The 57,208-nt window shown below is 55.4% G+C and carries 54 protein-coding genes, 1 tRNA gene and 1 riboswitch (1 of these 56 cut by a window edge); of the genes, 24 read left to right on the forward strand and 31 right to left on the reverse strand.

Going from position 1 to position 57,208, the window contains the following annotated elements:
* A partial coding sequence (locus V5P19_RS19525; RefSeq protein WP_137563447.1) for a transposase occupies positions 1-91 on the reverse strand: 91 nt, incomplete at its 3' end.
* Positions 92-569: 478 nt separating this feature from the next.
* On the opposite strand from V5P19_RS19525, the gene V5P19_RS19530 reads away from it, so the two are divergent.
* Positions 570-1,214 (forward strand): hypothetical protein, encoded by a 645-nt coding sequence (locus V5P19_RS19530; RefSeq protein ID WP_334406628.1) that lies wholly within the window; start codon positions 570-572, stop codon positions 1,212-1,214.
* 296 nt (positions 1,215-1,510) lie between these two features.
* On the opposite strand, the gene V5P19_RS19535 is transcribed toward V5P19_RS19530, so the two are convergent.
* A tRNA-Ile gene (locus V5P19_RS19535) sits at positions 1,511-1,586 on the reverse strand.
* Between the two features lie 125 nt (positions 1,587-1,711).
* Between V5P19_RS19535 and mug the strand changes: the two genes are divergently transcribed.
* Positions 1,712-2,218, forward strand: coding sequence for a G/U mismatch-specific DNA glycosylase (gene mug, locus V5P19_RS19540; RefSeq protein ID WP_334406630.1), 507 nt, complete (start codon positions 1,712-1,714; stop codon positions 2,216-2,218).
* A gap of 30 nt (positions 2,219-2,248) precedes the next feature.
* On the opposite strand, the gene V5P19_RS19545 is transcribed toward mug, so the two are convergent.
* From V5P19_RS19545 to rpsU, 5 genes are all read right to left on the reverse strand, one after another.
* Positions 2,249-4,246 (reverse strand): TonB-dependent receptor, encoded by a 1,998-nt coding sequence (locus V5P19_RS19545; RefSeq protein WP_334406632.1) that lies wholly within the window; start codon positions 4,244-4,246, stop codon positions 2,249-2,251.
* 10 nt (positions 4,247-4,256) lie between these two features.
* Complete coding sequence (locus V5P19_RS19550; protein WP_334406634.1) at positions 4,257-5,306, reverse strand: YncE family protein; 1,050 nt, start codon at positions 5,304-5,306, stop codon at positions 4,257-4,259.
* Between the two features lie 159 nt (positions 5,307-5,465).
* Entirely contained in the window at positions 5,466-7,310 is a 1,845-nt protein-coding gene (gene rpoD / locus V5P19_RS19555) for an RNA polymerase sigma factor RpoD (protein WP_334406636.1), read from the reverse strand.
* 150 nt (positions 7,311-7,460) lie between these two features.
* Positions 7,461-9,203, reverse strand: coding sequence for a DNA primase (dnaG, locus tag V5P19_RS19560; RefSeq protein ID WP_334406638.1), 1,743 nt, complete (start codon positions 9,201-9,203; stop codon positions 7,461-7,463).
* Between the two features lie 115 nt (positions 9,204-9,318).
* Positions 9,319-9,534, reverse strand: a complete 216-nt coding sequence (gene rpsU, locus V5P19_RS19565) for a 30S ribosomal protein S21 (protein WP_001144069.1) — start codon at positions 9,532-9,534, stop codon at positions 9,319-9,321.
* 236 nt (positions 9,535-9,770) lie between these two features.
* On the opposite strand from rpsU, the gene tsaD reads away from it, so the two are divergent.
* Positions 9,771-10,784, forward strand: coding sequence for a tRNA (adenosine(37)-N6)-threonylcarbamoyltransferase complex transferase subunit TsaD (gene tsaD, locus V5P19_RS19570; protein WP_334406640.1), 1,014 nt, complete (start codon positions 9,771-9,773; stop codon positions 10,782-10,784).
* A gap of 43 nt (positions 10,785-10,827) precedes the next feature.
* On the opposite strand, the gene ureG is transcribed toward tsaD, so the two are convergent.
* The 10 genes from ureG to plsY all read right to left on the reverse strand — a co-directional run bounded on the left by ureG (position 10,828) and on the right by plsY (position 18,603).
* The gene (gene ureG, locus V5P19_RS19575) at positions 10,828-11,445 is read right to left on the reverse strand and encodes an urease accessory protein UreG (RefSeq protein WP_234650584.1); all 618 of its coding nucleotides are present in this window, start codon (positions 11,443-11,445) and stop codon (positions 10,828-10,830) included.
* 9 nt (positions 11,446-11,454) lie between these two features.
* Positions 11,455-12,129 (reverse strand): urease accessory protein UreF, encoded by a 675-nt coding sequence (locus V5P19_RS19580; protein ID WP_334406650.1) that lies wholly within the window; start codon positions 12,127-12,129, stop codon positions 11,455-11,457.
* On the reverse strand, positions 12,129-12,668 hold the full coding sequence (locus tag V5P19_RS19585; RefSeq protein ID WP_334406652.1) for a HupE/UreJ family protein: 540 nt from the start codon (positions 12,666-12,668) through the stop codon (positions 12,129-12,131). The genes V5P19_RS19580 and V5P19_RS19585 overlap by 1 nt, the downstream gene beginning before the upstream one ends.
* Before the next feature lie 9 nt (positions 12,669-12,677).
* Positions 12,678-13,142, reverse strand: a complete 465-nt coding sequence (gene ureE, locus V5P19_RS19590; protein WP_334406654.1) for an urease accessory protein UreE — start codon at positions 13,140-13,142, stop codon at positions 12,678-12,680.
* Between the two features lie 9 nt (positions 13,143-13,151).
* On the reverse strand, positions 13,152-14,855 hold the full coding sequence (gene ureC, locus V5P19_RS19595; protein WP_334406656.1) for an urease subunit alpha: 1,704 nt from the start codon (positions 14,853-14,855) through the stop codon (positions 13,152-13,154).
* The gene (locus V5P19_RS19600) at positions 14,848-15,162 is read right to left on the reverse strand and encodes an urease subunit beta (RefSeq protein ID WP_334406658.1); all 315 of its coding nucleotides are present in this window, start codon (positions 15,160-15,162) and stop codon (positions 14,848-14,850) included. The genes ureC and V5P19_RS19600 overlap by 8 nt, the downstream gene beginning before the upstream one ends.
* Before the next feature lie 10 nt (positions 15,163-15,172).
* Positions 15,173-15,475 (reverse strand): urease subunit gamma, encoded by a 303-nt coding sequence (locus V5P19_RS19605; protein ID WP_334406660.1) that lies wholly within the window; start codon positions 15,473-15,475, stop codon positions 15,173-15,175.
* A gap of 10 nt (positions 15,476-15,485) precedes the next feature.
* Complete coding sequence (locus V5P19_RS19610; protein WP_334406662.1) at positions 15,486-16,313, reverse strand: urease accessory protein UreD; 828 nt, start codon at positions 16,311-16,313, stop codon at positions 15,486-15,488.
* A 117-nt stretch (positions 16,314-16,430) separates the two neighbouring features.
* Entirely contained in the window at positions 16,431-17,897 is a 1,467-nt protein-coding gene (locus tag V5P19_RS19615; RefSeq protein ID WP_334406663.1) for an MFS transporter, read from the reverse strand.
* Between the two features lie 85 nt (positions 17,898-17,982).
* On the reverse strand, positions 17,983-18,603 hold the full coding sequence (gene plsY, locus V5P19_RS19620; protein ID WP_334406665.1) for a glycerol-3-phosphate 1-O-acyltransferase PlsY: 621 nt from the start codon (positions 18,601-18,603) through the stop codon (positions 17,983-17,985).
* Between the two features lie 107 nt (positions 18,604-18,710).
* Between plsY and folB the strand changes: the two genes are divergently transcribed.
* Together folB and bacA are read left to right on the forward strand one after the other, a co-directional pair.
* On the forward strand, positions 18,711-19,079 hold the full coding sequence (folB, locus tag V5P19_RS19625; protein ID WP_334406667.1) for a bifunctional dihydroneopterin aldolase/7,8-dihydroneopterin epimerase: 369 nt from the start codon (positions 18,711-18,713) through the stop codon (positions 19,077-19,079).
* A gap of 105 nt (positions 19,080-19,184) precedes the next feature.
* Positions 19,185-20,006 carry an undecaprenyl-diphosphate phosphatase gene (bacA, locus tag V5P19_RS19630; RefSeq protein ID WP_334406669.1) on the forward strand — a complete coding sequence of 274 codons (822 nt, stop codon included), beginning with the start codon at positions 19,185-19,187 and terminating at the stop codon, positions 20,004-20,006.
* Positions 20,007-20,019: 13 nt separating this feature from the next.
* On the opposite strand, the gene V5P19_RS19635 is transcribed toward bacA, so the two are convergent.
* Both V5P19_RS19635 and V5P19_RS19640 read right to left on the reverse strand, forming a co-directional pair.
* Positions 20,020-21,261, reverse strand: a complete 1,242-nt coding sequence (locus tag V5P19_RS19635; RefSeq protein WP_334406671.1) for a multifunctional CCA addition/repair protein — start codon at positions 21,259-21,261, stop codon at positions 20,020-20,022.
* A gap of 60 nt (positions 21,262-21,321) precedes the next feature.
* A complete protein-coding gene (locus V5P19_RS19640; protein WP_334406787.1) occupies positions 21,322-21,942 on the reverse strand; it encodes a TIGR04211 family SH3 domain-containing protein in 621 nt (206 codons plus the stop codon).
* Between the two features lie 237 nt (positions 21,943-22,179).
* On the opposite strand from V5P19_RS19640, the gene V5P19_RS19645 reads away from it, so the two are divergent.
* From V5P19_RS19645 to hldE, 3 genes are read left to right on the forward strand one after another with little or no spacing between them, the layout of a single operon-like run.
* Positions 22,180-23,481: an inorganic triphosphatase gene (locus V5P19_RS19645; RefSeq protein WP_334406672.1), complete on the forward strand. Its 1,302-nt coding sequence runs from the start codon at positions 22,180-22,182 to the stop codon at positions 23,479-23,481.
* Between the two features lie 21 nt (positions 23,482-23,502).
* Positions 23,503-26,358, forward strand: a complete 2,856-nt coding sequence (gene glnE / locus V5P19_RS19650; RefSeq protein ID WP_334406674.1) for a bifunctional [glutamate--ammonia ligase]-adenylyl-L-tyrosine phosphorylase/[glutamate--ammonia-ligase] adenylyltransferase — start codon at positions 23,503-23,505, stop codon at positions 26,356-26,358.
* A gap of 40 nt (positions 26,359-26,398) precedes the next feature.
* Positions 26,399-27,829, forward strand: coding sequence for a bifunctional D-glycero-beta-D-manno-heptose-7-phosphate kinase/D-glycero-beta-D-manno-heptose 1-phosphate adenylyltransferase HldE (gene hldE / locus V5P19_RS19655; protein ID WP_334406676.1), 1,431 nt, complete (start codon positions 26,399-26,401; stop codon positions 27,827-27,829).
* Between the two features lie 96 nt (positions 27,830-27,925).
* Here hldE and ubiK read toward each other — a convergent pair whose 3' ends face one another.
* Positions 27,926-28,222, reverse strand: a complete 297-nt coding sequence (ubiK, locus tag V5P19_RS19660; protein ID WP_334406678.1) for a ubiquinone biosynthesis accessory factor UbiK — start codon at positions 28,220-28,222, stop codon at positions 27,926-27,928.
* 120 nt (positions 28,223-28,342) lie between these two features.
* Positions 28,343-28,493, forward strand: a riboswitch (FMN riboswitch).
* A 105-nt stretch (positions 28,494-28,598) separates the two neighbouring features.
* Here ubiK and ribB point away from each other — a divergent pair.
* Positions 28,599-29,252: a 3,4-dihydroxy-2-butanone-4-phosphate synthase gene (ribB, locus tag V5P19_RS19665; RefSeq protein WP_023309208.1), complete on the forward strand. Its 654-nt coding sequence runs from the start codon at positions 28,599-28,601 to the stop codon at positions 29,250-29,252.
* A 45-nt stretch (positions 29,253-29,297) separates the two neighbouring features.
* On the opposite strand, the gene V5P19_RS19670 is transcribed toward ribB, so the two are convergent.
* The 5 genes from V5P19_RS19670 to zupT form a co-directional block, all read right to left on the reverse strand.
* Complete coding sequence (locus V5P19_RS19670; RefSeq protein ID WP_334406681.1) at positions 29,298-30,356, reverse strand: type 1 fimbrial protein; 1,059 nt, start codon at positions 30,354-30,356, stop codon at positions 29,298-29,300.
* Positions 30,340-31,095 carry a molecular chaperone gene (locus tag V5P19_RS19675; RefSeq protein ID WP_334406788.1) on the reverse strand — a complete coding sequence of 252 codons (756 nt, stop codon included), beginning with the start codon at positions 31,093-31,095 and terminating at the stop codon, positions 30,340-30,342. The genes V5P19_RS19670 and V5P19_RS19675 overlap by 17 nt, the downstream gene beginning before the upstream one ends.
* 9 nt (positions 31,096-31,104) lie before the next feature.
* Positions 31,105-33,540: a fimbria/pilus outer membrane usher protein gene (locus V5P19_RS19680; protein WP_334406789.1), complete on the reverse strand. Its 2,436-nt coding sequence runs from the start codon at positions 33,538-33,540 to the stop codon at positions 31,105-31,107.
* A 76-nt stretch (positions 33,541-33,616) separates the two neighbouring features.
* Positions 33,617-34,174, reverse strand: coding sequence for a fimbrial protein (locus V5P19_RS19685; protein WP_334406682.1), 558 nt, complete (start codon positions 34,172-34,174; stop codon positions 33,617-33,619).
* A gap of 200 nt (positions 34,175-34,374) precedes the next feature.
* Positions 34,375-35,148 carry a zinc transporter ZupT gene (gene zupT, locus V5P19_RS19690; RefSeq protein WP_334406684.1) on the reverse strand — a complete coding sequence of 258 codons (774 nt, stop codon included), beginning with the start codon at positions 35,146-35,148 and terminating at the stop codon, positions 34,375-34,377.
* Between the two features lie 131 nt (positions 35,149-35,279).
* Between zupT and ygiD the strand changes: the two genes are divergently transcribed.
* Positions 35,280-36,068 carry a 4,5-DOPA dioxygenase extradiol gene (ygiD, locus tag V5P19_RS19695; protein ID WP_334406685.1) on the forward strand — a complete coding sequence of 263 codons (789 nt, stop codon included), beginning with the start codon at positions 35,280-35,282 and terminating at the stop codon, positions 36,066-36,068.
* 72 nt (positions 36,069-36,140) lie between these two features.
* On the opposite strand, the gene V5P19_RS19700 is transcribed toward ygiD, so the two are convergent.
* The 3 genes from V5P19_RS19700 to tolC form a co-directional block, all read right to left on the reverse strand.
* Positions 36,141-37,301: a glutathionylspermidine synthase family protein gene (locus V5P19_RS19700; RefSeq protein WP_334406687.1), complete on the reverse strand. Its 1,161-nt coding sequence runs from the start codon at positions 37,299-37,301 to the stop codon at positions 36,141-36,143.
* 2 nt (positions 37,302-37,303) lie between these two features.
* Positions 37,304-37,969 carry a DUF1190 family protein gene (locus V5P19_RS19705; RefSeq protein ID WP_334406790.1) on the reverse strand — a complete coding sequence of 222 codons (666 nt, stop codon included), beginning with the start codon at positions 37,967-37,969 and terminating at the stop codon, positions 37,304-37,306.
* A 153-nt stretch (positions 37,970-38,122) separates the two neighbouring features.
* Positions 38,123-39,601: an outer membrane channel protein TolC gene (tolC, locus tag V5P19_RS19710; protein WP_334406689.1), complete on the reverse strand. Its 1,479-nt coding sequence runs from the start codon at positions 39,599-39,601 to the stop codon at positions 38,123-38,125.
* 204 nt (positions 39,602-39,805) lie between these two features.
* Between tolC and nudF the strand changes: the two genes are divergently transcribed.
* Genes nudF through parE form a run of 5 tightly spaced genes read left to right on the forward strand, consistent with a single transcriptional unit; the run spans position 39,806 to position 44,214 of the window.
* Positions 39,806-40,438: an ADP-ribose diphosphatase gene (gene nudF / locus V5P19_RS19715; RefSeq protein ID WP_334406691.1), complete on the forward strand. Its 633-nt coding sequence runs from the start codon at positions 39,806-39,808 to the stop codon at positions 40,436-40,438.
* A complete protein-coding gene (locus V5P19_RS19720) occupies positions 40,435-40,857 on the forward strand; it encodes a DUF1249 family protein (protein ID WP_334406693.1) in 423 nt (140 codons plus the stop codon). The genes nudF and V5P19_RS19720 overlap by 4 nt, the downstream gene beginning before the upstream one ends.
* A 27-nt stretch (positions 40,858-40,884) precedes the next feature.
* Positions 40,885-41,712, forward strand: coding sequence for a 3',5'-cyclic-AMP phosphodiesterase (cpdA, locus tag V5P19_RS19725; protein ID WP_334406695.1), 828 nt, complete (start codon positions 40,885-40,887; stop codon positions 41,710-41,712).
* Positions 41,712-42,293, forward strand: coding sequence for an esterase YqiA (gene yqiA / locus V5P19_RS19730; protein WP_334406696.1), 582 nt, complete (start codon positions 41,712-41,714; stop codon positions 42,291-42,293). The genes cpdA and yqiA overlap by 1 nt, the downstream gene beginning before the upstream one ends.
* Positions 42,294-42,321: 28 nt before the next feature.
* On the forward strand, positions 42,322-44,214 hold the full coding sequence (gene parE, locus V5P19_RS19735; protein ID WP_334406698.1) for a DNA topoisomerase IV subunit B: 1,893 nt from the start codon (positions 42,322-42,324) through the stop codon (positions 44,212-44,214).
* A 32-nt stretch (positions 44,215-44,246) separates the two neighbouring features.
* Here the strand turns inward: parE and V5P19_RS19740 are convergent, their stop codons facing one another.
* Entirely contained in the window at positions 44,247-46,313 is a 2,067-nt protein-coding gene (locus tag V5P19_RS19740) for a TonB-dependent siderophore receptor (RefSeq protein WP_369077404.1), read from the reverse strand.
* Between V5P19_RS19740 and V5P19_RS24730 the strand changes: the two genes are divergently transcribed.
* The 6 genes from V5P19_RS24730 to V5P19_RS19765 all read left to right on the forward strand — a co-directional run bounded on the left by V5P19_RS24730 (position 46,264) and on the right by V5P19_RS19765 (position 51,442).
* Positions 46,264-46,440 (forward strand): hypothetical protein, encoded by a 177-nt coding sequence (locus V5P19_RS24730; protein WP_369077403.1) that lies wholly within the window; start codon positions 46,264-46,266, stop codon positions 46,438-46,440. The two genes, V5P19_RS19740 and V5P19_RS24730, sit on opposite strands and share 50 nt — an antisense overlap.
* Positions 46,441-46,768: 328 nt before the next feature.
* Complete coding sequence (locus tag V5P19_RS19745; protein WP_334406702.1) at positions 46,769-47,581, forward strand: ABC transporter ATP-binding protein; 813 nt, start codon at positions 46,769-46,771, stop codon at positions 47,579-47,581.
* Positions 47,578-48,561: an iron ABC transporter permease gene (locus tag V5P19_RS19750; RefSeq protein WP_334406704.1), complete on the forward strand. Its 984-nt coding sequence runs from the start codon at positions 47,578-47,580 to the stop codon at positions 48,559-48,561. The genes V5P19_RS19745 and V5P19_RS19750 overlap by 4 nt, the downstream gene beginning before the upstream one ends.
* Positions 48,558-49,598, forward strand: a complete 1,041-nt coding sequence (locus V5P19_RS19755) for an iron ABC transporter permease (RefSeq protein ID WP_334406706.1) — start codon at positions 48,558-48,560, stop codon at positions 49,596-49,598. Before V5P19_RS19750 ends, V5P19_RS19755 begins: the two co-directional genes overlap by 4 nt.
* A gap of 9 nt (positions 49,599-49,607) precedes the next feature.
* Complete coding sequence (locus V5P19_RS19760) at positions 49,608-50,558, forward strand: iron-siderophore ABC transporter substrate-binding protein (RefSeq protein WP_334406708.1); 951 nt, start codon at positions 49,608-49,610, stop codon at positions 50,556-50,558.
* Positions 50,555-51,442: a MurR/RpiR family transcriptional regulator gene (locus V5P19_RS19765; protein WP_334406710.1), complete on the forward strand. Its 888-nt coding sequence runs from the start codon at positions 50,555-50,557 to the stop codon at positions 51,440-51,442. Before V5P19_RS19760 ends, V5P19_RS19765 begins: the two co-directional genes overlap by 4 nt.
* Here the strand turns inward: V5P19_RS19765 and V5P19_RS19770 are convergent.
* Complete coding sequence (locus V5P19_RS19770; RefSeq protein ID WP_334406712.1) at positions 51,406-52,266, reverse strand: helix-turn-helix domain-containing protein; 861 nt, start codon at positions 52,264-52,266, stop codon at positions 51,406-51,408. The two genes, V5P19_RS19765 and V5P19_RS19770, sit on opposite strands and share 37 nt — an antisense overlap.
* A 166-nt stretch (positions 52,267-52,432) precedes the next feature.
* Here V5P19_RS19770 and V5P19_RS19775 point away from each other — a divergent pair, with 166 nt between their 5' ends.
* The 3 genes from V5P19_RS19775 to V5P19_RS19785 are packed head-to-tail and all read left to right on the forward strand — an operon-like array spanning position 52,433 to position 56,770.
* Entirely contained in the window at positions 52,433-54,247 is a 1,815-nt protein-coding gene (locus V5P19_RS19775; protein WP_334406714.1) for a DUF2264 domain-containing protein, read from the forward strand.
* Between the two features lie 42 nt (positions 54,248-54,289).
* A complete protein-coding gene (locus V5P19_RS19780; protein WP_334406716.1) occupies positions 54,290-55,555 on the forward strand; it encodes an oligosaccharide MFS transporter in 1,266 nt (421 codons plus the stop codon).
* A gap of 27 nt (positions 55,556-55,582) precedes the next feature.
* A complete protein-coding gene (locus tag V5P19_RS19785; protein WP_334406718.1) occupies positions 55,583-56,770 on the forward strand; it encodes a glycoside hydrolase family 88 protein in 1,188 nt (395 codons plus the stop codon).
* A gap of 32 nt (positions 56,771-56,802) precedes the next feature.
* Here V5P19_RS19785 and lysM read toward each other — a convergent pair whose 3' ends face one another.
* Positions 56,803-57,208: the 3' portion of a peptidoglycan-binding protein LysM gene (gene lysM, locus V5P19_RS19790; RefSeq protein WP_334406720.1), read on the reverse strand. Its footprint extends 35 nt past the window's final position; 406 of the gene's 441 nt are visible here — the last part of the coding sequence; its start codon lies beyond the right edge, outside the window; its stop codon occupies positions 56,803-56,805.

A 57,208-nucleotide genomic window follows, 5' to 3' on the forward strand; every position in this document is an offset into this window, starting at 1 on the left:
CGTGCTTACGGCAGAGCTCACGGGCAGAAACCCCGGCTTCCGCTTCGCGAAGAATACTGATGATCTGTTCGTCGGAAAAACGCTTCTTCATGGGGATGTCCTCATATGGCTTATGAAGACATTACTAACATCGGGGCGTGTTAATCAACGGGGAGCAGGTCAAGACCAAAATCGCACTACACCGCACCTGCCTGCGGTTTTTGGATCATAAAAATTTTTCAGTTTTATTTTTCTACAAACCAGACCGCCAGACCGCGCCAGTGCTGGCGGCTTTGCGTAAAACCAGAACTGAAAAGATTGAAAAGAATTTCAGTGTTTTTCACTTTCATGGATCTGCGAAGGATCGAGTGGAAAATATAACTAACAGATAAATAAGAGAAAAAATAATTTTATGTGAAGTTTGGAGGATCGTTTTGGTTTCTTGTCTTTACAGAGCAATCGGGCGCAAGGGCAGAGCTGGCGCGGTACAGAGGGAAATTAAGGATTTCTGGGAAGCTGAAAATTACGTCTGGAAGCGTCCGTGAGCTTTGGTTATTCTTTGTTCGGGTTCAGAACAATACGGATGAGATATGGATGCTAAACAGGTTGCATTAGGGATTCTCGATGGGATCTCCTCCATACCAAACACAGCTTACATGGGTGTTGTAAGGAGCTGGGAGGGAAGCGGGCTTGCCGGGGATAGCGCCAAACAAAGAAACCAGGCTGAGACGGAACGTTTTTTCTATATGCTCAAGAGCCTGGGTAATGCTGAGTCACCATTACGCAGGCTGATAACTATCGTTTTCACGTCGTTCTATCAGAAGCTCAATGATGAAGGTAAAGAGGCCGTAAACAATAAATTGGGTTACGGAGCCGGAAGCATTGGTGGGCGAACAGCAGGGCAAATAGCTCTGGCACAGACAGCCGCAAGTCTGATGTTAAATCGTCTGGCGATTGATCAGGCGTACAAACATTTTATCCGGTTTAGCGCTTCAGCCGCGTTAAACGTTGTGATGTTTCAGGGAATCATCGAAGAGTCAGCCAGAGCGTCAAGAAGGATGAAAGCCACATATCCCTCTACATACGCCAGGGTGTCAAAAGAGAATCTGGATATGGTCTACTTTCTCGTTGAACAGCAGTTAGAGCCTTACCTGGTGTTCATTGAAGGACACCCTATTGATTGCAAAGGAATACAGAATGAAATTTGTAAAATCGTTAATGTCCCACGCAATTGAGGGAACTATCACCTTTCTGGCTGTGCTTTTTGCTATGGGGTCATTCTTCTGGTTTGAAAGCACATGGATGAAATTCGCTGGGTGTGTTGGCGCATTGATAGTCGGCTACGTGCTTTCATACGGAGCGGCAAAAATTAGAGGCGGGTAATAAAAAAATCATGCATCGCTATGCAGAATGCGGCCTGGCGAATGCCTGAGAAAAATAGTCAGGGGACAAAAAGGGGACACCCGCAATTTCATTAACAAAAAAGCCACTCAATTGAGTGGCTTAATTATATGAATTTAAAGCTAAAATTTGGTGGCCCCTGCTGGACTTGAACCAGCGACCAAGCGATTATGAGTCGCCTGCTCTAACCACTGAGCTAAGGGGCCGTGGCGGTGAATTATAAAGTAACTCCCTTCAGCAATCCAGCCATTCGCACCTGCCTGCTGTTTTTATAAACAATGCATAATCAATCCTTTATACTTCAATGACGATGTATCGATCGGGAGTAAAGATGATCAACGATATTCTGGCACCTGGGCTGCGCGTAGTCTTCTGTGGTATCAACCCGGGCAAGTCCTCCGCCCACACCGGTTTTCACTTCGCCCATCCGGGAAATCGCTTCTGGAAGGTTATCCATCAGGCCGGGTTTACCGACAGGTTGCTCAAGCCGGAAGAGGAGCAACACCTGCTAGACACGCGCTGTGGAATCACCATGCTGGTCGAGCGGCCCACGGTGCAGGCGAGTGAAGTGAATCTGCATGAGCTGCGCAGCGGCGGCCGGGAACTGGTTAAGAAGATTGAAGACTACCAGCCTGCCGCGCTGGCGATCCTCGGTAAACAGGCCTACGAGCAGGCGTTCAGCCAGCGCGGGGCGCAGTGGGGTAAGCAAAGCATCAGCATTGGCGTCACGCAGGTCTGGGTGTTGCCGAACCCGAGCGGGTTGAACAGGGCGACGCTGGACAAGCTGGTAGAGGCATATCGTGAACTTGACGAGGCTCTCATCGTGCGCGGGCTGTAACTGCCGGAGCCAGCGGCTCCGGCGTCACGATCAAAACTCGTAGCGTGCACCCATGTTGTAGCGGCGTCCTTCCAGTATGGCCGACTGGTTATAGGACGTTTTGTGGATCGGATTCACGTCGAACAGGTTGTAGACGCCGGTCATGAGCGTGATCCGTTTAGTAAGATGGTAGCGCAATCCTAAATCGACCAGCGCATAGGCCTCTGTCGAGGTTGATTTTCCGGTGTTTGGCGTATTACTGCGCCAGCTGGCTTTTGTCCAAAGCTCCAGGTCGTTAAGGGCATTCCACGTCAGCGACAGGTTGGCCATGCTGCTCGGGTATTCGTTCAGCGCCTCGCCTTTGTACTGACCGCTTTTTTGCTCGCTGTGGGTGTACGTGTAGTTCGCGTTAGCCTTCAGCGCTGGCGTGACCTGCCAATCGCCGTTCAGCTCCAGTCCATAGATTTCCGCGTCGCTGACGTTGAAATACTGATAGACCTCTTCCGCTTCATAACCGTTGTAAATACACTTCTGCGCGGCTGTCGCCGTACAGATGGTGTAATCGCTGATCTTGTCTTTAAATTTGGTGAAGAACACGGTGGCATCTAGCGCCAGCGCATCCTCTTGCCAGTAGACGCCCAGCTCGGTGTTGACGCTCTGCTCCGGCTTCAGGTCATTGTTACCGATGCCAATAAAGGAATAGGGATATGCGCCGTAAACGGTGGTGAAACCTTCGTTGTTCTCGCGCAGGTCCGGTTTTTTATAGCCCGCCGATACGCCGCCCTTCAGCGCCCAGCTTTCATCAATGGTCCAGTTACCGTAGAGTTTTGGCGTCACGTGGTAGCCAAAGTAGCTGTCGTGATCCAGACGCGCCGATGTGGTCAGCGTAAAGTCCGGCACCATCATCCACGCATCTTCGGCGAACACGGCCCAGCCGTTACGGGTGATCTTGCTCACCGGCGTTATGCCTGGCACTTCTTTGTCTTCAATACCGAAAGTGTCATTCAGCTCGTTGCGGGTGACGTTGATCCCAAGCGTTAACTTATGATCGTCAAATGAGAAGGTATTCGCGCTGTTGGCTTCATAATTCCGCTGCTTGATGAACTGCGAGTTCATGCCCGGCACGCGGTATTCGGTTTTGGCATTTTCATAGCTGACGAAGTTTTTCACCTCCAGCAAATCGTCGCCGTACCAGGCGTGCTGAGCGAGCGAGGCGGCGTCGCGATCGAAGTCCCATTGCCAGGCTTTATCGTTGTGAGATTGTGCCTGATGTCCTTTGACAACGTTCAGATCCCACAGTTGGGTATCGGTCGGCGACATATTGATGGTCGCGTCCAGGTTGCCCGCTTGATGCTTAACAAAGCGATTATCGTTCTGGCTGTCGTCATCGCGACGGTCAAGATAATCTGCCGCCAGGCTTACGCCAAGCTTCCCCGGAATGACCGGCCCCATCAGAAAAGCGTTAGTCTGGTTGGTGTTGCCGTACTCGCTCTTCTCCTGCAGGAAAGCGTTGTTCTCCAGCACGCCGGTCCATTTGTCCAGGTTATAGCCTTTTTTGGTGATGACGTTGACCACGCCGCCAATAGAATCTGAACCATACAGGGAAGACATCGGCCCGCGGATCACCTCGATGCGCTCAATCGCGGCAAGAGGTGGCATAAAGGCGGCTTCGGTCCCGATATGGTTGCCGTAAGGGCGCGATTCGCGGGTGGCTTGCTTGATACCGTTGACCATGTAGGAGGTATAGGTCGAGTCCATGCCGCGCATCTGCACGTCGCCCGTGGCTAGGCTCCCGTTACCGCTTCCCACGAGTACACCGGGCATCTCGCGAAGCGCTTCGGTCACGTTCTGGTTTGAGCGGGTGTTCAACTCTTTTTCACCGACGACGGAGATAGTGGCGGGTGCCTCGCGGCGTTCCTGCGCAAAACCGGTGGCGGTGACCACCAGCTGATCTTCATTCGCTGGCGTGGCTTCTTCGGCGAAAACGGCCGCAGGAAGGCTGGCGAGGGCGAGCGATATCGCCAGCGCCGTACGTGTCTGGTTAATCACAACGCAATCCTCAGAATGGGGTTAAATCGAGTTTGAGCACATAGTCAGCCTGGCTGGCCTTTTCGTCCTGCTTCACGCTAACAAACAGCGTTTTGCCGTCAGGAGAAAGCGCCATGCTGTTTGGCATGGCGGCCGTTTTAACGGTGTGCTTCAGGCTGTAAGTGTTGGCATCGATAACGCTAATCTGACGTGCATTGCGGTGGGTGACGTACACTTCGTCGCGCGCCGGATTATAGACGGCGGCAATGGCGTTAGGGGTCGCAATCCGATGAAGGATCTTGCCGGAATCGAGCTGAACAACCAGTACGTCGCGGGTGTTGCTATCGGTGATAAAACCCACCCCTTTGGCGGCGTTCAGGGCGATGTTGAGGAAGTAATGGTTAGGCTCAGACGGATCTACCTTCACGCGGGAGAGCGCCTGAGAGGTTTTTCCATCCAGGGTCATCAGCTCACCACTGCCGGTGACGGCATAAACTTTGTCATCCGCTTCGTCGACCGCAAAGCCGACCGGATCCATTTTTTTGAGGGCGTGCAGAAGTTTCTGCTTTTGCGTGTCAACAACCCACAGTACGCCTTTTTCGTCACCGCCAATGCCGGAGACGTAGAGGCGGTGGTGCTTCCTATCGAGCACCACTTCGCGGACGTGGGCCTCATTTCCAGCCTCTGCGAGCTGGAGTGTTTTCACTTCTTTATTGGTGCGGGTGTCCAGCAGGGTCAGCGAGCCGTCCAGCGCGTTGCCTAGCCAGAGAATGTGGTTGGTTTCATCCAGCGATACCGCGAAAGGACGGCGCTGGGTGGCGATTCGCTCCTTAACCTTCAGCGAGGCAGGTGAAAGCTGAAATACCTCTCCGCTGGTTTTGTCTTTGTCAAAAGAGGGGGCAGAGGCCGCATAGACCGCATTTTTTCCGGCATCATAAGCCAGTTCATAAAGGCCGTGTCCCAGCGGTTGGGAGACGAACCGATCCTCTGAGAAGTCCTTTGCATAGGCGAAACTCGCCTGAAGTGCCAGAGAAATGAAGAGCGCAGAGAGAGAGTGAATTTTTAATATTTTGAAATTCATGTCATTTTTCTTTACAGTAGTTTACGAAAAGAAAAATGATAATGAAAATAAATATCATTTACAATTGCATCTGTGATTTAGGCTCCTACCAATTTTTGTACTCTGACAAAAAACCAAAAAAAAAGCTCCCCGGAGGGAGCTTTTCACTTGCAGGAACGATTAGTCGTCCAGGAAGCTACGCAGAACTTCAGAGCGGCTTGGATGGCGCAGTTTACGCAGCGCCTTCGCTTCGATCTGACGGATACGCTCGCGGGTAACGTCGAACTGTTTACCCACTTCTTCCAGCGTGTGGTCAGTATTCATATCGATACCGAAACGCATACGCAGAACTTTTGCTTCACGGGCGGTCAGACCAGCCAGCACGTCGTGCGTTGCAGCACGCAGGCTCTCGGTGGTAGCAGAGTCCAGCGGCAGCTCGAGGGTAGTATCCTCGATGAAATCACCCAAATGCGAATCTTCATCATCACCGATGGGTGTTTCCATGGAGATTGGCTCTTTAGCGATCTTCAGCACTTTACGGATCTTGTCTTCTGGCATCAGCATGCGCTCAGCCAGCTCTTCCGGCGTCGGCTCGCGACCCATCTCTTGCAGCATCTGGCGGGAGATACGGTTGAGCTTGTTGATGGTCTCAATCATATGCACCGGAATACGGATGGTGCGTGCCTGGTCTGCAATAGAGCGGGTAATCGCCTGACGGATCCACCAGGTTGCGTAGGTGGAGAACTTGTAACCACGACGGTATTCAAACTTATCTACCGCTTTCATCAGGCCGATGTTGCCTTCCTGAATCAGGTCCAGGAACTGCAGACCACGGTTGGTGTATTTCTTGGCGATAGAGATAACCAGACGTAAGTTTGCTTCAACCATCTCTTTCTTCGCACGGCGGGCTTTCGCTTCACCGATAGACATACGACGGTTAATGTCTTTCACCTGCTCAATGGTCAGGCCGGTTTCTTCTTCAATTTGCTGCAGTTTCATCAAACCGCGCTGAACGTCTTCTTTCACGTCGTGCAGTTTTTCAGACCACGGCTTGTTCATCGCGATAGCCGCGTTGAACCAGGTTTCGCTGGTTTCGTTGCCGGTGAAGAGGGTGATGAAGTTCTTCTTCGGCATTTTGCACTGTTCAACGCACAGCTTCATGATGATGCGTTCCTGGGTGCGTACGCGATCCATCATCACGCGCATGCTGTTAACCAGGTAGTCGAACTGTTTTGGCACCAGGCGGAACTGTTTGAAGACTTCAGACAGCTTCAGGATCTCTTCCTGAGCGGCTGCATGGCTGCGGCCTTTTGCTTTAATGGTGTCGCGTGCCAGTTCGTACTGGGTACGCAGTTCGCCAAACTTCTCACGCGCCAGTTCAGGATCGATGCTGTTATCGTCATCGCTGCTGTCGTCGTCTTCCTCTTCATCTTCGTCTTCGTCATCATCCATCTCTTCCTGAGACAGTTCAGAACCGACGTGAGTCGCGGTTGGCGCCAGATCTTCTTCAGCGTTCGGGTCGACAAAGCCGGTGATCAGATCGGACAGACGCGCTTCTTCCGCTTCAACGCGATCGTACTGTTCCAGCAGATAGGTGATGGCTTCAGGGTATTCGGCAACGGAGCATTGAACCTGGTTGATCCCATCTTCAATGCGTTTTGCGATGTCGATTTCGCCTTCGCGGGTCAACAGTTCAACGGTACCCATTTCGCGCATGTACATGCGGACCGGGTCAGTGGTGCGCCCGATTTCAGATTCCACGCTGGACAGTACCTGTGCAGCAGCTTCTTCCGCATCTTCATCGGTGTTGTTGGAGTTTTCAGCCAGCAACAGATCATCGGCATCCGGTGCTTCTTCCATCACCTGAATGCCCATGTCATTGATCATTTGGATGATGTCTTCGATCTGATCTGAATCGACGATATCTTCCGGCAGATGGTCATTGACCTCGGCATAGGTCAGATAGCCTTGCTCCTTACCGCGTTGGACAAGAAGTTTCAGCTGTGACTGCGGGTTTTGCTCCATAAGACGGTATCCACACTTAATTCGTTTGATTGGTGTCGGCGATGGGGCTACCAACATTTAAAGCGAGGGCGTACTTATATTTTTGCCGCTGCCTCTCAGTGCGGCTGCCGGGGGCTTCCCGATCGATATTCGGCACTTAAGCCGTTAAATTCATTTTTTTTCCAGGGCTTGTCTGATTTCCCAGAACTCCCTGCGTTCTTCACTGCTTAAACCGTGCGTGCGATCGCGAGCGATTAACTCTTCCTGTCGCTGTTCAAGCATTGAATCAAAAATTCGGTTTAGCGTGTCGGTGAACATTTTTTCAACATTCTCATCCTTTATATCGTTCCAGGCTGAGAGTTTTTCAAGTGTTGAGTATTCACTTGTCCCACGATAGTTCTCTAAAAGCTGACCCGTATTCAGGCCTGGCTGGGCTACACAAAGACTCACCAGCTCGTTGAACAGGCTGAGTCCAGGTAGTTTGCTCTGCGCCAGCCCTTGCAGCGGTGGCACCAGTGGTGCCAGATTCGGGTTTTGCACCAGCAGTCCTATAAGTATACGCATAGGAGTTTGTTTTATCTGCTGAGTGGGGCGTACGACACCACTTTCTGCCTGTTTTGGCATTAAACGATCGAGCTGGCTGTCGTCAAAAATGCCTAACTTCAGTCCCAGCGTCTGGCGCAGCTGAATACGGTGCGCATCGCCGGGGACCTGGCTGATAAGCGGCAGCGCGAGCGCGGCCAGCTGCGTACTGCCATCCGGTGAACTCAAATCGACCTGCGGCAACAGACTGTTAAACAAAAACACAGAGAGCGGCTGGGCCTGCTCCATCCGTGCTTCAAACGCCTCTTTGCCTTCTTTACGCACCAGCGTATCCGGGTCTTCACCGTCGGGCAGAAACATAAAGCGTAGCTGACGACCGTCAGTCATGTAAGGCATTGCCGTTTCTAACGCACGCCATGCGGCATCTCGTCCTGCACGGTCGCCGTCGTAACAACAAATGACGTTGTTCGTTGCCCGGAATAACATGTGCATATGGTCGGCCGTGGTCGATGTACCTAGCGAAGCCACGGCATAATGAATACCGTATTGCGCCAGGGCGACAACATCCATATATCCTTCGACAACCAACAGTCGCTGTGGCTCAGCTTGGTGCTGCTGCGCTTCATAAAGGCCATACAGCTGGCGACCCTTATGGAAAATATCGGTTTCCGGGGAGTTAAGGTATTTCGGCGTATCGTTACCCAGCACGCGGCCACCGAATCCAATAACCCGACCCCGTTTGTCGCGAATCGGGAACATCACGCGATTGCGGAAACGGTCGTACGTTCTTCCCTGGTCGTTGTTGACCAGCATTCCGGCAGCGAGCAGCAGCTTCCTGTTGTCGACATTACCACCGAAACGTTTTAATGCGTTGTCCCAGCCTGGCGGAGCAAAACCAATAGCAAACTGCTGAACAATCTCGGCGCTTAGACCGCGTTGCTCCAGATACTGACGTGCAGGCTCGGCATTGGGTTGGGTGAAGGATTGCTGATAAAAATCATTTAACCCTTCCATTAACTGATAGAGATTTTGCCGTTGATGGCGTTCTATCTGACTCAGGCCAGTTCCGGCTTCATACGGCACTTCAAGGTTATGCATCGCCGCCAGTTCTTCGACGGTTTCAACGAATTCGAGCTTGTCGTAGTTCATCAAAAAATCGACGGCATTACCGTGTGCGCCACAGCCGAAGCAATGGTAGAACTGCTTTTCACCGTTTACAGTGAAAGAGGGGGTTTTTTCATTATGGAACGGACAGCACGCATGGTAGTTCTTGCCCTGCTTTTTCAGCTTTACCCGCGCGTCGATGAGATCGACGATGTCGGTTCTGGCAAGCAGATCATTGATGAAAACGCGTGGGATTCTTCCGGCCATATGCCCCAAAAATTTAAGCGACTTATAAACGAAAACAAGCCGCGCATTCCTTCCGGAAGCACGGCCTTACGACTATTACTCTGTCTGTCAATTGAGGACGATAGCCCTCAACAGATTAGTACAGACGAGTACGGCGTGCGTTTTCGCGAGCCAGTTTCTTCGCGTGACGTTTCACTGCAGAAGCTTTAGCGCGCTTACGTTCGGTCGTTGGTTTTTCATAAAACTCACGACGACGAACTTCAGCCAGAACACCTGCTTTCTCGCATGAACGTTTGAAGCGACGCAGTGCTACGTCGAACGGCTCGTTTTCACGTACTTTAATTACCGGCATGTAACTCTCACCTTTAATAAATTCGGTTTGCCGCTGGCATCAACGCCAGCTTATTTCAAAATGGTGCGGAATTTTACTGCAAATGCTGCTGCTTTGTAAAGCACCGATGCGATTTTGAAAGGGACTTTAATTAGGGTGACGAGTATACACGAGCCTTCTTCCAGGCGCGAACAAAGTTTTACATCAACCCGCTCAGGCTCTACACTGCGCGCTATTGAAACGAGGTAAATCAAGTCATGCGTGTACTGGGTATTGAAACATCCTGCGATGAAACCGGCATCGCCATTTACGACGACGAAAAAGGCCTTCTGGCCAACCAATTGTATAGTCAGGTGAAATTACACGCTGACTACGGCGGCGTCGTGCCTGAACTGGCCTCTCGTGACCACGTGCGTAAAACGGTACCCCTGATTCAGGCGGCGCTAAAAGAGGCTGGATTACGTTCAACCGATATTGACGCCGTGGCGTATACCGCAGGGCCGGGCCTGGTGGGGGCGCTGCTGGTGGGGGCAACGATTGGCCGTTCGCTGGCGTTCGCGTGGGATGTTCCGGCGATTCCGGTTCACCATATGGAAGGGCATCTTCTGGCGCCGATGCTGGAAGATAATCCGCCTGCGTTCCCCTTTGTGGCGCTGTTGGTCTCGGGTGGGCATACCCAACTGATTAGCGTGACGGGGATTGGCAAATATACGTTGCTTGGCGAATCGATTGATGATGCCGCCGGCGAAGCCTTCGATAAAACTGCCAAGCTGCTGGGCTTGGATTATCCGGGCGGCCCAATGCTCTCCAAAATGGCGTCTCAGGGCACGGAAGGGCGCTTTGTCTTCCCGCGTCCGATGACCGATCGCCCAGGACTGGATTTCAGCTTCTCTGGCCTGAAAACGTTCGCAGCCAATACTATCCGCAACAATGAAAATGACGATCGGACTCGCGCGGATATTGCCCGTGCGTTTGAAGATGCGGTGGTCGATACGCTGATGATCAAGTGCAAGCGTGCGCTGGATCAGACCGGCTTTAAGCGTCTGGTGATGGCCGGTGGCGTGAGCGCCAACCGTACGCTGCGTGCGAAGCTCGCCGAGATGATGCAAAAACGTCGCGGGGAAGTGTTCTACGCGCGTCCGGAATTTTGTACCGATAACGGGGCGATGATCGCCTACGCCGGTATGGTGCGTCTGAACGCGGGAGCAACGACCGATCTGAGCGTCTCCGTGCGGCCGCGCTGGCCGCTGGCAGAATTGCCTGAGGCATGATTTTTTGCCCGGTGGCGCTGTGCTAACCGGGCAATAAACCCCACTACACCCGCAGCATCCCTTTCTCTTCCAGAAACGCAATAATCGTCGCCAGACCATCACCCGCCTTCAGGTTGGTAAAGGTCCACGGACGCTCGCTGCGCATGCGGTTGGTGTCGCGCTCCATCACCTCCAGCGAGGCGCCAACGTACGGCGCGAGATCGGTTTTGTTGATCACCAGAAAATCGGATTTGGTTATCCCGGGCCCACCTTTGCGGGGGATTTTTTCCCCTTCGGCCACGTCAATGACGTAGATAGTCAGATCCGCCAGCTCCGGGCTGAACGTCGCGCTCAGGTTGTCGCCGCCGCTTTCAACGAAGATCAGATCCAGATTGCCAAATTTCTCGCTTAACGCTTCCACCGCGGCGAGATTCATTGAGGCATCTTCGCGGATGGCGGTATGTGGACAGCCGCCCGTCTCTACGCCGACGATGCGCTCCGGCTCCAGTGCGCCGGCCTCGGTCAGGATGCGCTGATCTTCTTTGGTGTAGATATCGTTGGTGACGACCGCCAGATGATAGGTGTCGCGCATTGCCTTGCAGAGCGCTTCCAGCAGTGCGGTTTTGCCCGAACCCACCGGGCCGCCTACGCCTACGCGCAGGGGGTGTTTATAATCAGCCATGTTGACTCCTCAGGAACGGAATAATCGTGAATATTGTGTTTCGTGTCGGGCAGAGGCGATGGCCGAGAGCGGGGTTGCTGCACCCAGTTCGTCATCCCCCCGTAAAAATGCGTCCTCATACCCCGCGGCAAAACGATCGCTCAGCGCGATAATCAGCTGTTGCGCGGCCTGCTGCCCAAAGGGTACCAGCTTGACGCCCGCCATCACCGCGCTCTCAATCCAGCTGTAGCCCAGGCTTAGAGCCAGTTCGCGCGCGTCTATACCCCAGCGCACGCCGAGCCACGCCATGCCGCAGAGCTGGCTTTGCCCAAACAGCGGCAGCCACTCTGTCGGGCAATCTGGCTCCCAGCTCTTAATCAGCCGCGTAAAGGCAGCGCCGCGATTACGTTCCTCTTCACGCAGCTCGCGCGTTTCCCGACAGGCGAGAAGATAAGCCGTCCAGCGTTTAGCCGCGGTCAGATCGCGTTGCTCGCAGGCCTGATAAAGACGGATAAACAGCGGCAAATCAACGCAGAAAAAGCCCTGCTCCATCTGCTGGTATTGCCAGCGCTTGAAGGCGTCTGCGTTGAGCACCCAACCCGCCTCAACCGCCCATTCCAGCCCCTGCGACCAGGTAAATGACCCAACCGGCAGGCTGCTGCTGGAAAGCTGCATCAGACGCAGCCACTGGCGGGAGTGTTCCATCAGCTCATCAGAGCCAGAAGGGCAGAGACGATCAGCCCGCCACCGAAGGTTTTACGCAGGCCGTCGTGACGGCGCAGCAGTCGCCCAGCGGCGAAACTTGCGCACAGCACCGTCGCGCTGGCCAACATAAATCCACTGGTAAACAGCCAGAAGCTGTGGCCTGACATCTCCACGCCGTGCGCCCAGCCGTGGAACATCGCCAGCGCAGGAACGGCCAGCAGCAGGCGGTTTTCGGTTTTAAACATCATTACGCCGCATACCGCCAGCGAGGCGATAATCAGCATCTCCATGCCGCTAAAGCCGCCGAGCAGACTGCCCGCAATGGCGCCGGTCAGCATCATGCCGAGGGTGGCAAACGGCAGAAGAAGCTTGCGGCCGCTCAATGCGGAGAGTACGCCAGCACCGGTCAGCATCAGCAGATGATCGAGCCCCGTCAGCGGGTGGAAAAAACCGGCCTGAAAGCTGTCCGTTCCGTGACCAGGATGCGCGAGCGCTGGCAGGGAAAAGGCCAGCAATAAAAGAGGTAAATACTGACGCATGACGAATCCTTAATGTGAATGAGCGTGAGAATGGCTATGGCCGTGGGCATCGCTGGCGTAAGCACCCGCTTCGGGTTCAAACGCTAAGGTGGCGAAGGTCACCTCAAGACCGAACTGGCGCAGCATATCGTCGAGAACATGGTCATGGTGATAGCGCAGTTCGCCGGGCATGATTTGCAGCGGCACGTGGCGGTTGCCCAGGTGGTAGCAGGCGCGGGCGAGCAGGAACGGGTCGGTACAGCTGACAACGGAAACCGATTCTGGCGCAGCGATCACTTCAACGACCTCACTTCCGTCTTCGGTGGTCAGCAGGTCGCCGCCGCGCAGCAGCAAACCGCGCGGTAGCATCAGCCCCGCATCACGGCCGTCATTCAGCGCCACGCGAGCACGGCTTTTCACGCGCACGTCAATCGTCAGCGTGACGCTGGCAGTGACGGGGTGGGCGTGGTCAAGGCGTTGGGTTAGGTAGATCATCGTCACTCCTCAAAACAGGAAATAGCGCTGAGCCATCGGCAAAACCTCTGCCGGCTCGCTGGTTATCAGTTTGCCGTCGACGCGCACCTCATAAGTTTGCGAATCAACGGTGATATTGGGCTGCAGAGCGTTGTGGATCATGTCGGCCTTTTTCACCGTCCGACAGCCTTTCACCACGGCAGTTGCGCTTTGCAGATTGAGCTGCTGAGGTACGCCATTTGCATCGGCGGCCTGTGAGATAAACGTCAGTCGGGTCGCTTGGCGCGCGGCGCCCAGCGAGCCAAACATCGGGCGATAATGCACCGGCTGAGGTGTCGGGATTGAGGCATTGATGTCGCCCATCGGCGCGTAGGCGATCATTCCGCCCTTAACGATGGTGGAGGGCTTCACGCCAAAAAACGCCGGTGACCAGACCACCAGATCCGCCAGTTTACCCGCCTCAATGGACCCGACTTCATGGGCAATGCCGTGTGTGAGGGCCGGATTGATCGTGTATTTGGCGACATAGCGCTTCACGCGGAAGTTATCGTTCGCGCCGGTCTCCTCCGCCAGGGCGCCGCGCTGGACCTTCATGCGGTGAGCAACCTGCCAGGTGCGGATAATCACTTCCCCTACGCGGCCCATTGCCTGAGAGTCAGACGAGGTAAGCGAGAACGCGCCGATATCGTGCAGCACGTCTTCGGCGGCGATGGTTTCACGGCGAATGCGCGATTCGGCAAAGGCGACATCTTCGGCGATATCCGGATCGAGGTGATGACACACCATCAGCATATCGAGATGCTCGTCGATGGTATTCACCGTGTAGGGCAGCGTCGGGTTGGTGGAAGAGGGCAGAATATTCGGGTGCGCGCAGGCGGTAATAATATCCGGCGCATGGCCACCGCCCGCCCCTTCGGTGTGAAAGGTATGTATGGTGCGCCCGCCAATGGCGGCCAGCGTGTCTTCCACAAATCCGGACTCGTTCAGGGTGTCGCTGTGCAGCGCCACCTGGATATCCATCTCTTCTGCCACCTCAAGCGAGCAATTGATCGCAGCAGGCGTTGCGCCCCAGTCTTCGTGGATTTTAAGCCCGATGGCCCCCGCCGCGATTTGCTCGCGCAGGGCATCCGGATTGGAGCCGTTACCTTTACCGAGCAGGCCAATGTTGACCGGCAGCGTATCGGCTGCCTGCAGCATGCGGGCGATATACCACGGCCCCGGCGTGCAGGTGGTGGCGTTGGTGCCTGCTGCGGGGCCAGTCCCCCCCCCGATCATGGTGGTGACGCCAGAAACGAGTGCCTCTTCTGCCTGCTGCGGACAGATCCAGTGAATATGGGTATCGATCCCGCCTGCGGTGACGATCTTGCCTTCGGCGGCAATGACTTCCGTGGCGGCACCGATCGGGATCGTCACACCGGGCTGAATGTCCGGATTACCGGCTTTGCCGACGGCGAAGATCCGGCCGTTTTTTACGCCGATATCCGCTTTCACGATCCCCCAGTGATCGACAATCAGCGCGTTGGTCAGCACCAGATCTACGCAGTCCCGCGACGTCATCTGCCCCTGACCCATGCCGTCGCGGATCACTTTCCCGCCGCCAAATTTCACCTCTTCGCCATAGGTCGTGAGATCGTTTTCAACTTCGATCCACAGCTCGCTGTCGGCCAGACGCACTTTATCGCCGGTGGTGGGGCCGAACATATCGGCATACGCCCTGCGTGAAATCTCAGCCATTTTTCACCTCTCCCATCACCTCTCCGCGAAAACCGACTATGCGCTGCGCGCCGGTCACCTGAACCAGCGTCACTTCGCGCTTCTGCCCGGGTTCGAATCGCACGGCGGTGCCTGCCGGAATGTTCAGCCGAAAGCCTTTGGCGGCCTCCCGGTCAAACTTCAGCGCGGGATTAACCTCGTAAAAGTGATAATGCGATCCCACCTGGATCGGTCTGTCGCCGTGGTTTTCAACAATCAGATGTCGGGTTTCACGCCCGACGTTCAGCGCGATATTGCCGGGTTGGATCTGATATTCGCCTGGGATCATCACCGGCTCCTTACACGATCGGGTTGTGAACGGTGACGAGCTTTGACCCGTCCGGGAAGGTCGCTTCCACCTGAATATCCGGGATCATCTCCGGCACGCCTTCCATCACCTGCTCGCGCGTCAGGACGTGGCGGCCCGCTTCCATTAACGATGCGACAGTTTCACCATCGCGCGCGCCTTCCATAATGTAGGCGCTGATCAGCGCGACCGATTCCGGGTAGTTGAGCTTTACCCCGCGCGCAAGGCGGCGCTCGGCAACCAGCGCGGCGGTGAACAGTAACAGCTTGTCTTTTTCTCTGGGGGTCAGTTCCATAACGTTTCTCTTATGTCTGCCAGATACGCGGCGAACAGGCGGGTTTGGTGGTTAACAGTGGGCGAAGCGACTGCCAAATTTCGCGCATCACCCGCTGGCAAATCAGGTTGTCATGGGAAAGAAAGCGCACCGACAGCAGGCCCTCAGTGAGCGTCGCGCCGGCATAATGTCCCAGCGGATCGAGCTGCTCGCGCACCGCATCAAGGTGATTTTCCGTGGCCGGATAGAACAACAGCGTGCCGACCCACGGGTGTTCGGCGACAGGGGTAAGATCGCCGTTGCTGAGATGCTGACGCTCAATCAGCAGCGGTTCATCCTCAAGCCAGATCTCAAGGCGGCTTTCAAACGTGCCGTGGCTGAAGGTTTCACCCATCACCGGGCGCCCCAGACAGTACAATTCCCAGGCCAGCAGCGTGCTGGACGGTTGCAGATGAAAGACGGAGCGTAAGGCGGCGTTTGCACCGGGAAAGACAATGGTGTCCTGTGGAAGCCACTCCAGTATTGCCTCATCATCGAGGTAAAAGTGCTGGTTCAGCCGGGCTCTTGGGCCGCTACTGCGATAGAACTTACTGGCGCCTGGCATGGTGATAAGCGCATGGCTTTTTGCATCCAGACGTACGGAAATTTCCAGTGAATCGCCCCCCACAATCCCGCCAGGCGGGTGCAGCAGGTAGAGGTGGCAAGTTTCATCTTCGGGGTAAAACGGACGCTGAACGGTAAGCGGCCCGACGTGATGAGCGGAGTGCAGGAGGGTTTTCTCTGGGGTGTGACAAAACTGGAGAGCAAGCGACGCCTGCCAGCCTTTGTATGAATTATCAGTGACCTGAGTTGCTAACATGCTGCATCCATCTGCACACGTTCGGGATAGGATTCAGTATGCCCTGGCAGAAATGAAGGCTGTCATATGAGTCGCTTATGGATAAAAAAACCGGCTCATCTGAGCCGGTTAACGGTGTTATCGATAATCCTCCGCATCCACATCATACCCGGACGGTTCCCAGCGGATCGCCAGCAGCGACGCCAGCCCAATAAAGGGGGCCAGTGCAATGACCCAGAACACCGCGGTATCCAGTGAGGCCACCAGCAGCGGGAACAGAAACAGCGAGAGCGTTGAACTGCTGCGCATCAGCGTTTGGTTCAGACCCACGCCCACGCCGCGCAGCGAGGTCGGGTAGCTCAGCGATGCAAACGTCATGGTGTGCGCGCCCGGTCCAAAGCCCTGGCCGAACAGGAATAGCGCCAGCATTGCAACAGCACCAACGCCTTCCATTGCCCCTTCCGGACGCCCGATCAGCGCCAGCCCAAGCAGGGCGACAAGCTGACAGGCATAGCCCGCAAGGGACATCCGCCATGCGCCAAAGCGCGGAACATAGCGCACTGCCAGCAGTCCGCCGACGAACGCAAACAGCAGGTTGAGCACCAGCGAAATCAGAATAGTGGTCAGCATCGACTGCACAAAGAAGCTGGAGATAATCACCGGCAGGCCAAACGCAACGGCGTTATAGGCAAACGAAGAGACCACGGACAGCAGGGTAGCCAGCGTCGTGCGGCGTAAATAGATGCCGCGGAACAGGTTCAGGTAGTTTGACCATTTTGCCTTATTCACCACCGGTGCGGGCTGGTTAAGCGCTTCCTGCGGGACGTGGGCGTTGATGTTATACGACTGCCGTAAAATAGAGGCTGCCTCTTTCAGGTTGCCCTGGTTCGCCGCCCAGACCGGGGATTCGCTCATATAGCGGCTGCGGATAGCTATAATCGCTAGCGCAGGAACCGCGCCAAAGCCCAGGATCAAACGCCAAAGCCAGTCGCTGTGGCTTTCTGGCAATACGGCGTAAAAGAACAGCACCAGCAGGTAAGAGATACTGATGGCGGCATACCATGTGGGGCACCACATCGCGACGCTGGAGGCCTTATTCCCGGGCCCTTTCAGCCTGGCGAACTCACTGAGAAACGCCATCGCTACCGGAAGGTCGATCCCAACGCCGAGACCCATTACAAAGCGTGCTCCCGCCAGCACATATTCATTCGGGGCCAGCGCGCAGGCGATCGCGGCGACCACGAAGAACACCATGTCGGCCATAAATACGCGGTAGCGCCCAATTTTATCCGTGAGATAGCCGCCAAGCAGCGCCCCGACAATGGCACCAAAAGTAATGGCTGAGGCCACCATGCCGGTGCCAGCCGGTGTCAGATTAAATTCGCGGGTGATGTCTTTAATGCCAAACGCCAGCGCGCCCAAATCGTAGGCATCAAGGAAAATACCGCCTAAAGCAATGCCGACCACAATACGGGCATTCGCCCGGCCCTGTGAACCGTTGTTCACCAGACGTGAGACGTCCGATGCGCTGCGCACCCACTTGATGTCGCCATCAGGGGCGTTTCCTGCCGTTGAAAGGGGAGTTGTTTCTGTGATTTCTGCCATTTTCTTTTTGTGTGGTTGTGTTGTGTCAGTAACAGTTACCACAGGCAGAAGGTGACCAAAATCACATTTGGTTATAAGACATAACTCACTGCTTATCGGTCGTCTTTTTCTTTCTCTTGAGCTTCGTCCAGATTTTCGTTTCCTGACGACGCCACAGGCGTTGAATATTATCGTGATGACGCAGCAGGATCAGGCAGGAGAGCATCGAAACCGGGAAGGTAAATTGGGGTTTGAACCACCAGACGTAGAACGGGGCGATCAGCGCGCTGACAATTGCGCCCAGCGACGAGTAGCCGCTCAGAAGGATAGTGAGTAGCCAGGTGCCGGCCATCACGCCGGTTAAATCCCAGCCGATAGGCGCAATCGCACCAAAGGCGGTCGCAACGCCTTTTCCCCCTTTAAAACCGAAGAAGACGGGCCAGATGTGACCGACGCAGGCGGCAATGGCAATCAGCCCCAGCCAGAACGGCGTGACGCCCAGCGCATACGCGCCCCAGACGGGTAGCATTCCTTTCAGAACATCAAAAATCAAAACCGCTACGGCTGCTCCCTTGCCGCCAATTCGTAGTACATTGGTCGCCCCCGGATTCCCGGAACCACTTTCGCGCGGGTCAGATAACCCGGCGATACGGCAGACCAGAATGGCGCTGGAGATTGAGCCGCAAAGGTAGGCGAGGATAATCATTCCAGGCGCGATTGCACTCATAACGCTGTTCCGTTTTGAAAATGTATCTGTAGTCTCAACATCTGTGGATAATACGCATAATTCGCCGGAAGTGGTATCCGGTTTAGCCAAAAAGCAGGCAGGTCGTGATGGATATTGTATTTATAGAGCAACTTTCGGTAATCACCACTATTGGTGTTTACGACTGGGAACAGACCATCGAGCAGAAGCTGGTGTTCGATATCGAAATGGGCTGGGACAACCGCAAGTCAGCAAAAAGCGATGACGTGCATGACTGTCTGAGCTATGCCGATATCAGCGAAACGGTCGTGGGCCACGTAGAAGGGCAACGTTTTGCGCTGGTGGAACGTGTGGCGGAAGAGGTAGCAGACCTGCTGCTGACCACGTTTAACTCACCGTGGGTACGCATCAAGCTGAGCAAGCCGGGGGCCGTGGCGCGTGCGTCAAATGTTGGCGTTATCATTGAGCGTGGCACAAATCTGAAAGAAAAGATTTAACGTCATAATAGCTAAACCATTTTCTGTTATACCGGTCTTAAAGCTGTATCTTTCACGGTAGCCTGTGTGGCGACCGTTTTTTTATATCTTTTTAGGGGTTTATAGATGAGCGATATGCACTCGCTGCTGGTGGCGGCAATACTGGGTGTGGTCGAAGGATTGACGGAGTTTTTGCCGGTTTCCAGTACGGGCCATATGATTATTGTTGGCCACCTGCTGGGCTTTGAGGGAGATACCGCAAAGACGTTCGAAGTGGTCATTCAGCTGGGGTCTATTCTGGCCGTTGTCGTGATGTTCTGGCGTCGACTGTTTGGTCTGATTGGTATCCACTTTGGCCGTTTACCGCAGCGCGAAGGTGAAGGCACTGGCCGCCTGACGCTGATCCATATCCTGCTCGGGATGATCCCCGCAGTGGCGCTGGGCCTGGTTTTCCACGACGCCATCAAGTCGCTGTTCAACCCAATAAACGTGATGTACGCGCTGGTGGTTGGCGGCGTCCTGCTGATTGCGGCAGAAGTGCTGAAGCCAAAAGTCCCGCGTGCGGAAGGCCTGGACGATATGACCTACCGTCAGGCGTTTATCATTGGTTGCTTCCAGTGTCTGGCGCTGTGGCCGGGCTTCTCGCGTTCTGGGGCAACGATTTCTGGCGGGATGCTGATGGGCGTGAGCCGTTATGCGGCGTCGGAGTTTTCATTCCTGCTGGCGGTGCCGATGATGATGGGCGCCACCGTGCTCGACGTCTATAAGAGCTACCACTTCCTGACCGCAGGCGATATTCCGATGTTCGCCGTGGGCTTTGTTACCGCCTTTATTGTGGCGCTGATCGCCATCAAAACCTTCCTGCAGCTGATTAAACGTATCTCGTTTATTCCGTTCGCAATCTATCGCTTTATCGTCGCCGCTGCGGTGTACGTGGTCTTCTTCTGATGACCGACTGCCCTCAGTCTTTTGGCTGAGGGCAACGCTGTTCCTTCCATGCTGCTACTGCCTCAATCCGACGTTTCGTCAGCTCTTCCCGAATCTCAGGCCCTTTGAATCCGGCCTCCACGACGTCCTTCGTCGGCACCGCTTTTGCGACATTCCACGCTTCGCGCAGCAAACGTCCCTGCGGGTAATCGCAGGCTTCAAACCCCGTACGCCCGCGCACGTCAGCCTCGCTGGTCAGCGCGATTTGCTCCACGCGCTGCGGCTTGCGCCAGGCATCAATGTTATCGAACAGCTTCACGATGGTGGCCGGCTTCAGGATAGGGAAGGTATGAATGAGATCGTGGAACTCTGCCACCAGTTTCGCCAGATCGCGGATCTCATTGGGTACACGCAAGCGCTGACAAAGCCCTTGAACCAGCTTCACGCCAGCCGGGCCGTGGCCGTGGTGGCGCGGCCACAATTCTTTAGGCGTTAACCCTTTACCCAGATCGTGACACAGGGTGGAGAAACGCACGTCCACATCGGGGCTCAGCATGGCGGCCATACTCAGCGTCATCAAGGTATGAATACCGGTATCAATTTCCGGATGCCACTTTGCCGGCGCCGGGACGCCAAACAGATTATCCACTTCCGGGAAGAGGACCTTCAGCGCACCGCAGTCTCTGAGAACCTGGAAAAAGACCTGCGGATTGCGGGTGGTAAGCGCATTTTCGGTCTCTTTCCAGACGCGCTCAGGCGTCAGATGTTCAAGCTCACCCGCCTCGGTCATCGCGGTCATCAGCGCCATTGTTTCGTCGGCTATCCGGAAGCTCAGATGGGCGTAACGGGCAGCGAAACGCGCCACGCGCAGCACGCGCAGCGGATCTTCAGAAAAGGCCGGGGAGACGTGGCGCAAAATACGGTTATGCAGATCGTCTCTGCCACCGTATGCGTCGATAATCTTGCCGTGTTCATCTTGTGCCAGCGCGTTGATGGTGAGATCGCGACGCAGGAGATCTTGCTCCAGCGTGACGTCCGGCGCGGCGTAGCAGGTGAAACCGGTATAGCCTGAACCCGATTTTCGCTCGGTGCGCGCCAGAGCGTACTCTTCACGGCTTTGTGGGTGCAGAAAAACAGGAAAATCGCGGCCTACCTGCTGGTAGCCCGCGTCGAGCATCTCTTCGGGCGTGGCACCCACCACAACCCAGTCTTTATCTTTGACCGGTAGACCTAATAACGCATCACGTACCGCACCACCGACCAGATAACTCTTCACGCCCAACTCTCCCGTCTTCTCTTTCTCAGAATAATACGTAAGTGTGGCAGAGAAGACGAGTTAGTTCATCCAGCGATCTTTACGCTTGCGGCTTGGGATCAGCATAGGCAGCACCAGACCGAGCACGAGGCCGACACCCAGCACGCCGCCGCCATACATGAACCACTGCATGATGATGGTACGCTGTTTGTCATCAAGCTGAAGGTTAGCGGCGCTAACCTTCTTCTGCGCGACAATCAGCTCGTTTTTCAACTTCTGGTTCTCTTCCTTCAAACCATTAATCACACCATCGCTCTGGGCCACTTTCTGCTGCATTTCTGCAGTGCGCTGGTTCCAGGTGTTATCGATGTTGGTCAGCTTATCGGTCAGGGTTTTCACCTGATTTTCCAGATCCGGCACGCGGGTGCGCAGGCTTGGCACGTTGCTCAGCTCTTTCAACGGGATCCAGGAGGTACGGCCGGTGCTGTCGCGAACCTGGCCGTAGTTGGTGTCTGCATTGGTTTGTAACAGAGTCACTTCCTCGCCGGCATTTACCGTGCCCACGAGGCGATAATTGTCCCCGGGACCACTGCGTACCCAGGTGTTCAGTTCATCAGAAACGTAACGCTTCTCTTCAGCGTGGACCGCGGTTGCGGCGCTAAAAGCGAGTAAAGCAAGTCCAATCAGGCGTAATTTCAGCATATCAGTCGTTTTTTTCATAAATAGTGGAACGATAGTAGTGGCATCAGTGTCTCTACGCAAAGGATTCGTCATCAATCAGAATCATCTGTGTACTGATTTCCACTGCATCAAATTTTTACGCCCGTCAAATTGCTCATTGCGTGGCAATTTGGCGCAAAATACTATGTACTGACAAACAAATGGCGAGGAAGTTCGCCTTCATCGACGCGTCTGTGACGCACGCAAAAGTACAAGGCTATGGCACAAGAAATCGAATTAAAGTTTATCGTCGAAAAAGACAGCGTTGACGCGCTCCGTCAGCATCTGCATACGCTTTCCGGCGAACACCATGAACCAGTACAGTTGCTCAACATCTATTACGAAACGCCGGACAACTGGCTGCGCAGTCACGATATGGGCTTACGCATTCGTGGCGCGAACGGGCGCTACGAGATGACGATGAAAATCGCCGGCCGCGTGGTGGGCGGTTTGCACCAGCGTCCGGAATACAATATCGACATCAGTCAGCCAGAACTTGAGCTGGATCGTTTCCCGTCAGACGTGTGGCCGGAAGGCAAACTGCCGGAAACCTTATCCAAGCAGGTGCAGCCGCTGTTCAGCACCGATTTTTGGCGCGAGAAATGGCTGGTGACGGAAGGCAAAAGCCGCATTGAAATCGCCCTCGATCTGGGTGAGGTAAAAGCCGGTGAACACCAGGAAACCCTTTGCGAGCTGGAGCTTGAACTGCTTGAGGGCGATGCGAACGACGTCCTGAAGCTGGCGCGTAAGCTGGTGAATCAGTCTGGCCTGCGTCAGGGGAGCCTGAGCAAAGCCGCACGCGGCTACCACCTGGCGGCCGGAAATGCGCCTCGTGCGCTGAAAGAGACGACCATTCTGCATGTCGCGCCGAAAGCCAGCGTTGAGCAAGGCATGGAAGCCGCGCTGGAACTGGCGCTTTCCCAGTGGCTGTACCACGAAGAGCTGTGGGCGCGAAATGTCAAAAATGCGAAAGGACACGTTCTGGCGGCGATGGGGCTGGTGCGGCACACGCTGGCTTTGTTTGGCGGTATCGTTCCGCGTAAAGCAAGTGCTCACTTACGAGATCTGCTGACGCAAACCGAAGCGCTGATGCTTTCCGACGTATCGGCACAAACGGCGATATACAGCCCGCAGGCTGCGACGGCAAAACTGGCGCTAACCGAATTTCTAGTCACGCGCGGCTGGCGTAGCTTCCTGGATGCGAAAGCGCAGACCAAAATCGCGGAAAACTTCAAGCGTTTCGCGGATATTCATTTGTCACGCCATGCCGCCGAGCTGAAGACCACCTTTGCGTATCCCTTGGGTGATGGGTATGGCGATCAGCTGATCCGTCTGGCGCGTAATATCGACAGCATGCTGTTGCTGTCCGGTGCTTACGATGGTGCCAAAGCGCAGGCCTGGATGGAAAACTGGCAGGGGCTGAAACATGCCATTGAAACCCGCCAGCATATTGAAATTGAGCATTTCCGCAACGAGGCCATTTCTCAGGACCCGTTCTGGCTGCACAGCGGAAAACGTTAATTCTGGCAAGGAACCCCTACAATGCCGCTTTCTTCGCAGTTACAGCAGCAATGGCAGATCGTTTGCGAACGTCTGCCTGAGTCATTATCGGCGTCAACGTTAAGCGAGCAGGCCAGAAGCGTGCTCGCTTTCAGTGATTTTGTGCAGGAAAGTATCACCGCTAACCCGGACTGGCTGATGGCGCTTGAAAGCTCACCGCCGCAGGCGGAAGAGTGGCGGCAGTATGCCGGGTGGCTCCAAACCGAACTTGTCGGCGTAACGGATGAAGCGACGTTGATGCGCATTCTGCGCCAGTTCCGCCGTCGGGTGATGGTGCGTATTGCCTGGGCGCAGTCGCTGGCGCTGGTCAGTGAAGAAAGCACGCTACAGCAGTTGAGCGAGCTGGCGCAGACGTTGATTGTCGCCGCGCGCGACTGGCTGTACGCTGCCTGCTGTAAAGAGTGGGGGACGCCCTGTAGCGAAGAAGGGGTTCCACAGCCGCTGCTGATTCTGGGCATGGGCAAGCTGGGCGGCTGCGAGCTGAATTTTTCCTCTGATATCGACCTGATTTTTGCCTGGCCGGAAAAGGGCTCCACGCGCGGTGGCCGTCGCGAGCTGGACAACGCCCAGTTCTTTACCCGCCTGGGTCAACGCCTGATTAAGGCGCTTGATCAACCTACGCAGGATGGGTTTGTCTACCGCGTGGACATGCGTCTGCGGCCCTTTGGCGACAGCGGCCCGCTGGTGCTGAGCTTTGCGGCGCTGGAGGATTATTACCAGGAGCAGGGGCGCGACTGGGAACGCTACGCCATGGTCAAAGCGCGGATCATGGGCGACAGCGACGATGCCTACGCCAACGAGCTACGGGCCATGCTGCGTCCGTTCGTCTTCCGTCGCTATATCGATTTCAGCGTGATCCAGTCCCTGCGTAACATGAAAGGGATGATTGCCCGTGAAGTGCGTCGACGCGGGCTTAAGGACAACATCAAGCTTGGCGCGGGCGGCATTCGCGAAATCGAATTTATCGTGCAGGTTTTCCAGCTGATCCGCGGCGGACGCGAGCCGTCGCTGCAATCCCGTTCGCTGCTGCCGACCCTGTCAGCGATTGAACAGCTACACCTGCTGCCGGAAGGCGATGCTAACACGCTGCACGACGCCTATCTGTTCCTGCGTCGGCTGGAAAACTTGCTACAAAGTATTAATGATGAACAAACCCAGACCCTGCCGGGCGACGATCTGAACCGGGCGCGTCTTGCTTGGGGAATGCACGTTGCCGACTGGGCGGCGCTCACCGAAAAGCTGGATGCCCACATGGCGGGCGTGCGCCGCATCTTTAACGATCTGATTGGCGACGATGAAAGTGAATCCCAGGACGATGCGCTCTCCGAACACTGGCGCGAGCTGTGGCAGGATGCGCTTCAGGAAGATGACACTACGCCGGTGCTGGCACACCTGAGCGACGACGATCGCCATCGCGTGGTGGCGCTCATTGCGGACTTCCGTCTCGAACTGAACAAGCGCGCCATTGGCCCGCGTGGTCGTCAGGTGTTGGATCATCTGATGCCGCATCTGTTAAGCGATGTATGCTCGCGAACGGATGCGCCGGTACCGCTGTCACGCATGATGCCGCTGCTGAGCGGGATTATCACGCGTACCACGTACCTGGAACTGCTGAGCGAGTTTCCGGGGGCGCTCAAGCACCTGATCTCACTCTGCGCCGCCTCGCCGATGGTAGCCAATAAGCTGGCGCGTTACCCGCTGCTGCTGGACGAGTTGCTCGATCCGAACACCCTGTATCAGCCAACGGCGACCGATGCCTATCGCGACGAGCTGCGTCAGTACCTGCTGCGCGTGCCGGAAGACGATGAAGAACAACAGCTGGAAGCGCTGCGCCAGTTTAAGCAGGCGCAGATGCTGCGCGTGGCGGCGGCGGATATCGCCGGAACGTTGCCGGTAATGAAAGTGAGCGATCACTTAACCTGGCTTGCGGAGGCGATTATCGATGCGGTCGTGCATCAGGCGTGGATTCAGATGGTGGCGCGTTACGGCCAGCCAAAACACCTGGCTGACCGCGAAGGCCGCGGTTTTGCGGTTGTCGGCTACGGTAAGCTTGGCGGCTGGGAACTGGGGTACAGCTCCGATCTGGATTTAATTTTCCTGCATGATTGCCCGGTAGACGTAATGACCGACGGTGAGCGCGAAATCGACGGCCGTCAGTTCTATCTGCGGCTGGCTCAACGCATTATGCACCTGTTCAGCACCCGTACATCTTCGGGCATTTTGTACGAAGTGGATGCGCGTCTGCGTCCATCCGGCGCGGCCGGGATGTTGGTCACTTCAACGGAATCCTTCGCGGATTACCAGAAGAATGAAGCCTGGACCTGGGAACATCAGGCGCTGGTGCGTGCCCGCGTGGTCTATGGCGATCCGCTGCTGAATACGCAGTTCGATGTTATCCGCAAGGCAATAATGACGACCGTGCGTGACGGCGGCACGTTGCAGACCGAAGTGCGCGAGATGCGCGAGAAAATGCGCGCGCACTTAGGCAATAAACATCGCGATCGCTTTGATATTAAAGCCGACGAGGGCGGAATTACCGATATTGAGTTTATTACCCAGTATCTGGTGCTGCTGCACGCGCACGATAAACCTAAGCTGACGCGCTGGTCCGATAACGTGCGCATTCTGGAACTGCTGGCGCAAAACGACATTATGGATGAACAAGAGGCGCAGGCCTTAACCCGTGCCTATACGACGCTTCGCGATGAGCTCCACCATCTGGCGTTACAGGAACAGCCGGGGCACGTGGCGTTAGACTGTTTTACCCATGAACGTGCGCAGGTGACGGCAAGCTGGCAGAAGTGGCTGGTGGAACCGTGCGTATCAAATCAAGTGTGATATTATCGCGCGCAAATTGTGAATCTTTCTGGAGTCAGGAATGAAAGTAACACTGCCAGAGTTTGAACGTGCTGGGGTTATGGTTGTTGGTGATGTGATGCTGGATCGCTACTGGTATGGGCCGACGAGCCGCATCTCCCCGGAAGCACCGGTGCCGGTCGTTAAGGTCGACACCATTGAAGAGCGTCCTGGCGGCGCGGCAAACGTGGCGATGAACATTGCTTCTCTGGGCGCGCAGTCGCGTCTGGTGGGCTTGACCGGTATTGACGATGCGGCGCGTGCGCTGAGTAAGTCTCTGGCTGACGTGAACGTGAAGTGTGATTTCGTTTCTGTTCCGACGCACCCAACCATTACCAAGCTGCGCGTGTTGTCGCGTAACCAGCAGCTGATCCGCCTCGACTTTGAAGAAGGGTTTGAGGGCGTCGATCCTGAGCCGCTGCACGAGCGCATCAATCAAGCGTTGGGTAACATCGGCGCGCTGGTGCTGTCCGATTACGCCAAAGGCGCGCTGGCAAGCGTACAGACGATGATTCAGCTGGCGCGTAAAGCCAACGTTCCCGTGCTGATCGACCCGAAAGGGACTGATTTTGAGCGCTATCGCGGCGCGACGCTGCTGACGCCAAACCTCTCTGAGTTTGAAGCGGTGGCGGGCAAGTGCAAAACCGAAGAAGAACTGGTTGAGCGTGGCATGAAGATCATCGCTGATTTTGAGCTGTCTGCACTGCTGGTGACCCGTTCGGAGCAGGGCATGACGCTGCTGCAACCGGGTAAGGCTCCGCTGCATATGCCTACTCAGGCGCAGGAAGTGTACGACGTGACCGGCGCCGGTGATACGGTAATCGGCGTGTTGGCCGCGACGCTTGCGGCGGGTAATTCCCTTGAAGAAGCCTGCTACTTCGCCAACGCTGCGGCGGGCGTGGTGGTCGGTAAACTCGGCACCTCTACCGTTTCGCCAATCGAGTTGGAAAATGCGGTGCGCGGTCGTGCCGATACCGGTTTTGGCGTGATGAGCGAAGACGAGCTGAAGGTGGCCGTCGCCGCTGCGCGCAAGCGCGGTGAGAAAGTGGTCATGACCAATGGCGTGTTCGACATTCTGCACGCTGGCCACGTTTCTTATCTGGCGAATGCGCGCAAGCTGGGCGATCGCCTGATTGTAGCGGTAAACAGCGATGCCTCGACGAAGCGTCTGAAAGGCGATACCCGTCCGGTGAACCCGCTGGAACAGCGTATGATCGTGCTTGGCGCGCTGGAAGCCGTGGATTGGGTGGTCTCGTTTGAAGAAGACACGCCACAGCGCCTGATTGCCGGTATTCTGCCGGATCTGCTGGTCAAAGGCGGCGATTACAAACCGGATCAAATTGCGGGTAGCGAAGAGGTCTGGGCCAACGGCGGTGAAGTGATGGTGCTCAACTTTGAGGACGGGTGTTCGACCACCAACATCATCAAAAAGATCCAGAAAAACAGTCAGTAGTTCGTGTGGGCTAATGGCCCTCACACCACCCCTCTCCCATGGGGAGAGGGAGCAAACCTAAAAAACGGCAACCAAGGTTGCCGTTTTGCATTGACTTTAGGCCTGGTCATCCACCGGTGGAATCGCCGGTGCCGGCTTCACTTCTTCCGGCGAGTTGCGGTTTTCCAGCTCGGTAAGACGCTGTTCAAGCAGGGCCAGCTTCTCGCGCGTGCGCAGCAGAACCTGCGTCTGCACGTCGAACTCTTCGCGGCTGACTAAATCAAGGCGAACCAACTGCGCCTGCAGCGTCTGGCGGATTTTCTTCTCGACGTCATCACCAAATTCACGAATACCTTTCGGCATGGATTCATGAACCTGGCGTGCAATTTGCTCAATTTTCTTTGGGTCAATCATTGTCGTTTCCCTTGATGAAAAGGTGTTAGTGCCTATTGTAGCGCGTCATGCCATTGGTTAAACAAAATTGTTTGTTGCTTATGCATTGCCCAGGATAATCAATAGCGTTATAGTTATCTCGCTTATTCTCAGGGCGGGGCGAAATTCCCCACCGGCGGTAAATCAGCTTAACGCTGAAAGCCCGCGAGCGCTTTGGGTGCAAACTCAAAGGTCAGCAGATCCGGTGTAATTCCGGGGCCGACGGTTAGAGTCCGGATGGGAGAGAGTAACGATCCAGTCGGGTACGGCCCGCTCACGTTAACTTTTTGCCGTTTATACGGCGCTCCTAAGACTGCCCTGATTCTGGTAACCATAATGTTAATGAGGTTTTTTTACCATGAATCAGACGCTACTTTCCTCTTTTGGTACTTCAACTCAACGTGTTGAACATGCACTGGATGCACTGCGCGAAGGCCGCGGTGTGATGGTGCTTGATGATGAAAACCGTGAAAACGAAGGCGACATGATTTTCGCCGCCGAAAACATGACCGTTGAACAGATGGCGCTGACTATCCGTCACGGCAGCGGCATCGTATGCCTGTGCATCAATGAAGACCGTCGCAAGCAGCTCGACCTGCCAATGATGGTTGAGAACAACACCAGCGCCTTTGGAACCGGGTTTACCGTTACTATCGAAGCGGCGCATGGCGTGACCACCGGTGTGTCGGCAGCTGACCGTTTGACGACCGTTCGTGCAGCGATTGCAGATGGCGCTAAGCCATCTGACCTGCACCGTCCTGGCCACGTTTTCCCACTGCGTGCGCAGGCGGGTGGGGTGTTAACCCGCGGCGGCCACACCGAAGCGACTATCGATCTGGTGACGCTGGCGGGCTTCAAACCGGCGGGCGTATTGTGTGAACTGACCAACGATGACGGCACCATGGCGCGTGCGCCAGAGTGCATCACCTTTGCTCGTCTGCACAACATGCCAGTGGTGACGATTGAAGATTTGGTGGAATACCGCCAGGCGCACGAGCGCAAAGCCAGCTGAAAAACGCTGCAGTGAAAAAGCCGGGGATCCCCGGCTTTTTTGTCTTTAGTGGTAGTTGATTTTGAATAGCACGACGGTTTCAAAAGGGCCTGAATCAATGCCCGATCCTTCCACATGGGAAAGCTCAGCGGTATAGGTGGTCTCAAATTGCAGCACCGAACCTGTAAAATCGGCGTACTCGTCATACTGATTGTAGGTAAAGGGCTGTATGCCGTTAAGAATGCGTAGCTTCAGACCGTTGCCAATAAGCAGCGCCGTATCATTGGCCGTGAGCGGGTTGTCGGTGTAAAAGGACGAGTCGATTTTAAACCCGTCTGAACACTGCGCGTCCTGCACTTTGCTGGTTTTAACCGTGAACGTTCGTGTCCGCGTTCCCTGGGTCACAATATCGCGCGCGCTGAAGGTGCCAAAATCAATCTCCTGGTTTTCAGGAGTGATACTAAACGTCGCCCCGCAGTCCAGCACCCGAATGTTTTCCAGACCGTTAATGTGATATTTCAGGTTTTTGGCATTTGAAAGGGTATTTACGCCCCCTTTGCCGTCAAACTGTACCACGATGTAATCTCCAAGGGTGCTGACGTACCCTTGAGGCGGCACCGCCTTGAGCTTGACGTATAGCCTGAAGCGCGCCACAAAGGTGCGTGAAGTATGGACGTCCCACGGATTCCCTGAACACACGTATTTCTCCCAGCCCATCGCTTTTAACTGTTCTGACGTGTAATTGCTCAGGCTGTTGTTGTCCAAACACTGGCGGGTATCAACGCCGTAGGTCTGGCCCGTGGCATCGTAATCCGCCCCTTCGTAGGTAACTCCCAGCTCGTAATAGGGATCTGATACGGACGGGTAAGGATTCACCCACGCAAACACGTTTTCGTTCTCATGATTTGAGGCGGTATTCCTGTCGCAGTACACCGGGATCCTTACGTCACTGGATTCCCAAATTTTTTGCCCGACCGTCGCGTTGCTGGGAATCGAAAATTCAGACACCGTTTTGGTTTGCTCGACCTGGCCGTTTTGCGTACCAAGGTAACAGTTCAGCGCCTGGGCGTGTTTTAGCGGTAGCATCACCAATAGAACAAGAAGCAGGTTAACGAGACGTCGCATGTTGCCCTGCCTTTCGTGGTATCAGCATACATGGGGCTGTTCCTTTACAGGCTAAATCTACCTTACGTAGCGCACCATAATCATCAATATAGCCAATGCTGTAGCCGCTCTCTTCGGGTTCGCTTAGCGTGAGGGTACGGGTTTCGAATGGGCTAATCATCAGGCTATCGAAGCCCGGCAGCATGGTTTTTCCGTTATTGCTCAGCCACGCCAGCGTGGTGAAATAGGGGGTGGGATTTTTAAGCGTCATCGTTCTGCCCGACAGCGTCACCGTCAACCGTATTTCCGCATTGTCTCCAGCCTTTTTGCGAATGGTCTCCGGACGCCAGAAAAGCTTAATGCGGCTCTGCATCGCTACCTGCATAACGCTGCGCTCTTCTTTCCGGTTCTCACTTTTGGGCGGGACTTCACGCAGGTTGAAAAAGAACAACGTCTCCCGATCGTTGGGAAGTTGCTGCGTAGCGGGTTGTTTGACGATCCGCACCTGTGACGACGTACCGGGTTCAATGCGCTGAATGGGCGGCAGCACCATAAAATGGCTGTCTTCTTTGCGTCCTTCCCGATCCTCCACCCAGGCGAGAGCCAGGTAGGGGAGCGATTTGCTCTGGTTTTCGATTGTCAGACTGCTGGCCTTGTCATTTTCCGGGAAGACAATACGCGTTCGATCGAGGTTAACTGCCGCGTTCGAGAGGGGGGAAACGCAAAGACAAAGTGCTGTAAAAAAAGTTTTTAATTTCATCATGATAATTTACTGACAGGGCAGTACGAGCTGCGTGATGTTTTCCAGAGAGGTTGGTAGGGAGAAATGGCACTGCTGGTTGTCTCCCCACATAACCGTAAAGTGTTGTTCTGCTTTCACCGCACCCAGCCAGATATGTCCGTCCTGGGCAACAATACCGACCTCCTGCCCAGAATCCTGCTCACGAACCTGTGCACCGAGTGGCGGCACGCCGGAAGCGGTATGCAGTATCCCAACCACGTCCTGCCCCTGGCGGGTTGCAATCAATCGATAGCCTATTGCCCCCTCGGTCCAGGTAGAGCGAATCACGCGGTTATCCACATTGACCCCTTCCGGCAGCGTGTTCAGATTGACCTGAACGTTGGCGGGTAAGTAGCTGGAAAAAGCGGGCAGAACGCCGATACCAAACGCATTCGTGGTATCGCGGGACATGCTTAACGGGATATTGCCGATGCCTTCTGTGCTGACCATCACGCGCGGCTCGTTGCCGTAGCTTCGGCGGTGAAGGGCGGCTCCCTGAGCGGTTGCGGTGAACGATCCGTTCCAGCTCGCACTGACCGAACGGTAGTCATTGGCCTTATAACTCCCTGAAAGGTTCAGGTCACCCGTCCCGGCATAATGCTGGTAGTTAGCGCTAACCTGCGCGCCGGCATCGGTTTTTTCACTTTCTGTCCCTGCGGAAACCCCCCAGGTATTGTTCCTGTCAGACGAGTCATACCAAGAGAGCGTCTGGCGCGTGTTGTTGCTATTCCTCACGTCGTAATTAAGGCGATGATCCGGATCGAGAGGAACGCTAAGTGACAAGTAGATCTGCGTGTCATCGCTTTGATCCTGATAATGTGTTTTGCTCCACGAGGCCGTGACGCCAAGATTTTTCCAGCGGCCCAGATCGACGTTGTAGCCTGCTGTCAGGGTGCCCGTGGTGGAGGGTTCTCTGTCCCACCAGGTTTGGCGCAGCATGCCAAGATAAAGGTTAAGCGACAAGGCTGGAATGTACTGGCTGGCGGTGATGCTGAAGGTTTGCTTTTCCGCTTCCGCGTCATCCTGGTTTTTTTCGATAAAGCGGGCATAGCTGAGAAAGCGGCTGTCGGAATAGCGGTAGCTGGCAAGCGTAAGCTGGCTGCCGGTTGTATCGAAGCGTTTGCTGTAGTTGATGCGATAACTGTATCCGGTTTGTTTATCTTTCCCGAACCGCTGGCTGGCGGCTTGGGTTACATCAAACGACAGCGCCCCAAGCCAATCCATGTTTTGCCCGATACCCGCCGCTAACGCGCGATAGTCATTGCCGCTGTTTAGAACACCGCCGTACAGCGAGGTTTGGGAAAGCAGGCCCCATGAGAATTCGCTGCTTAAAAAGGTCTTGCTTTCAACGTTGTGTGAGCTGTCCTGGCGGGCTTCCCCGCCAGCGAGCTTATATCGAATCTGACCTTTTCGCGTCAGAAAGGGGACCGAGGCAGCAGAAACCTGAAAAGTGCTAAAGCGGCCGTCCTCTTCGGTGACTTTAACGTCCAGCGTACCCTGAACCGACTGATTAATATCCTGGATAACGAACGGGCCGGGCGGGACCTTGGTCTGATAGATAATTCTGTCTGCCTGGCTGACCGTCACGGTCGCGTTGCTTTGCGCGATACCGGATATTTGCGGCGCGTAGCCGCGCAGCGACCAGGGCAGCATGCGTTCGTCGCTGATAAGCGACGCGCCCGTAAAGGAAAAACCATCGAAAATATCAGACTGGAAATCAGACTCACCCAGCGTCAGTTTTGAGCCAAGTGCAGGCAGAGGACGAAAAAGATAAGCGCGGGATAAACGTCCGTCGCGCTGAGAGCCATCATCCGTATGATTAAGCGCATACTGATAATCTCCGCGCAGGCGCCAGGCTCCCAGGTTAACCCCCGCAGTGCCGTAGGTATTGAGGTTATCGCTGCTTGATCCGTCGTCAGGCTGGTAGCGGCTGGCGAAAAGATTGTAATCCAGCAGGATGCCTGCAATACCGTTGTCCCAGGTCGCAGGCGGCATCCAGTTGGTTGAATGATACTGTAGCCAGGCCTGAGGTATGGTTATCTCCAGCGTTTGGGTTGCCTGGATAAACGCGAAGTGAACCTGCGACAATCCGCTAAAATCGACGCAGCCTGCTGTTTCGGGCAGCGTACTGCGGAGCCTGTCGTTCAGACCCAAGTTATCTGCCAGGTCTGCCGGAATGCACGCTTCCGTGGTATCACCTCTACGCTGCCAGGCTAACTGCCAGCCGCTCGTAAGCGGCGTGTTATTTACCGAAACGGTAACAAAATAATTGCCCGGGGCGACGTGGTTCTTCTCTTTGAATTGTGAAATATCGATATTGCCGCGCTGATCTTTATCGACAGCATTAATGTTAAATTCCACGGCGAGAAGCGGGGAAGGTGTAAGAAAGCCTGCAATGATGATCCATAGTGAACTGTATTTCATCATTCAGCTCTCGAATAAAATAATGCAAATAGCTGGCAAATAGATTGCCAGCCGATATAGAACTACCCGTTTTCGCTTATTTGTACAGCAAGATGTAATTAGCGGTAGATTCAACCTGGCCAGCGGTGGCTGTTTTGCCTGACGCGACTTCCATTTGCGCTTTGAAGTGCAGCGTCTGAGTGGTAGAGCCAGCCGACAGGTCAACGGTGTTCTCGGCACCGAGCGTGATGGGGGCCTCTGCATTGTCCAGCAGACGAACGCCGACGTTCTGCGCGCCGCCCGCATAGGTGTTACTCATCAGGTTGGTATCATTGGAATCCGTCGCCGTGCTGCTGAAGGTCACATCAACTTTGGTAACAGGAGTACCGGTCTCGTCTGTCGGCTCAAGCTGGCAATTTTCCAGATTGATATCGACAGGCACCGCCGTTGATTTTTTGTTGGCATTCATCACAGCGGTGGTTACCTGGCCAAGATCAACCTCTTTATCAACGCTGTCAGGCGCGATGTTACAAGGTGCATCAATGACCACGCCTTTGAAGGTGATTTTTCCGGAGCCCTGGTCGGCGGCAAACGCCGGCGAAGCGAGACAAGCGGCTAAAGCCAGAGCGAGAAGGGTCTTATTCCCATTGTTCATTAGAAGTTCCTTTACATGAGCATTTTTGAACGTTCAAAAATTGGCCCTGTATATTTTACGTCTAAATGTAACAATGTATTGTTAGTATTAATTAAGGCGGCTTTAAGGTGCTTTATATATATATTGTCATTGAATGGTTTCTATATGAATGAATAAGGGAAATACGTGCGCTTATTTAAAATAAACGCACTTATATATTATTAACCTATCCCTGCAGACTGTAATAACACCAGGCTGAATCCCATTACGGACATGCCGCACAATACGCCGTAGCTTGGATTATTGTTGGGGTCGATCTCTTTCGCCAGCGGCATCAGTTCATCCACCGAAAGCGCGATCATAATTCCGGCCACCGCAGCCATGATAGCCGCCATCACCACCGGTGAGACCAGGCTGCCTAGGATCAACCAGGCCAGCACGCCGCCCAGAATCTCTGCCATGCCTGATATGCCTGCCCAGAATACGGCGGTGCGTTTTGAGCCGGTAGCGGCATATACCGGCCCGGCAACCGCGAGTCCTTCAGGAATATTGTGTAATGCCACCGCCAGCGCGATGCCAAAGCCCATTTCCAGATTACTGCTGGCCGTCACGTAGGTGGCAACGCCCTCCGGGAAGTTATGCAGGCTGATGCCCAGCGTCAACAGAATCGCGGTACGCTTAATATTCCGTGGCATAGGGGTAACGTTTTTCTGCATCAAATCCTGCGGATGCGCATGGGGCAGCATACGGTCGAGGGCAAAGTAGCCCAATAAGCCGATAACAAACATGCCGTAACCCAGCAGAGGCGACATACCTTCTGTATCGAGCGCCGCGGGCAGCATCTCCATCAGGGAGATAAGCAGCATGATCCCAGCGGCAAAACCTAATGAAAAGGCCAGAACGCGATTAGACGGCTTCTGGCCGAGTACACCGAGGAACGCGCCGATAAACGTGGCCGCGCCCGCAAGTATTGTCAGAATCAAAGGGACTGACATTCATCTCTCCTTACGCCGTTGCGGATATTCAAATTTCCTGATGATGATCGTCATGGTTATCTGCGTTCATCTTTGCCTGATTACGCGTAATGTAGCACCATTAAATTGACACCTTCTGTAAGGATATCACCATGACTTCTTCTCGTATGCCAGCACTGTTTTTAGGCCACGGTAGCCCAATGAACGTCCTGGAAGATAACGTCTATACCCGCACATGGCGACATCTGGGTGAGACGTTGCCGCGTCCGAAAGCGATTGTGGTGGTGTCTGCACACTGGTTTACGCGTGGTACAGGCGTTACCGCAATGGAAACGCCGAAAACCATTCATGATTTCGGCGGCTTCCCGCAGGCGTTGTATGATACGCACTATCCGGCACCAGGCTCCCCTGCGCTGGCACAGCAGCTGGTTGATCTGCTGGCTCCTGTCACGGTTGCTCTGGATAAAGAGGCCTGGGGTTTTGACCACGGCTCCTGGGGCGTGCTGATAAAAATGTACCCCGATGCGGATATCCCGATGGTGCAGTTGAGCATAGACAGCACCAAACCGGCAGCCTGGCATATGGCGATGGGCCGTAAGCTGGCGACGCTTCGCGATGAAGGCATTATGCTGGTGGCAAGCGGTAACGTGGTGCATAACCTGCGCACGGCACGCTGGCACGGTGAAAACACGCCGTATCCGTGGGCGACCTCTTTTAACAACTATGTGAAAGACAATCTCGCCTGGCAAGGCCCGGTTGAGCAGCACCCGCTGGTTAATTATCTCGATCACGAAGGCGGTTCGCTCTCTAACCCGACGCCGGAACACTTCCTGCCGCTGCTGTATGTATTGGGTGCGTGGGATGGCCAGGAATCGATAACGATCCCGGTCGATGGCATTGAGATGGGCAGCTTGAGTATGTTGTCGGTGCAGGTGGGGTAACGTCTTTTCGCCCTCTCCCCGTGGGAGAGAGCCGGGGTGAGGGCGTCTGGCCGCACCCCGGCACAACAACAATTACTCCACAAAAATATGCGGGTAAAAGCGTGATAGATCCTGGGTGATCAGCGCGCGATCTTCGCGGATGCCAATCCCGGCAGGCCGATCGTTAATGAGCCAGCTACCAATCAGCGTATAGCTGTCGCCAAACTTCGGCAGTTGATAGAACTCCTGGACGATCATCCCTTCTTCGCCGTACGGTCCTTCAACCGCTTCCAGCGTTTTGCCGTTTTCGATGATCGACACGTTCGCCCCTTCGCGGGAGAAGATCGGCTTAACGACGAACTTCTCCATCTGCGGGTGATCGTCTTCCGCAAAGTAAGCTGCCAGCAGGTTAGGGTGGTTCGGGAACATTTCCCAGAGCATCGGCAGCAGGGCTTTGTTGGAGATAATGCTCTTCCACGCAGGTTCCAGCCAGCGGACACCGGCATCTTCCAGCTTGGTGGAGAACATTTCGCGCAGCATGTATTCCCACGGATAGAGCTTGAACAGGTTGCTGATCACCTGATCCTGCGTATCGGTAAACTGGCCTTTCTCACCCAGACCAATGTCTTCGATAAACAGGAACTCGGTCGCCACTTCCGCTTCGGCAGCACAGTCCTGCAGGTACTGAACCGTTCCACGGTCTTCTTCCGTGTCGCGGCAGCAGGCAAGGTGCAGCAGGTTAAAGCCGTGTTGTTCACGCAGCTCAGCGAAACGCTCAATCAGCTTTTCCTGCAGGCTGTTGAACTGATCGCTACCTTCCGGCAGGTTTCCGGCGCTGACCTGATCTTCCAGCCAGATCCACTGGAAAAACGCGGCCTCATACAGCGAGGTCGGCGTATCGGCGTTGTTCTCTAACAGTTTAGGTTCGCCCACGCCGTCCCACGCCAGATCGAGGCGAGAGTAGAGCGATGGCTGGTGGGTTTTCCACGATTGACGCACAAAGCTCCAGGTATGCTTTGGAATGCGGAATTTGGTCAGCAGCGCGTCGCTGTCGATAACCTTTTCTACCACCTTCAAACACATCTGGTGCAGCTCTGCGGTTACCTCTTCCAGTTTTTCAACCTGGGCGAGGGTGAGCCTGTAATAGGCATCTTCACACCAGTACGGCTCGCCGTACATGGTGTGGAAGTTAAAGCCGTATTCGGTCGCTTTTTCGCGCCAGTCCGGGCGCTCAACAATACTGACTCGTTCCATGATCAGCCGCCCATTGAGCGAGTCGAGGAACCGGTCGCGCTGCGCTGCATGGCGCTTTGTTTCGCCACGGACTCACCGAAGCCGCCACGGGTGACGGTGCTGGTGGTGGCAGGTTTCGGCGCCATTGCCGATTTTGGCACGGTCGTGGTACGGCCAGGCGTTGCGGCACCATAGTTTTTACCGCTGGCGTCGGTATATTTACCGTATGCCGGGCTATTTGGATTTTTGGAGCTAAACAGCGGCTGCTGCTGGTAGCCTGCGCCACCGCTCATCATCCGGCCCATCATGTAGCCGGCCATCAACGGCATCCAGAAGCTGCCGCTGGACTGTGCCTGCGCCTGATTTTCTGGAGCCATACCTGCCTGAGCAGGTGCCTGCTGGCACTGACCTTCGCCGAATTCGGCGACACAGTCTTCGCGTGAGGCGTATTTCGGGGCGGTACGTTCCGCCTCTTTCACGGCGTTGTTATACGCAGTCGTACATTCTGCGGCTTTGCCGGTTGCGGCCGAGCAGTCGTCCGCATTTTGATACATCGACACCGTCTCGTCATTTTGCTCACAGCCCGCCAGCATAAAAACAGCGGTGATCGCCAATGCGACAGGGGTGAGATGACGTGCGTTCCAGCTTTTGCGGAACGAGGCGTGATTAATTGTTTTTGTCCGTTTCATCATTGTCTTCCTGGACCCAGTGGTAATAACGCTCAGGATAGAGGATGAGTGGTTGAAAATGAAGCGCAGAGGGGGATTCGGGGGGATCTTTACGTTGGCTTACGTTTGGATGTGATAAGGGTTCCCTCTCCCGAAGGAGAGGGAGGGCAATACTTAATGACGGAACGGATTATTACCGCTGCTTGTCGGGGCGCTGGTGCGCGCTGTGGCTGGCTGTGCTGCGGCAGCCGTGCTGTCACCATTAAAGTTATCTACCGCGGCGACCTGCTGTGGATTCTCAGGCGCAACGCTATCCGGGGAGGTCGAAACGGCTTTACCCAGCGCGCTGTTCAGCGACTGCAGGTCTTGCTCGTTCAACGTACCCAGCGCTTGTTTGATGTTCAGCTGGTTAATCAGGTACTGGTAACGTGCGCTGGAGAGCTGCTGTTTAGCGTTATACAGCGTGGTCGTTGCGTCTAACACGTCAACGATAGTACGCGTACCAACGGAATAGCCTGCTTCCATCGCGTCCAGTGAGCTCTGGGCAGAAACAACGGCCTGCTTATAGGCGTTGATGCTGCTGATGGAGGCGTTAACGTTGTTGAAGGAAGAACGAACGGTCTGCACCACGTTACGGTGTGCGCTTTCCAGTTGCTCGCTCGCACCCACAAAGTTGTACTGCGCCTGTTTCACCTGAGAGTTCACCATTCCACCCTGATACAGCGGCAGTGAGAAGTTCAGGCCCACTTTGTTTTGACCCATGTTGCTGTCGTCATACTGGGCTGTATTGGTTTTAGAGCCGCTGTAGGTGGTATCAGAGACGCCAGTAGAGGCGCTCAGGCTCAGGGTTGGCAGATGACCATCCTGTGCCTGACGAATCTGTTCACGCGCCAGATCCTGGCTCAGACGTGCCTGCAGCAAGGCCAGGTTACGGTTTTCCGCTTCTTTCAGCAGCGCGTTCACGGCCTGCGGTTTGTCGGTTTTAAAGTTGTCGACATTCAGGGAGGCCAGCTCTGGGTAATAATTACCGGTAACCTGACGCAGTGATTCCAGCGCGTTGTCGAGGTTATTACGCGCGGTCACTTCGTTAGCCAGTACGCTGTCGTACTGTGAACGGGCGTTCTGCACGTCGGTAATCGCCACCAGACCCACGTTGAAACGCTGGGTGGTTTGATCTAACTGACGATAAATTGCCTGTTTCTGCGCTTCAGTGTAGGAGAGCGAGTCAATTGCGCTCAGCACGTTGAAGTAAGCCGTGGCGGTGTTAAGGATCAGCGTTTGCTGATCGGTCTGATAGGTCACGTCCTGGATGCCCGCGCTCTTCTCTTGCAGCGTCAGGGCGCGCCATTTAGACATATCAAACAGCGTCTGCGTCAGCTGCAGTGATGCACTGGTGGCGTTAGAGTTGACGCCGTTAGCGTCGCGAAAACCGTTGCTGTAGGTATAATCTGCACCTAAGCCCAGCTGCGGCAGCAGCGGACTACGTGCTTCGTTAATTTTTTCAAACGCAGCATCACGATCGGCCGCTGATTTACGTAAATCAGGGTTGCCCAGACGTGCCTGCTGGTAGACCTGTAACAGGTTTTCCGCCTGGCTCATTGCACTGAAGCCCGTCAGGCTCAGGCCGATAAGGATGGGGAGCAATTTCTTCATTTGCATTCCTTGTTGTGAAGCAGTATTAGCGCTGATCTAATTAAAAAATAATTGCCGATTCTAACAGAATCTTCCACACCAAAAGGTTGGCGTTACGTGCCATCTGGCGGTAATTTGCACCAATCTACCATATAGCCTTTCAAACGGCAGCCAAACAGGCTTGAAATTCATCATTTCATCACCATTGCTACCAGGATTCGAATCATGCAAAAAACAGATAAGTTGCCAGTGACATTCGCCAAAAACGATGTAGAAATTATTGCACGAGAAACGCTATATAGCGGTTTTTTTTCAATGGATCTTTACCGTTTCAGGCATCGTCTGTTTAACGGCGAGATGAGCGGCGAAATTCGACGCGAAATTTTTGAGCGCGGGCATGCGGCAGTCTTGCTACCCTTTGACCCAGTGCGAGACGAAGTTGTGCTGGTTGAGCAGATTCGAATTGCGGCCTATGACGTCAGTGAGAGCCCCTGGTTACTGGAGATGGTGGCCGGGATGATCGAAGCGGGCGAATCGGTCGAAGACGTTGCCCGCCGCGAGGCGCTGGAAGAGGCGGGTCTGGTTGTGGGCCGTACGAAACCGGTGCTGAGCTATCTCGCAAGCCCGGGTGGTACCAGCGAGCGCTTGTCTATTATGGTGGGTGAAGTGGACGCCACGACGGCGGAAGGGATCCACGGTCTGGCAGATGAAAACGAAGATATTCGTGTTCATGTGGTGAGTCGGGAGCAGGCTTACCAGTGGGTAGAAGAGGGGAAAATCGACAACGCAGCGTCTGTCATTGCCCTGCAATGGCTGCAACTGCACTATCAGACATTACGAAACGAGTGGAAAAAATGAAGCGCTATACACCTGACTTCCCAGAAATGATGCGCTTGTGCGAAACCAATTTCGCGCAATTGCGCCGCCTGTTGCCGCGAAACGACGCACCCGGCGAAACGGTAAGCTATCAGGTGAGCAACGCACAGTATCGGTTAACGATAACAGAATCAACGCGTTACACTACCCTGGTCGACATTGAGCAAACGGCACCTAGTATCAGCTACTGGAGCTTGCCGTCAATGTCGGTGCGCCTCTATCACGACGCGATGGTCGCTGAAGTGTGTTCAAGTCAGCAGATCTTTCGCTTCAAGGCGCGGTATGATTACCCGAATAAAAAGTTGCATCAACGCGACGAAAAGCATCAAATTAACCAGTTTTTAGCCGACTGGCTAAGATATTGTTTAGCACATGGAGCAATGGCGATTCCGGTTTGTTAGCGTCATAAACCTACCTAAGGACACCATTTGGAAAGCCTGTTGAACCTGACTGTTGCTGGTGGGGCGCCAGTCAGGATATTACAAATCACCGATACCCACCTTTTTGGCGAAAAGCATGAAACGTTGCTGGGGGTGAACACCTGGGAGAGCTATCAGGCCGTACTTAGCGCGATACATGCCGAAAGCCGCGCTTGCGATCTGATTGTTGCAACGGGCGATCTGGCGCAGGATCAATCTTCCGCGGCCTATCAGCATTTTGCTGAGGGTATCGCGAGCTTCAGCGTGCCCTGTGTCTGGCTACCGGGTAACCATGACTTCCAGCCTGCTATGTTCAGTTCGCTGCTCAGCGCCGGGATCTCCCCCGCCAAATGTGTTTTTGTCGGTGAAAATTGGCAAATCTTGCTGCTCGACAGCCAGGTGTTTGGTGTCCCGCACGGCGAGTTAAGTGAGTTTCAGCTCGAATGGCTGGAGAAAAAGCTCATTGCCGAACCGGATCGCAATACGCTGCTGTTGCTTCATCATCACCCGCTGCCGGCGGGGTGTAGCTGGCTCGATCAACATAGCTTGCGCAACTCTGCGGCGCTGGACCGCGTACTGATGAAATTCCCTCGCGTGAAAAATCTGCTGTGCGGGCATATCCATCAGGAACTGGATCTCGACTGGAATGGTCGCCGCCTGCTCGCGACACCGTCGACCTGCGTTCAGTTTAAGCCGCACTGCGCCAACTTTACTCTGGATACCATCGCACCGGGCTGGCGCTGGCTGGAACTGCATGCCGATGGCACATTGACGACGGAAGTTTGCCGTTTGCCAGGCGCGAAATTCCGCCCAGATACCGCTTCAGAAGGCTATTGATGTCTACGCTCCTTTACCTGCACGGGTTTAACAGCTCGCCACGATCTGCTAAAGCGACACAGTTTCGCCAGTGGCTGAGTGAACAGCATCCGCACGTGGAGATGATCGTTCCGCAACTGCCGCCTTACCCGGCTGATGCGGCGGATATGCTCGAGTCCATTGTGTTGGAACACGGCGGAGAATCCTTCGGGGTCGTCGGCTCATCGCTGGGCGGCTATTACGCCACCTGGCTCTCGCAATGCTTTATGCTTCCCGCAGTTGTTGTTAACCCGGCGGTACGGCCATTTGAGCTGCTGAGGGACTTTCTTGGCGAAAACGAGAACCCCTACACCGGCCAACAATATGTGCTAGAGTCACGCCATATTTACGATCTCAAAGTTATGCAGGTCGACCCGCTTGACGCGCCGGATCTTATCTGGCTGCTACAGCAAACGGGGGATGAAGTGCTGGATTACCGCCAGGCAGTGGCGTATTACGCATCCTGCCGCCAGACTATAGAAGAGGGCGGAAACCATGCTTTCACGGGCTTTGAGAATCATTTCACCCAGATTGTCGATTTTCTTGGACTGCACAGCCACTGACAATCAATGCGAATTGCTAGTTTAAATCATGACGCAAACCTATAACGCTGATGCCATTGAGGTTCTCACCGGGCTTGAGCCGGTTCGCCGCCGCCCGGGGATGTACACCGATACGACACGCCCAAACCACCTGGGCCAGGAAGTTATTGATAACAGTGTGGACGAAGCGCTGGCAGGACATGCCAAACGCGTTGACGTTATCCTGCACGCCGATCAATCGCTGGAAGTTATCGACGACGGGCGCGGCATGCCTGTGGATATTCACCCGGAAGAGGGGGTCCCCGCTGTTGAGCTGATCCTCTGTCGTCTGCATGCGGGCGGTAAGTTCTCCAACAAAAACTACCAGTTTTCCGGTGGTTTGCACGGCGTAGGGATCTCCGTCGTCAACGCCTTGTCAAAGCGCGTGGAGGTGAACGTCCGTCGTGACGGTCAGGTCTATAACATCGCCTTTGAAAATGGCGATAAAGTGCAGGATCTGCAGGTTGTCGGCACGTGCGGTAAACGCAATACCGGCACCAGCGTCCACTTCTGGCCTGATGAAAGCTTCTTCGACAGCCCACGCTTTTCCGTTTCTCGCCTGACGCACCTGCTGAAAGCCAAAGCGGTACTGTGTCCGGGCGTTGAAATTACCTTTAAAGATCACGTCAACAATACCGAGCAGACCTGGCGCTATGAGGATGGTCTTAACGACTATCTGTGCGAAGCGGTCAATGGCTTGCCGACCCTGCCAGAAAAACCGTTTGTTGGTAATTTTACCGGCGATACCGAAGCGGTGGACTGGGCGCTGCTGTGGCTACCGGAAGGCGGCGAGCTGCTGACCGAAAGCTACGTCAACCTGATCCCGACCATGCTTGGCGGTACCCACGTCAACGGTCTGCGTCAGGGGCTGCTGGACGCAATGCGCGAATTCTGCGAATACCGCAACATTCTGCCACGCGGCGTGAAGCTGTCGGCGGAAGATATCTGGGATCGCTGCGCGTACGTGTTGTCCGTGAAGATGCAGGATCCGCAGTTTGCCGGTCAAACCAAAGAGCGCCTCTCTTCACGCCAGTGCGCGGCTTTCGTGTCCGGCGTGGTCAAAGATGCGTTCACCCTGTGGCTCAACCAGAACGTTCAGGCGGCAGAAATGCTGGCTGAAATGGCGATCTCCAGCGCCCAGCGCCGCCTGCGCGCGGCCAAGAAAGTGGTGCGTAAAAAGCTAACCAGCGGCCCTGCGCTGCCGGGCAAGCTGGCGGACTGCACCGCGCAGGATCTGAATCGTACCGAGCTGTTCCTGGTTGAAGGGGACTCTGCGGGCGGTTCGGCCAAGCAGGCGCGTGACCGTGAATATCAGGCGATCATGCCGCTCAAGGGTAAGATCCTGAATACCTGGGAAGTCTCCTCTGATGAAGTGCTGGCCTCGCAGGAAGTGCATGATATCTCTGTGGCGATCGGCATCGATCCGGACAGCGACGATCTGAGCCAGCTGCGCTACGGCAAGGTCTGTATCCTCGCGGATGCGGACTCTGATGGTCTGCACATTGCCACGCTGCTGTGCGCGCTGTTTGTGAAGCACTTCCGCACGCTGGTGAAAAACGGTCACGTCCACGTGGCACTGCCGCCGCTCTACCGTATCGACCTCGGCAAAGAAGTTTATTATGCGCTGACGGAAGAAGAGAAAGCGGGCGTGCTGGAACAGCTTAAGCGCAAGAAGGGTAAACCTAACGTACAGCGCTTCAAAGGGCTGGGCGAGATGAACCCAATGCAGCTTCGCGAAACGACGCTCGATCCGAACACCCGCCGCCTGGTGCAGCTGACGATCAGCGACGAAGACGAACAGCAAACCAACGCCATGATGGATATGCTCCTTGCCAAGAAACGTTCGGAAGACCGGCGTAACTGGCTGCAGGAGAAAGGCGATATGGCGGATATTGAAGCCTGATAAAAAGCCCTGCGTTGCAGGGCTTTTTTACATCAAAACTCCATCTTCACCGTAAACTGCACCTCGCGCGGATCGCCAATCTGGTTGCCCAGGTTGTTGGTCGCGATGGATGAGGTGTAGTAGGTCTTATCAAACAGGTTCTTCACGTTAACCTGCAGCGTCACCGGATACTGCAGCTTCATTTTGTAGGCCGCAAACGCATCCGCCACGACGTAACCCGGTAGATAATAATCCGCACCGTTAGTGGCTGAACGACGGCTCACCCCGTGCCCGCCGCCGCCAATCGTCAGGGTATTCCCGAGCACGTTATGAATATCGTAGGTCAGGAACAGGGAGCCCGTATGGCGCGGCACGTTCGGCAGCGGTTTGCCGGCGTAGTCCGGATCTTCCAGCACCTTCGCATCGGTATAGCCGTAGCTGGCAATAATATTGGTGTTTTCGGTCAGCGAACCCGCCAGATCCACTTCTACGCCCTGCGAGCGCACGCGCCCCGCGGTTTTCGCGACGGTCTCGTCCCCGACGCTCTCGGTGTACAGCACGTTACGCTTGTGAATATCAAACAGCGCGATATTCGCAGTAATACCCTCAAACAGGTCGAACTTTGCGCCCACTTCATAGGCATTTGACGTTTCTGGTGGCAGATCCCCGATATAGCTCGCAATGGACGATTGCGGCATAAACGTCTGCGAATAGTTGGCAAACAGCGAGACGGACGGCGTGAGCTTGTAAACCAGCCCCAGCTTCGGCGTCCACTGGTCGTCGCGGCTGTCGGTGTTGACGTTGAACGGACGACCTTTCCCAGCATATTGGGTGTAAGACTGATAGCGCAGCCCGGCCACGGCTATCCATTTATCGGTGAGATACAACGCGTCCTGCGCGTAAGCGGAGTAGCTCTCCTGCTTAATGGTCTGGTCACTGTCGGCGGCGGAGACGGTGGTGCACTTGCCGAGATTGCCGTAGCTCGGATTATAGATATTGAAATCTTTAACGTTCTTACAGCGGATCATATCCGTGCGCAGCAGATCGTAATTCTCATATGACACGCCGGTCAGGATCTCGTTGTAGAAGCCCGCGATATCCACGTTCCCCTGCAGATCCGCGCGGGTGGTGTGCATTCGCTGTGTCGACCCCTGAGTCGCATCCACGCGACGGGTCAGATTTCCCGTTTTAGCATCGTAGGCCATGACGCGCGCCTGATTATCGCTGTATCTATCCTGGCTAAAGCTGTAGTCGAACGTTGCCGTCCATTGGCTACTGAGGCGGTATTTCACGTTAAGCTGCGCCAGATCGGACTGGCCGTCGGTGAGGTTAAACGACTCATCAAAGCGGGTTTTGCGATCGACGTTGACCGGCTTTTTGGTATTGAGATCGAAGATCGTTCCGCGATCGAACGGCGTCTTATAGTCGCGATGCGAATAGAGTACGGTCACGGTGGCATCATCGCCAAACCAGGTCAGCGACGGGGCAATGAAGGTGCTGCGCTCGGTGCCAAAATTGCGCCAGTAATCTTCGTTCTGATATTCACCCGTCAGGCGGTAGGCGAGGCGAGTCCCGTCAATCGGGCCGGTAACGTCAAGCTGCCCGGTACCGCCGCCAAAGCTTGAAGAGGTGGCGGAAAGCGAACCGCCAAAGGTGGTTTCCGGGCGTTTAGTCACTACATTGATCAGGCCGCCCGGATCGAGGATGCCATACAGCGTAGAGGCTGGCCCTTTCAGCACTTCCACGCGTTCGGTGGCGGCGTTAAAACTACGCGGCAGTACGGTGCGCAGGCCATTGGTCATGATTGAGCCGTCGCGGTTTGCGCCAAAACCGCGACGCACAAAGGCATCCTGCGTGCCGCCCAGGGTGTTGGTTTGCACCACGTTGCTGACGTTATACAGCGCTTCGTCGAGCGTGGTGGCATTTTGATCCTGCAATACCTTATCGCTGACGGTATTCACCACCTGCGGGATATCCAGCATCGGCATGTTGGTCAACGTGGCGGTGGAGGTGTTCAGTGGTTGATAGCCGTTGGTGGCCTCGACCGTGGCATGGGGATCGGCGGTAACGGTGAGCGTTTCGCCGTCTTTTGTCGCTGCGGTCTCTGCGGCGTGTACCAGAGGTGCCATAAACAAAAGCGAAAAGAGCGCGCGCCCTTTAATCCCAGAAAGAGAAGGTGTGAACGTAGCCATTACATCTGTTTTCCCGAAATATCCACCGAATAAAAGTTCGTGGAAGAAGGTATGAATCATTGCCCTTACGGTCTGTTCGTTAACCTGATGGCATCGAACTTGTAATTGATAATCATTCAATCATGCAAGAATGTAGTAGTAAATGGAAATAACAAAAAATGAGCTACAGCCGTGGTTACCCGTTTTTGATGACGATATTTTTTAAGTAATTAGTTGAAATATAGTAATAAAGATGAAGTGTAGTCAGCGTAGCGTGATGCCAGTTATCCGTGGTTATATCAGGGTGTTTCTTCTCTTGACTACTACATAGCGCAGCGGCAAACTCTCAAAAGAGAATGAGTTTTATTTTTATTTGTTAGTTTTATTATTACGTTGGCGTTCACGTGGCTCACAACTTGAAAACACCGGGATTGGTTCTTGAAAACCTTTCTGCGGGCTATCAGAAAAAAATCATCGTTGATGATATCTCTCTCATCATCCCCCCGCAGAAAATGACGGTTCTGGTGGGCGCGAACGGCTGCGGAAAATCTACGCTGCTGAGTACAATTGCACGTCTGCTGCAGCCGCTCGGCGGTGCTGCGCTGCTCGATGGCAAAGCGATTCATGAACAACCCACCAAAGCCGTCGCCCGCCAGCTTGGGATCCTGCCGCAATCTCCGCTGCTGCCGGAAGGACTCACCGTGTTTGAGCTGGTATCACGCGGACGCTTCCCGTGGCAGAATTTTATGCGCCAGTGGAGCGATGAAGACGAACTGGCGGTGGGGGAAGCATTGCGCCTGACCGGAACGGCTGAGTTTGCCCATTTACCGGTGGAAAGCCTGTCCGGCGGCCAGCGTCAACGCTGCTGGATCGCCATGGCGCTGGCGCAGCAAACGCCGTATATCCTGCTGGACGAGCCGACGACGTATCTCGATCTCCGCTATCAGGTTGAGATCCTCGAGCTGTTGCATACTCTAACCCGCCAGCACGGGCGCACCGTGGTAGTGGTACTGCACGATCTCAATTTTGCGGTGAACTACGGTGATTCATTGGTCTTTTTACGCCAGGGGAAAGTGCAGGGCGTCCTTCACGAAGGCGATATGTGCACGCCGGAACTGATCAAAGCGGTGTTTGACGTTGACGTGCACGTGTCGATAAACCCGCTGACCGGAAAACCGTTCTTTATGCCGTTTCGCCAGGTTGCTGAACAACCATGATGCGAACATCTCTGGCTTTTCTTTTCTTCGTCCTGCTGCTGCTGATGGGCGCGGTGGCGCATCTGGGCATCGGTGCACGCTTTATTGCGCCCCAGACGGTGATGCAGGCTTTTCTTGAGTTCGACCCGCGCAATTTCGACCATAACGTCATCATCAGGCTGCGTCTGATACGGCTTTGCGCTGCCCTGACCACGGGGGCTGCGCTGGGTGTGGCGGGTGTGCTGCTGCAGTCCGTCATCCGCAACCCGCTGGGTGAGCCGCACATTCTGGGGCTGAATGCCGGGGCCGCGCTGGCCGTCGTTGTGACCAACGCGCTTGGGCTTACGCTGCCGTTTGGCCGACCGCTGATTGCCGCCTGCGGTGCCGCCGTGCTGTTTATGCTGGTGCTGATGTTCTCGTCTTCCGGGCGTACCGGCCTGACCCCGATGAAGGTCACGCTGTGCGGCGTGGCAATGTCGGCATTCGCGTCATCGATTACCGCCACGGTGTTACTGCTTGATGAGCAGACGCTGCTCGCCATGCGCACCTGGCTGGCGGGGGATTTAGCCGGGCTGAACGGAGAGACGATCCGTAGTGCCGCCTGGGTCGCTGCGGCTGGTTTTGCGCTGGCGCTCTGGCTGTCACCGTCGCTCAATATGCTGGCGCTCGGGGACAGGATGGCGCAGGGGCTTGGCGTCTCGCTGCTAAAAACCCGTCTGTTTGCCCTGCTGGCCATCGCGCTGCTTTGCGGCGCGGCGGTCTCCATTGCCGGACCGATCGGGTTTATCGGGCTTGTCGTGCCGCAGCTGATTCGCCGTCTGGTGTCGGTAGATCTCCGCATGATGGTGCCGCTCTCTGCCCTGTGCGGTGCGTTGGTTTTATTATTGGCGGATATCGCTGCCCGCACGCTGTTTACGCCGTACGAGCTGGCCACCGGCATCATGACTGCACTGGTCGGTGCTCCCGTCTTTATCTTTATGGCGTCGAGGTTGTTCAAATGAACCGGGCTGGACTGCGTGCATTACGCGTCGGGCCGTTCTCGGCTCGGGTTCGGCCACGGGCGCTGGCGCTGCTCTGCGTGTGCCTGATGTTAGCCTTGGTGCTGCTCTGTTTTGGCCTGACGCACGGTTCGATGCCCATTCCCGCCTCGGCCATCGGCCACGCCCTGTTTAACCTCGAACGTCCAGACGATGATATGCGCTATATCGTGATGGATATTCGCTTACCGCGCCTGCTGATGGCCGTGTTATGCGGTGCGATGCTGGGGATGGCGGGCGCGGCGATGCAGTCTATCACCCGTAATGGCCTGGCCGACCCTGGCCTTATCGGCGTGAAAGAGGGGTGTAGCGCAGCGGTATTGCTGCTGATATTTCAGTTCCCGGCGCTGGGGCTGTTCTGGCGTCCGATATTCGGTATGGCGGGCGGGCTGTTGACCGCGCTGCTGGTGGTCGCGCTGGCGCACGATATCTCGCGTCCACGATTTATCCTGATCGGCATTGGCGTCTCATGGGCGTTTGCCGCTGCGATGGGGATCTTTATGACCACCGCCGACGTGCGCGACGTGCAGACGGCGATGCTGTGGCTGGCGGGTAGCCTGCATGCGGCTAACTGGACGCTGGTCGGCATTGCGACCGCCTGGGCGATACCTGCATTTGCTCTGCTGCTCTTCACCGCGCGTGCTGCCGATGTGGCGCTGCTGGGCAACCCGGCCGCAACGGGGCTTGGCGTGCGTACCGCGCGATTAGCGCTGCTGCGCGTGTTGGCCCCGGTGGTGCTCACGGCCGCCTGCGTCTCCTGCGTGGGCAGTATCGGTTTTGTCGGACTCATTGCGCCGCATATGGCTCGCCTGCTGCTGCGTGGCGGACAAGCAGCCCTGCTGACGGGCAGCGCCGTGCTGGGCGCGCTGCTGGTTCTGTTGGCGGATAACGTTGGACGCCTGGCATTTTTGCCGCTACAGCTTCCGGCGGGGATTGTGATTTCACTGATTGGCGGGCCGTTTTTCCTGCTGCTGCTCTGGCAGCGTCGGGACAGATTTTAGGGGATAAAGATGCGCGTACTTTTTTCAATGCTGTTGCTGGTGGGATTGGCGGCGAGCGCGGCGGAGCCCACGCAGACGTTTACAGACGATCTGAACCGCAAGGTCGTGGTGCCGGTTCATCCGAAACGGATCGTCTCCCTGCATGACCTGGATATCACGATTCCGCTGATTGAGCTTGGCGTGCCTCCGGTGGCTAGCCACGGCCGCACGCGTCCCGACGGGAGCCATTTTCTTCGCTCCAGCGGCATGCTGACGGGCGTTGATTTTGATAATTCCGACATCAGGTTCATCGGCACGGCGGATATTGATATCGAAGCCATTGCCGCCGCAAAACCGGATCTGATCGTCACCGAGCCCACCCGCAACACCCCGGTGGAACTGCTGGAAAAAATTGCCCCGACGGTGAGCATCGATCATCTCGACGGCGGCGCGCCGGAGATTTACCGCAAGCTGGCGCAGCTTACCGGCACGCAGGCGCGGCTGAAGATTTTGGAACGTCGCTATCAGGAACAGATCAAGGCGCTGAAGGCGACCATCGATACCAGCAAGATTACCGTGTCGGTGATTCAGGCCAATCAGGGCAAGATCAACGCCATGCACAGCTACCATTCGCTGGGTCGCGTGCTGCGTGACGCTGGATTCCGGTTCCCTCCGCTGATTGAGCGCATCCCGTACGGCGGACGTATCGACGTCAGCGCAGAGCGTCTGCCGGATCTGGATGCCGATTTTGTCTTTGCCACCTGGCGCGGCGACTCCGGGGGTAAACCGCAGGATGAGCTGGCGGCAATGGAGGCTGTGATGCCGGGCTGGTGTCAGTTCCTGAATGCCTGCCGGACAGGACATTACGTGCTGATCTCTCGTGAAGAGGCGATCTCGAACTCGTATGCCTCCTTAGGGCTTATGGCCGCGCAGGTGCAGTCGCATATTGCCGGACGTCCGCTGCCGGAGGTGTCGCAGTGATCCGCAAAGAAAAAACGCGCGTGGATATCTACGGCGAGCGCTTCCGATCGCGTGCGCACCAGCTGACGCCGCGTCTGCTGCAGGTGGCGCGCTACATCAACGAGAATCGGGAAGCGGTGATGGAGCAGACGGCAATGGAAATTGCTGCGGGGCTGAAAACCTCGGATGCCACGGTGGTGCGTGCCATCCAGGCGCTGGGTTTTGCCGGTCTGCGCGATCTGAAACAGACGCTGGAGCAGTGGTTTGGCCCGGTGGTCAGCTCCAGTGAAAAGATGTCCACCACGGTGAATACGCTCACCAGCGACGTTAATGCGAGCATCGATTTTGTGCTCGAAGGGCATCAGCACACCTGTGAGGTGCTGTCTGAGCCCGGTAACCGTTACGCGATGGCGCAGGCGGTATCGTTGCTGGCGCAGGCGCGACAGGTCGCTATTTTTGGCATTGGTGCCTCCGGCATTCTGGCCGACTATACGGCCAGATTGTTCAGCCGTATGGGGCTGCCCGCCATACCGCTCAACCGCACCGGCATTGGCCTTGCCGAGCAGCTGATTGCCCTTCAGCGCGGTGACGTGCTAGTGATGATGGCGCAAAAATCTGCCCATCGGGAAGGACAGACAACCCTGCGTGAAGCAAAACGTCTGGGTATTCCGACCATTTTGTTGACCAATGCCCTCGACTCGCGCTTCAGCAAAGAGGCCAGCGTGGTGATCCACGTTCCGCGCGGGGGGGAGAAGGGGAAAATACCGCTGCACGGCACGGTGCTTCTTTGTCTGGAAATGATAATTTTATCCGTGGCCTCTACGGAACCGCAGCGCACCATCAAATCGATGAAGCGTATCAACGAGTTTCACCGTGGGTTAAAGCCGGGGAAGAAAAGTGCATGATTTTTACGGTACTGCAGCGGCGTCTCCCCAATCCCTTTTTTAAACGCGCTGATAAACCACGTCACGTCGGAAAACCCCACCCGCGCGGCAATCTCACGCACGCTGGCATCCGAGTGAAGCAAGCACTCGCACGCTTTGCGCAGCCGTAACGTATTCAGGTAGTCGTGGATCTTCTCGCCGGTTTCCGCGTGGAATTTTCGCGACACGTAGCTACGTGATTTGCCCAACTCCCCGGCCAGCGCGTCCAGGCGGAACTTCTCCTGGTAATGTTCATCCAGCCAGAACATCACCTGGCTGGCAATTCCCAGGCTACTGCCCGGCGCGCCAGCGTTATCATCAGGCATCATGGCAAACAGGCTTATCAACAGCCCGGCGATGCTCTCACCGTTCATGGGTGATTGATAACAGCTCAACAGATGATCGATATGACGATGGCTGTCGGCGACATCGGCAACCCACGCTTCCCCCCCACGACGTGAAAGCCGCTCCAGCCGCTGCCGGGTGTGGGGAAAATCACGCAGCGTTTTCAACACCGCATGGTGGTCGAGATGAATAATCGTGCGCCGGTAAATCGCCTCCGCCTGCGGGTCCACCCTCACCTTATGCAGGGTAAACGGCGGGAAGAAAAACAGCCGTCCGGGGCGCATGGTGTAGTGGCGGTTATCGACAATCGCCACGCCAAATCCTTCTTCCACATAGAGAATTTCCAGACACTGGTGCCAGTGGTGATAACGCACGGTGTTGGCAAACAGGCGGCTAAACGACACGACGGTGTCGTTTAGGGTAATCAGCTCCAGATGCTCGGAGGTTGGCGTGTCGCGCATAGTGCAATAAAACTCAATTTTTCCCGGCCAGAATCTCTTTATAAACCACCTTTTTAAATTTTCTCAACTGCGGGTTTATTCATCGTTCTCACCTGTGACCTGGCTAACATTTCTGCCCCTTGTGCATTCACTATGCTTTGCCGCAGTTGATTACGAGGGCGAACCTATGTGGGCGGCAAATAAAGAAAAATCAAATCCGTTGTCTTCACGCCAGGATGTGGTGGCGTCATTAAATACCTTGCTGGGCGCGCTGGATACGCAGTTTCCGCAAGACAGTTCACGATTTTCGCTGGGGGAAACCTGCGCGCATTATTCAACGGAAATTGCGCAGATGGAGGGGCTTTCCCGCGCGCTCTGGGGCCTGTTTCCGCTGATGGCATCCGGCGACGCCACGCCGTTTAGCGATAAGTACATTACCGCCATAAGGCTCGGTACCGATCCGCACAGCGTGGGCTACTGGGGTGACACCGGCCCGTACGATCAGCGGCTGGTGGAAATGGCGGCCTACGGGCTGGGGCTGTGCCTGCTGGGAGAGAAACTCACCGAGCGCTTCACCGCGCGTGAAGTGATGAACCTGCACGCGTGGCTCAACCAAATCACCGACGCGCAAATGCCGGACAGCAACTGGAACTACTTTGCCATTATGGTCCAGCTCGGCTTTAAACGCGCCGGGCTGCCGTATGACCAAAACGCCATTGACCGCCGGTTTGCGATGCTGGACGCCTACTACCTCGGTGACGGTTGGTACGCCGACGGCCCGGGCCGTCCGAAGGACTACTACATCTCGATGGCGTTCCACTTCTATGGCCTGATCTACGCCACCCTGAGCGATGACGAGGAGAGGGCGAACACGCTACGTCAGCGCTCGCGTCTGTTTGCCGACGACTTTATCTACTGGTCAGCCGCCGATGGCGCATCGGTGCCGTTTGGCCGCAGCCTGACCTACCGTTTCGCGATGGTGGCCTTCTGGAGCGCGGTAGCCTTTTCCGGGCTGGACGTCTTCACGCCGGGTATCGTAAAAGGCATTGTGCTACGCCATCTGCGCTGGTGGCAGCGTCAGCCGATAGCCGATCGCGACGGCATTCTGACCCTGGGCTTTGCGTATCCGAACCTGGCGATGTGCGAGGATTACAACTCTCCCGGCTCACCCTACTGGGCGCTGAAAACCTACCTGATTCTGGCGCTGCCAGAGGCGCACCCGTTCTGGCAGGCAGAAGAGCAGCCGTTGCCCGTGCTCGCCGAAAAACGCGCAATTCCTCATGCCCAGCAGATCCTGATGCATAGCGATACGTCACAGCACGTCACGATGCTCACCGCCGGGCAGCGTGAGCTGAACAACTACGTTAACACCGACGCCAAATACACCAAATTTGCTTATTCCAGCCGCTTTGGTTTCACCATCGAGCGCGGACGCTTTGGCCTGAAACATGCCGCCTGCGACTCAATGCTGTTGCTGTCGGAGGGGGATGATTATTTCCGCGGTCGCCGCGCGTGCGAGGACGTACGGGTGGATGAGAATTACCTCTACTCACGCTGGCTACCGTGGCACGACGTGCATATTGAAACCTGGCAGGTGCCCTTCGGAGAATGGCATCTGCGCCTGCACCGCATCAACAGCGCCCGCGCTCTGCAAACCGTTGAAGGAGGGTTTGCGGTGAAGAAAACGGAGCACCACGCGCGCGACCGCGGCTGTTACCTGATTGCAGCGAACGGCAGCAGCGCGATTGTCGATCTCTCGCCCGCTATCGCACGCATGCCGGACAGCATCGTCACGCCGCCTAACAGCAGCATTATGTTCCCGGAGTGCGCCTCCATTCCGCTGTTAAAAACCGTCATCCCGCAAGGGGTGAGCTGGCTATGTTGCGCCGTCGTGGCCAGCGAGAAGCAACAGGTTGTGGTCGCGCCACGGCTGAACATTACCCCTAACCAGGTCGTAATACGCGAACCTGGAGGCGAACGTCATCTGTCGTTCACTTTATAAAAATAACTCTGGCCCCTATACCTACACGTCGGCGAGGATGGTATGAAAAATACATCTACAACGAACAGAACCGAATATTACAAAATAAGCAGTTTTATTTTCCTCTACTTTTTCACCTGGTCTGCCAGCATTGGTTTATTGGCGATTTGGCTTGGCCAAAAGGCGAATCTTAGCGGCTCGGTCATTGGTACCGTATTTGCCGTGAACGGCGTCTTCTCCGTTATTCTTAAGCCCATTTATGGCTATATTCTCGATAAAATCGGCATGAGCAAATACCTGCTCTATTTTGTGGTGGCGATGTCGGCCCTGATGGCGCCGTTCTTTATTTATGTCTACCAGCCGCTGTTAATGTCTCACACCCTGCTCGGCATTATTATCGGTGCACTTTATTTAAGCTTTGCCTGGTATGCGGGCGTGGCGGCGTGTGAATCCTATTCCGACCGTTTTAGCCGCTTAAACGGCATGGAGTTTGGCCAAATTCGTATGTGGGGATCGCTTGGCTGGGCGGTGGCGTCATCCTTTTCCGGCCTGCTGTTTAACCTTTCTCCGGCCTATAACTTTATTTTGGGCAGCGTGGCCTCGGTGGTGATGCTGATTGTCCTGCTAACGCTGAAAGTGAACACTAACTCAGTCCACGCAGGCGAGGTGCTAACCAAAGAGAAAATCGCCCCCTCGGACGTGTACGCGCTTCTGCGAAACCGTAAATTCTGGGCCTTCTGCCTGTACGTGGCGGGCGTAGCCTGGATGATGTTTATCGCCGAGCAGCAGTTCTCGCGCTATTTCGTCACCTTCTTCGACGATATTCACCAGGGCAATGCGGTATTTGGTTATCTGGGGACCGTGCAGTCGGGAATGGAATTCGTCATGTATATGGTGATCCCGCTGTTTGTAAACTTTATTGGCGCTAAGCGTGGGCTATTAATTGTCGGGCTGGTGGTCGGCGCGCGCCTGATTATTTCCGGCATGTGCGATTCGCATCTGTTAATTTCCATTCTTAAACCGCTGTACGGTCTCGAAATCTGCCTGCTGCTGGTGTCGGTCTTTAAATATATCGCCGAGCATTTCGACAAGCGCGTTAACGCCACCATGTATTTACTGGGTTATCAGGCGATGCTGTATGTCGGCAATGTGGTGATTTCCTCTCCGGCCGGATATATGTACGACCGCATTGGCTTTGAGCACACCTATATCATCATGGGCGCTACCGCGCTGACCTTTACGCTTATTTCTGCCTTTACGCTATCGGCCTGCCAGAGCAAATGGCGCGGGTCCCGCACGCTGAACGTAGCAGAACCTACATCACGATAATTACGCCGTCAAAGAAGGAACCGCACTATGTTAAGTCGTATCAAAGAGGAATGCCTGCCCGCTATTCCTTTACCCGTTGATCCCTGCGTCTTTCGCGATCAACTCAGCGCAGCGCGCAGTCATGTCCTTAACCTGATTAGCCGTCATTTAACGGCGTTCGGTGAACAGTTTCCGGCGGAAACCTGTCAGGACGGTTTTTATCCGCTGACCGATAACGTGGAGTGGACCACCAGCTTCTGGACCGGCCAGCTTTGGCTGGCGTGGGAGATGAGCGGAGAAGCGAAATTCCGCGAGATGGCGGAAAAAAACGTGCGCTCGTTTGGCCTGCGTATCGCCGGGCGCAACGATACCAATACTCACGATTTAGGCTTCCTGTATACGCTCTCCTGCGTGGCGGCCTGGCGACTGACGGGCAACCGCGAAGCGCGCGGTTTCTCGCTTCTGGCGGCTGAAGCGCTGTTAGAGCGCTTCCATGAGAAGGCGAAGATTATCCAGGCATGGGGCGACCTGGCCGATCCGGAACAGGCCGGTCGGATGATCATCGACTGCAATATGAACCTGCCGCTGCTTTACTGGGCGACGGAGCAAACCGGCGATCCGCACTTTGCCGATGCCGCAAAAGCTCACGTCATGCAGGCCGCAACGTACCTGATTCGTGAAGATGCCTCGACGTTCCACACTTACTACATGGACGTGGTCACGGGCGCGCCGCGGTATGGCAACACCCAGCAAGGGTATGCGGATGACTCCTGCTGGTCGCGCGGACAGGCGTGGGGCATTTACGGTTTCCTGCTGAGCTATATCTACACCGGCGATGAGACGATGATTGCCCTGTCAAAACGGTTGGCGAACTACTTCCTCAATCGCCTACCGGAAGATTATGTTTGCCATTGGGATCTGGCGCTGGTCGGTACGGATGCGCTGCGGGACTCCTCCTCGGCGGCCATTGCGGTCTGCGGGCTGCTGGAACTGGTGAAACATCTCCCGGTCACGGACCCGGATCGCGAACGCTATCTGGAATGGGCGAAAGGGATCATGTCGTCGCTGACAAAGCACTATCTGATGGGCGAGGACGAGCAGGGGAACGGGCTGCTTAAGCACGCTGTCTATCACCTCGCGAGCAACAAAGGCGTGGATGAGTGCGCGAGCTGGGGAGATTATTTCTACGTTGAAGCGCTGGTGCGGTTCACGCAGAGCTGGAAGCTCTACTGGTAAAACAGTCGGGGGGGGGACCCCCGACTCGTGCATTACGCCTTAGGAATACGCAGCGTCTGGCCGGGATAAATTTTATCCGGGCTGGAGAGCATCGGGCGGTTAGCCTCAAAAATCTTGTTGTACTGGTTGGCATCGCCATACACGGTTTTGGAGATGGCGCTCAGGGTATCGCCGGATTTCACCGTATAGTAGGTGGCTTCATCTTTGGCGTCGGTGGCGGTGATGTTGTTCTCCACCTCGCTAACGCCTGCGATGTTCCCGATGGCAACCTGGATTTTTTCTTTCTGCTCCTGCGTCAACCCCTCTCCCGTCACGCTGGCTTTGCCGTCAGTGACGTTAACCTGCACGTTGTTTGAACCGGGAATGTTGAGTTTTTTGAGGTGCTCGGTGATTTTGTCGCTCTGACCTTTGTGGTCGGTCAGGTTATCCCACAGCTTT

Source organism: Enterobacter sp. UNJFSC 003, from assembly GCF_036903355.1.
Taxonomy (GTDB): domain Bacteria; phylum Pseudomonadota; class Gammaproteobacteria; order Enterobacterales; family Enterobacteriaceae; genus Enterobacter.

Coding starts and splice junctions, on each gene's coding strand:
- V5P19_RS19530 (WP_334406628.1), top strand. CDS start 570: ATGGATGCTAAACAGGTTGCATTAGGGATTCTCGATGGGATCTCCTCC.
- mug (WP_334406630.1), top strand. CDS start 1,712: ATGATCAACGATATTCTGGCACCTGGGCTGCGCGTAGTCTTCTGTGGT.
- V5P19_RS19550 (WP_334406634.1), bottom strand. CDS start 5,306: ATGAATTTCAAAATATTAAAAATTCACTCTCTCTCTGCGCTCTTCATT.
- rpoD (WP_334406636.1), bottom strand. CDS start 7,310: ATGGAGCAAAACCCGCAGTCACAGCTGAAACTTCTTGTCCAACGCGGT.
- dnaG (WP_334406638.1), bottom strand. CDS start 9,203: ATGGCCGGAAGAATCCCACGCGTTTTCATCAATGATCTGCTTGCCAGA.
- rpsU (WP_001144069.1), bottom strand. CDS start 9,534: ATGCCGGTAATTAAAGTACGTGAAAACGAGCCGTTCGACGTAGCACTG.
- tsaD (WP_334406640.1), top strand. CDS start 9,771: ATGCGTGTACTGGGTATTGAAACATCCTGCGATGAAACCGGCATCGCC.
- ureG (WP_234650584.1), bottom strand. CDS start 11,445: ATGGCTGATTATAAACACCCCCTGCGCGTAGGCGTAGGCGGCCCGGTG.
- V5P19_RS19580 (WP_334406650.1), bottom strand. CDS start 12,129: ATGGAACACTCCCGCCAGTGGCTGCGTCTGATGCAGCTTTCCAGCAGC.
- V5P19_RS19585 (WP_334406652.1), bottom strand. CDS start 12,668: ATGCGTCAGTATTTACCTCTTTTATTGCTGGCCTTTTCCCTGCCAGCG.
- ureE (WP_334406654.1), bottom strand. CDS start 13,142: ATGATCTACCTAACCCAACGCCTTGACCACGCCCACCCCGTCACTGCC.
- ureC (WP_334406656.1), bottom strand. CDS start 14,855: ATGGCTGAGATTTCACGCAGGGCGTATGCCGATATGTTCGGCCCCACC.
- V5P19_RS19600 (WP_334406658.1), bottom strand. CDS start 15,162: ATGATCCCAGGCGAATATCAGATCCAACCCGGCAATATCGCGCTGAAC.
- V5P19_RS19605 (WP_334406660.1), bottom strand. CDS start 15,475: ATGGAACTGACCCCCAGAGAAAAAGACAAGCTGTTACTGTTCACCGCC.
- V5P19_RS19610 (WP_334406662.1), bottom strand. CDS start 16,313: ATGTTAGCAACTCAGGTCACTGATAATTCATACAAAGGCTGGCAGGCG.
- V5P19_RS19615 (WP_334406663.1), bottom strand. CDS start 17,897: ATGGCAGAAATCACAGAAACAACTCCCCTTTCAACGGCAGGAAACGCC.
- plsY (WP_334406665.1), bottom strand. CDS start 18,603: ATGAGTGCAATCGCGCCTGGAATGATTATCCTCGCCTACCTTTGCGGC.
- folB (WP_334406667.1), top strand. CDS start 18,711: ATGGATATTGTATTTATAGAGCAACTTTCGGTAATCACCACTATTGGT.
- bacA (WP_334406669.1), top strand. CDS start 19,185: ATGAGCGATATGCACTCGCTGCTGGTGGCGGCAATACTGGGTGTGGTC.
- V5P19_RS19640 (WP_334406787.1), bottom strand. CDS start 21,942: ATGCTGAAATTACGCCTGATTGGACTTGCTTTACTCGCTTTTAGCGCC.
- V5P19_RS19645 (WP_334406672.1), top strand. CDS start 22,180: ATGGCACAAGAAATCGAATTAAAGTTTATCGTCGAAAAAGACAGCGTT.
- glnE (WP_334406674.1), top strand. CDS start 23,503: ATGCCGCTTTCTTCGCAGTTACAGCAGCAATGGCAGATCGTTTGCGAA.
- hldE (WP_334406676.1), top strand. CDS start 26,399: ATGAAAGTAACACTGCCAGAGTTTGAACGTGCTGGGGTTATGGTTGTT.
- ubiK (WP_334406678.1), bottom strand. CDS start 28,222: ATGATTGACCCAAAGAAAATTGAGCAAATTGCACGCCAGGTTCATGAA.
- ribB (WP_023309208.1), top strand. CDS start 28,599: ATGAATCAGACGCTACTTTCCTCTTTTGGTACTTCAACTCAACGTGTT.
- V5P19_RS19670 (WP_334406681.1), bottom strand. CDS start 30,356: ATGCGACGTCTCGTTAACCTGCTTCTTGTTCTATTGGTGATGCTACCG.
- V5P19_RS19675 (WP_334406788.1), bottom strand. CDS start 31,095: ATGAAATTAAAAACTTTTTTTACAGCACTTTGTCTTTGCGTTTCCCCC.
- V5P19_RS19680 (WP_334406789.1), bottom strand. CDS start 33,540: ATGAAATACAGTTCACTATGGATCATCATTGCAGGCTTTCTTACACCT.
- V5P19_RS19685 (WP_334406682.1), bottom strand. CDS start 34,174: ATGAACAATGGGAATAAGACCCTTCTCGCTCTGGCTTTAGCCGCTTGT.
- zupT (WP_334406684.1), bottom strand. CDS start 35,148: ATGTCAGTCCCTTTGATTCTGACAATACTTGCGGGCGCGGCCACGTTT.
- ygiD (WP_334406685.1), top strand. CDS start 35,280: ATGACTTCTTCTCGTATGCCAGCACTGTTTTTAGGCCACGGTAGCCCA.
- V5P19_RS19700 (WP_334406687.1), bottom strand. CDS start 37,301: ATGGAACGAGTCAGTATTGTTGAGCGCCCGGACTGGCGCGAAAAAGCG.
- V5P19_RS19705 (WP_334406790.1), bottom strand. CDS start 37,969: ATGAAACGGACAAAAACAATTAATCACGCCTCGTTCCGCAAAAGCTGG.
- tolC (WP_334406689.1), bottom strand. CDS start 39,601: ATGAAGAAATTGCTCCCCATCCTTATCGGCCTGAGCCTGACGGGCTTC.
- nudF (WP_334406691.1), top strand. CDS start 39,806: ATGCAAAAAACAGATAAGTTGCCAGTGACATTCGCCAAAAACGATGTA.
- V5P19_RS19720 (WP_334406693.1), top strand. CDS start 40,435: ATGAAGCGCTATACACCTGACTTCCCAGAAATGATGCGCTTGTGCGAA.
- yqiA (WP_334406696.1), top strand. CDS start 41,712: ATGTCTACGCTCCTTTACCTGCACGGGTTTAACAGCTCGCCACGATCT.
- parE (WP_334406698.1), top strand. CDS start 42,322: ATGACGCAAACCTATAACGCTGATGCCATTGAGGTTCTCACCGGGCTT.
- V5P19_RS19750 (WP_334406704.1), top strand. CDS start 47,578: ATGATGCGAACATCTCTGGCTTTTCTTTTCTTCGTCCTGCTGCTGCTG.
- V5P19_RS19755 (WP_334406706.1), top strand. CDS start 48,558: ATGAACCGGGCTGGACTGCGTGCATTACGCGTCGGGCCGTTCTCGGCT.
- V5P19_RS19760 (WP_334406708.1), top strand. CDS start 49,608: ATGCGCGTACTTTTTTCAATGCTGTTGCTGGTGGGATTGGCGGCGAGC.
- V5P19_RS19770 (WP_334406712.1), bottom strand. CDS start 52,266: ATGCGCGACACGCCAACCTCCGAGCATCTGGAGCTGATTACCCTAAAC.
- V5P19_RS19775 (WP_334406714.1), top strand. CDS start 52,433: ATGTGGGCGGCAAATAAAGAAAAATCAAATCCGTTGTCTTCACGCCAG.
- V5P19_RS19780 (WP_334406716.1), top strand. CDS start 54,290: ATGAAAAATACATCTACAACGAACAGAACCGAATATTACAAAATAAGC.
- V5P19_RS19785 (WP_334406718.1), top strand. CDS start 55,583: ATGTTAAGTCGTATCAAAGAGGAATGCCTGCCCGCTATTCCTTTACCC.